This window comes from Paenibacillus aceti, assembly GCF_003614185.1.
Taxonomy (GTDB): Bacteria; Bacillota; Bacilli; order Paenibacillales; family Paenibacillaceae; genus Fontibacillus; species Fontibacillus aceti.
Genome location: NZ_KZ987724.1, coordinates 4,118,739 through 4,176,409 on the forward strand (window position 1 = coordinate 4,118,739; position 57,671 = coordinate 4,176,409).

The window sequence follows — 57,671 nt, forward strand, 5'->3', positions numbered from 1 at the left end:
CATCTGCCCCGAAGCCCAGCCCGATCGCCTTATCGACATCACTGTCCTTCGCTGACATGATAAGGATCGGCACGGAGCTATCCTCCCGAATTAGCTTAATCACTTCGATCCCATCCAGCTTCGGCATCATCAGATCAACGATGACCATATCAAAGCCGCCCCGCCGAAATAAGGTTAGTCCGTCCAGCCCATTATACGCTGCCGAGACAGCATACCCTTCTTTGACCAGATAACTCTGTAGTATTTCAACGATTTGGGTATCATCCTCAATCAGTAATATGTTGTACGGCATGATCTTCTCCCCTTCATGTATCAATACAAAGAATTATAGCCCAGGGTAGACAGAGTGCATAGGTATTAGTGGTTGTAGTTGATCTGGGACTCGGGCGATCACATGAAAACGAGAACCATCTCATTTATCGGTACTTACATAACGGTCTCTACCCGCACCAAGGCCAAATAAAAAGAGCAGGACGGAGGCGCCGACCAATATCCATAATGGGAGTGTCCAATCGCCAGTAATATCATGCAAATAACCGAACAGTGTCGGGCCGAGTGCGGCAAGCAAATATCCAATAGATTGAGCCATCCCGGACAGTTCTGATGCTTGATGGGCATTCTTCGTCCGTAAGCCAAAGAACATCATCGCTAGACCAAAAGCAAAGCCACCCCCGATTCCAAGTATGATTATCCATAACATAATCAAGCTGGAGCTGCCATAGAGTAGGCCGAGTGTTCCAGTCAGCATCAATCCGAACGTAAATACAACCAGCAAGCGTTGACTACGCATACGCCCGGCTATAACCGGAACAACGAACGTGAATGGAAGCAGAGCCAGCTGCATCATGGAGAGCAGCAAGCCAGATCGATCAGCAGATACACCCTGCTGCTTCATTATCTCAGGAAGCCAGGTAATGATGACATAGAACACCATCGATTGTAGTCCCACGAACATCGTTACTTGCCAGGCAAGGGGGGAACGCCATAAATTCACATGCTGGCCTGCCGCCTGACCTTGCGCAGCAGATACACCTGCAGAGCTACGTTTCAGATGAGGTAGCCAGAATAAAATAGAAACGAAGCTTAGAATTCCCCACACCCCTAGAGCCCCTCGCCAGCCTAATCCGGATGCCAGTGGAACACTGATTCCAGAAGCTACGGCTCCAAACAAATTCATAGAAATAGAATACAAGCCTGTCATCAGTCCCATGCGTTCAGGGAACTCCCGTTTAATAAGACCGGGCAGCAATACATTGCAAACGGCGATGGATAAGCCCAGAATGGCGGTACCGAGATAAAGGGCAGCAACCCCCGGAAATGAACGCAACAGAATGCCGATCGTCAAAAAAACGACAGAAACCAATATCATTAATTCCATTCCCAGCTTGCGCCCCAAACGAGGTACGAAAGGCGAGAAGATCGCAAAGGCAAGCAAAGGAAGTGTAGTAATCATTCCGGCTAAGGTGTTTGATATATGCATATGGTCACGAATAAGACCTATTAATGGACCCACCGAAGTTAAGGGCGCCCTTAAATTGGCAGCTATAAAAAGGATTCCAATGATGACTGCCCCTGCAGCAATCTTGGGCTTCGCTTGGACATGGCGTATATGGCTTTTTATTTTTGACGTACTCATGAATGTTTCCTCTCCAATCTATACTTAAAAAGTTATTTATAATATATTAAATACATTCATCGATATATTATAATATATAAATTTTAAATTTGTCCAGTTAAAAAGTATAGTATAATTTACTTTAACGTCTTAAATATAATCTATGATATACTAACTATAATGTTATTGTCATTGAAAAGAGAGGTTAGAAATGCCATGGAAGCTGATGATCCGAAGCAAGTGGTGTTACAGGTTGGAGCCGTCTTAAAGAAACTTCGCAAAGAGCGGAATATGAGCCTTAGTGATCTAGCGGAGCTGTCAGATGTTAGCAAGCTTACGCTTGGGAATATTGAACGGGGAGAGACAAATCCGACGCTAGGCATGCTATGGAAAATTTCAAAGAGCCTGTCTATTCCCCTCATGGCGTTATTCTCAAGCGGAGGCAGCGTGAGCTTGTCACGAGCTGGGGAAGGATTAAGAATCGCCGGGGATGATAAAACTTGGATTGTTGAACCGATATTCCAAAATGCAAGCGATGAGATTGAAATGTGCCGGGCTTATTTGCAGCCTAACAGCTCCTACTATCCAGAACAGCATCATTTTAATACTACCGAAATTGTCACTGTGATGTCAGGAGAAATTACAATCACGGTGAATGATGAGCCATATCAATTGAATCAATATGACTCCATAAGTTTTCGTGCCGACAAAACACATTCCTATACCAATCATTCCGATGATGTAGTGGTTCTCCATATCATTCTTAAATACGGAGTCTGAATTTTATCCACTAGTCTAGTGTCATGGATTAATTCGATTTGGGTATCATCCATAATCCGCGGTAGCGCAGAATTTTAAGTGCAACTAATACACTTATTTTGAGGGATGGGTGGGGCAACGTTCTTTTAATTGTATTTAGTACATTTAAAGTCCCCCCTCTTTTACCAAATCAATGAAATCGTGATTTCAAGTGTACTTTTTACAATTAAAATACAACTAGAGTCGATTTGTGTGAAGTTAGTTGTACTTTCTGCAATTAGCAGAGCCACTCACTCCAGAATATTAAAAAAGGAACAGCACAAGGCTGCTCCTTTTCACGAATGATATGACTTCCCTTGTTAGTTCTGTTCTTGAGACTCTTGAGACTGAAGCTGATAGACACGAATCTCCGCATAAGAGTTCCATTGATTCACACTGTTTCCATGCCCGGTGATACGGATGTACTGAGCTTCATGCTGCCTCACATACGTCTTCTCGATATCCAGGCTCTCCCCGCTGCTCTGGCCGGAATAGGCCTTATACCAGATCTGTCCGTCCACCGAGGTTTCGATATCATATTTGAAGCTGCGCTCATTCCCGCGGATAAACGCTATGCCAACACTATTGACCGTCTTCACTTCACCCAGATCCAGCCTGATCCACTGGTCGCCTTCTGCCCCCCAATAAGTATTCAGATCACCGTCAATTGCTTTATCTTCAGTATTCCCTTGTTCAGCCTGCGAGGCGCTTGCGGAGATAGCTACCACAGGGAGCTCGCTTAACCGCTCCTCTTCTCCGTTGAGAGGCACTAACTTGTAATTGAAGAAATAAATGCTCTTGATTTCCGGGTTTTGCAATGAAGATACAATTAACTTCGTTATACCCGGAACCTCATCCGCAGGGATGACCTGTACATCATTCAGCGTCTGATCATACGTGAATTCCAGCACAGGTACATCTGCACGGTCAAGCGGCAGCTGTATATCATAACTGAATTTCTGCGCATTGAACTCAGCTAACGGTACCCCGTCTACGCTGGCGCTTTGAATAACTGGAATGATGAGTTCACCGTCCGTAATGCTCCAGTTATCAAGCGGTACACTGTTAACGGTCAGATTCGTATCCTCCATCGAACCAACGATGGGGACCATCGTGACTGTCAATCTCATTTCCTTGACTTGATCCAGCTTCATAAACAGTTTGCGAATCCCGATATTCTGATTCTGCTTAGAAGGGTTAGGAGATTGTGGCAGCGGCTTTGCATCCATCACATCAAGCCACACATCGATCGGCTGGCCCGCCCCGTCACGCGCATCACTATCCAGTCCAATCCAGAGCTTCTCGCCGCCCTTGCTTAAGATCGCCGACTTGCCATCAGCACTAACTTGAATGTCAGCCTCTGTATGCATGAACCAATAGGCTGTTGAAGGATTCAAGAAGGATACTTCATCCTGAATCATGGCTCTCGTCCGGTTCGCGGCCAGCATCACGCCCCGCTTCGCTTGAGCGACATGCCTGTTATAAGCCTCTGTTAGATTAGCAATCGCAAATCCGCCAGACGGTTTGCTCTCCACCTTCTCGATCTTGGAGAAGGCCTTAATGTTCTGCTGTGCGCCCCCCTCAGGGTTGATCACCAATGTGTTATGCCCCTCTGGATTCAAACGGTAGTAAGTTAAGCGTTCCTTGTCATAATTCGAATATCCCGGCAGATTATAATCATCCTTGCCCAGATCAATCGCCCACTGCTGTCCCAAGGACTCGAACACGAAGCTACCCAGATCATAGTGACCGTGACTGACTACGTTATTACCTGCTTTGAAGCCTAAGAAGCTTGAATTGGGGTCTTCCCATTTGCTTCTGAATGTTGCTACCTCTGTTCCGCTAAAATATTGATCCAAATCAAGCGCTTGCTCCGGAATATAAAGAGCCGGCTCATACCACAGCATCTCAAACTCGGAGCCGGCATTCCTGAATTTGATTTTATTATCCAGATGAACAGAAGCTAATAATCGGTCCCCATATTTCTGCGCGATCCACAGCTCCTCAGCAGACATGACCTTGTTGCTCGACGCATCCCCATAGTTCAGTGAGCCTACCGCACCGCTTAAATACGTTGGAAAATAAGCGGTCTTATTCAGCCCTGGGGTCTGGTCATAACCATAGCTAGTCCCTAACGCAGTCTCCAAAGAAGACATGAACCGAACAATATACTCTAAAGTATATTTCCAATAGCTTGGCCCCTCCGCCCATGCTCCGTCAGGAGTAAATTCTAATAGAATATAGTCTTCCAGCGCGTTGAAGGCCGTGTCCAGTATCTTGCTGCCAAATTGCTGCATTGTTACTTTCTCTTTGGACGGCAGAAGGATCTCCTTATCCAGGTCGCCGATGGCCATCAGAGTGAGAATCGAAGCTCCATTACATACCGCATTCCAGTTATTCGTTCTTGGATACGTATGAATCCACCATATATTTTTGTTATAAGCCTCCAATGTTTTAACGAGACCCTTCTGAATCATCGCATCCTCAAGAATCTGTCTCTGCTCTGGAGTCCATGCGTCATACAGCCAGTCATAGGCAATAGCCAACCCTTCCATGAATTCTGCCGTATTCAGAAATTCATTCTCTTCATTCCAGTTCGGGAACTGAGACACCGTATAGACTTCGTCCCAGATCCGCTGCTTATATTGCTCCTTCTTCACCGCATCATCGCTAAGATGATAGAGCATCCCCAAATTAATCACGAGCGGCCCTACTTGCCTGGAGCCGATCATTCGACGGCCATCCGGAAGATCATCCGTAGGCAAGGCCATATTCACATGCTTCTCGCCCTGCTTCTGAATATCCTGATACCATTTGCTAATCGTAGTCTCTCCTGACAGAACCATCGACTTCACCCGGGCGAAGTCAGATGAAGTAGCCAGGACTCTTGGATGAGCCGCATTATGGCTTAACAGCTGAGCGATGGCTTCGTCTCCGGTGGGTCTATCGTAAACGATCTCTTTGATAGCTTCCTCAATGAAGAACTTCTCATTATTCTGGGGCTTGATGCCCTCATCCACCTTATCCAGCGCATCGTCAAACGGTTTAGCCTGATCGCCGATGACGATAAGCCCTCTGCCTTTATAATCCGTATACACTTGTTTATGAAGGAGAATGCCTGCCAGATCTAAGGGAACCAGCACATCGTCAGAAGTATACTGTATATGCGGATGGGAATTGGCTATTTCCTCACTGATCTCCACATCTACACCAAAAAATTGACCTACAAAACGAAGCGGCACAAGGACTTCTCCCTCCACTTTTCGCGGTACATTCTCCTCACTGATCGCATTAACGTCCCTCACATTATCCTTCAGCACATTGGGGCTGTTTACGACCATAGCCAGAGCCCCCACCAGACGATCTGTAACGGAAATGCCGAGGTCATTGTCAAAATCCATTAACGAGTCCGGTGCATTCAGTTCCTGTAGCTCTTCCATCGTCTTCAGCTCAGTACCGCTATATACCCTCATATTATCCAGCAAGGTTGTGAAGTTCTTATTCCCGCTGACATCGGTTGTCAGATCCGCTGGGAGGCTGCGCTTAGCCCGAATGCGGACGTAATTGATACCTGAGGCATTGCTGGTATTTTTCAGGGTGATCGAATCTATCTTTTTGATTCCGTCTACATAGACAGAAGCGGTCTGCACCGCAGATTGATAGTTGATCACAAAGGAAAGCCGGTGCCACTGGTCCGTATTCAACGGTATTTTATCGCCTTCCACTTTTAAGATACCATCAGGCCCTATGCTTCCGAGTGTAATGCCTTTATTACCGCTGTCTTTAATTTCGAAAAATCGGCTTCCATTGGAATCTAGCAGCTTAATATCAAAATCAAGGATGAGTTCACCCGTTAAGTCTTCCGTTACAAAACGCTTGGCGAGGCCCACATCAGGTTGATTCGCTACAGATTCGTCAATCCGCAGCGATACGCTGGTTCCATGAGGGGCCGTGTATTCGTTATTTAACGCACCGCTTGATTTCTTTACGTCCGTGATGCCTGTCATCTCGAACCCGCTCGGCGGAGCACCTGTCTGGGTGTAATCCTCAAAATCCTGACATAAGTACACCTGGATCGCTGAGGCTGCCTGGGCTGGGAATACACCCAAAATTCCACTCATCCCTAAGACAATACTTAACAAAAGACTAGTACATCGGAACAACTTTTTTTGCGAACTCATCCTCATTTACCCTCCCTATACTGGTTTACTAATGGTCATATCTTTGTCCATGATCTCAATATGATAACGTCTGCCATAGTTGAGCGTATAGCAGCCATCTCCCTCAGGCTCAATATTTACAGCGGGCGCATGATCGCCCTGGTAAGGCACTAATACAGTCAATAAGGTAACTACGCCGCTGTATGTCCCTTGAAACCGGACTCTTGTAGCTTCTCTGGCAATATCATTCACATCGGACAGCCTGCCCGGCAGAAGCTCTACTTGCTCCTGAGGATAGGTGTATATAGCAAGATTCGCAATCTCACTCGTAGCGATGACGCGCTCCGGTGCTGCCTCTACTTCGGTATAGTCCAGGTGGAAGTAGCGTTCAACCCTATTCTGCTCTAACCCTGTCACCCGATCTGCAATCACAAGGAGTTGATGATCCACCAAGGCGATATGGCGATGAGGCACTACAGGCTCATAATTCAGATGGTAAGCGCTTGCGATTTGATAGAAGCCCCGGTCCTCCACGTTGTAAATCTCCCCAGCCTTCTGGGGACCAAATTGAAATGAACTTATATATTCAAAATGATCTCTCCCATCGATCAGCAGAGTAGAGTGATAATTGGCACTTTTGAACTGCTTACGATCCTCATCCTCTCGATAACAGAAAATGCCCGGATCGCAGATCATGTCTTTCCCCAGGGCGGTGAAATCAAAGCTCATAAGATCGATATGAGCATGGGCGTTCTGGATCGGACTTCTGCATGTAAACAGGAAGCTCAGCGCTTTGGAATCCCACCCGCTGCGAATAATCGCCTGATGAAGCGTTCGATTCCAGAAGGTCGTCGATTTATTACACTCATAATGCTGGCCTTGAAGGGACTGCAAATCCTCATAGAACTGCTGTACGTCTAAGGCGCGCCAAGCGTGTTTGCCAGCCTCGTGCAGAACCTCCCTAGTGTCGATCAGATTGGTTGCGAGCCCCAGCCAGGTTAAATCATCCAAAGCCATGTAGCCATATACTGCCCCCATCACCGCCAAATTGTTGGCATGCGAATCTCCTACGGGCACAGATTTTCCCGTCGGTCGCAAGGAATAAATAGAGTAGTCGAGGTTCTTGCGGAACAGTCTCATATACTGCTCTGAGAACTGAAAGTGGAATCGCTTGGCCAGTACGACAGCAAGCCCAAACCAGAACATACAGCCGTTATGGTAAGACGGACAGCCTTCAATCTGCCCCCCGTCCTCTGTCAATTGGGCAAGGCCGCAGCGCTCGATCCCCTCAATGGCAAATGTCCTCCACTCTTCAGCTTCGCGCAGCTCCGGGAAATAGAGCGCAGTGGTCAATATACCAAGGCATTCCATCAGAAAATGGTTATGATCTGCCTTCGGCCAGAGCAGTGGCGATACCTTGCGCAGGATCTTAGTTTGCTTGTAGACAGCCTCTAAATACTGTTCCAATATCGCCTCTGTAAACAAATCTGTATGTCCCAAATGCTCCAATATTAGCGGCCAAGTCTTATAATTTCGAATGCCCAGCTCTAATGCCCGTAAGGGATGACATCCCTCAAAATAGCTCAGCGGATAATCTATCATGTCCTCACGAATCTCGACCACCTTGATCCAATCCAGCATCTCTTCGATGACCTTGCGTCCGTATTTCTCATCCTTCGTTAAGGAATAAGCTTCTAATAGAGCCTGCCAATGAGTCATGCGATTCAGCTGCCAGAGAAATTCATTATCATCATGTCTACGCTCCAGCCAACAAGGAGGGTTCCCTATGAATTCACGTTCTCCCCCCGTACCCGGTAGCTTCAGATATCCCCGATAAGCCTCCTCGGCCTGGATGATCGTCTCCTGCACAAGCTCTGACATATGATCCGAAATATACGCACTCTTGACGGCCATCGGCTCTAATCGGGAGCGCAGATTATTTAACAGCTGTCCGGTAGATATCGGTTCTTCCAATAACTCTTGTATTCTCATCTTTAATTCTCCTTGAAAATAAGGCTGTAGAATCTCATCTACAGCCTATCTGCGCTCGTCTATTTTTCTTTCATTTCTTCCACATACCGATCATATGCAGCTTGGTTGATTTCTACCATACGACGTGCGTCCAGCTTCTCAAGCTCTTTGACGAAGGCCGCGTGATCCACCGGCTTCGCGCCAAGAATCCATTGCTGGGTTGTCTCCGCAATATAGGTATCGATCTTAGGAGAAATCTTCTGAATTTCTCTCTGTTCCTCCGTTGTAAATTTCAGAACAGGGAATTTATCCATGAATACTTGCTTCTCTTTATATGCATCGATACCTTCCTTGGCCAGAGGCAATGTCCACTGTTCTTCATAGAAGTAATCCTGCTGGAAGCCGAAGCTCGATTGAGCTCCTGTCTCACGAATCACATCGACTGGCGCTTTATCGGACTTCATTACTTTATCGGTAAAGATCGGCTTTCCGTCCACCATGGTATACGTATCGCCTTCAATACCGAAGTTGGCCATCCGTCTGCCTTCCTCAGTGAACCAGAAGTCGAAGTATTTAATCGTCGCTATCGGATCAGAGTTGCTGTGCGAAATTCCCCAGCCGAAGTTTCTAGCACGATCCCGCTTGGAGGGCTCCTTCACCTTGCCGTTCACGTCCGCTGGCGGAAGCATCGGGTTAAATTGGAACCCTTCTATTTTCCCTTCCAACTGCTCATTGTAATTCCCTGTTGAAGCGAAGAAGTCATGGGTCAAGCCGCCGACATTGTCAGCAAGCAGAATATCTCTCGCCTTGCCTCCGCGGGTGAAGATCTCTTTATCGATCAGCCCTTCCTTATACCATTGTGCCAGGTTCTCCATAGCTACGCCATATTCATTCTCCAACGGCCCGTAGATCACTTTGCCGTCGAATGCCCGATAACCAGGATAAGCGTTCCAAAGCGCCATAAGCCCTTCAATACCTAGTGAAGTATTTCTGTGGAAGAACCCGATCTCATCCTTCTTGTTGTTGCCATTCGGGTCATCATTCACAAATGCGGTCAGCACACTATGCAATTCGTCCACACTCTTCGGCTCTTCCAAGCCTAACTTCTCTAACCAATCCTTACGGATGAACCAGCCCTTCTCTGCTTCTCCATCCTGGATAAATGGAATAAACCAGATCTTGCCGTCTATATCCGAAGCTGCGCTACGTACATCTGGATTGTCTTCGAAGAACTTCTTCAGATTCGGGGCATGCCCGTCAATCAAGTCATTCAGCGGAAGGAAGGCCCCTTCAGGACCATACTTCAAAAAGTCGCTAGATAGCGCTTGCATAATGTCTGGAAGTTGACCCGATGCCATAACCACACTGAACGTCTCTGTGAAATCGGATACCGTATTCGGCAATGTACCTTCCAGCGTTACATTCGTCAGCTCTGCCGCCTTCACGAAGATCGGCCAATCATTGTTAAATACACCAGATTCCTTCGTTCCCAGATGGACCTTTAATTTCAACGGATTCTCCGAAGCCAGGTATGGATTCTGATTACTTTCCTGTGCCGTCTCGGCGGGTGCTGGTGCATTTTCTGCTGGTTCTTTAGAGGATGAGGACGAGGATGAGCATCCCGCCAGAGCCCCTGCCAATAAAGTCGTTGCTGCTAAAACACATAACATCTTCTTCAATTTCATGATAGTCACCCCGATTTAGAATATATGATTTATCCTTTTACTGCGCCTACCAACATACCTTTTATGAAGAACTTCTGGATATATGGATACACAAGAACGATCGGTATAACTGAAACGATAATCGTAGCGAAAGTCACCGTCTCCGCCGAGATCGTCGAAGTAAAATCCAATGCCGCCGTAAATTCCGATTGCAGATCATTTTCTACGATCATCTTCTTCAGTAACACCTGAAGCGGAATCTTATCTGTATCCGTCAGCAGGATCATCGACCAGAAATATCCGTTCCATCTCTCAATCGCGTAGAATAAGCCAACGGTGGCAAGTCCAGGCTTGATTAGCGGCAAGTAAACTCTGAGCAGCACATGCAGATCATTACCGCCATCTACCTTCACCGATTCCTCCAGCTCGTCCGGCAATCCTTCAAAGCTCGTACGAAGCAGAATCACCTTAAAGGCGTTACAAGCAAAAGCAATAACAATCCCTGTCCGCGTATTAATGAGACCCAAATCCCTTAAAGTCAGATAGAAAGGAATCATTCCCGCATCGAACCAAAGGGTTAACGTGACTAATATCGTAAAAAACTTTCTTCCTCTCAAGCGTTTCTTGGACAAGGCATAGGCACCACAGATCGTAAAGAGCATCGATACCGCCGTTCCTACCACCGTGTAGAATATCGTGTTGCCATAAGCTATCCAGATGTCTGGATTGCCCAAAACCTCTCTGTACGCATCGAAGGTAAAGCCCTTAGGGAATAGAAGCACCTTACCGGTAATTACGTTATAAGGCTTACTGACAGATGCGGATAATACATACAAAAAAGGATACAGCGCCGCTGCGGCTATCAGGGCCAGCAGGAAGTTATTGATAATCTTGAATATCTTCTCTCCTCTGGACTCAATCATCCATATCACCTACCATAAACCTGCGTCAGTTACTTTTTTACTAAGCTTATTCGCGGAAACGACCAGAACTAGAGCTACGATGGAGTTGAACAATCCTACAGCTGTCGCGAAGTCATATCTACCATCGATGAGCCCGGAACGATAGACATAGGTGCTAATGACATCCGCTGTCTCATAGGTTGCCGGCTGATAGAGGAGAATGATCGTCTCATATCCGACGCTCAGCAGGCTGCCGATCTTCATAATGAACATCACTACAATTGTGGGCAGAATCCCCGGCAGTGTAACATGCATAATCTGTTTGAATTTGTTGGCTCCGTCCATCTTCGCCGCTTCATAGAGCTGTGTATCTATACCGGCGATGGCTGCGATAAAGATGATGGAAGCAAATCCTGTCTCCTTCCACAGATTCATCGTAGTATAGATGCCCCGGAAATAGCTCGGATCGGTCAAAAAGTAGATCTTCTCCATACCCAGCTTCTCTAAAATAAGGTTAATCAAACCGTTGTCTGGTGCGAGGAAGGTCGTTACGATCCCGGCGATGACCACTGCGGATATAAAATGCGGCAGATACGTAAGCGTCTGCACCACTTTTTTGAAACGTTCCCGCGTGACCTCACTGATCATAATTGCTAGAATAATCTGAGCTGGAAAGCAAATCAGAAGCCCATACAAGCTAATGATGACGGTATTCTTAAATACTCTTAGAAAATATTCGCTTCCAATAAATTCTCTAATATGCTCGGTTCCGACCCATTCACTGCCTCCTATTCCTCTAAATAAGCTGAAGTCCTTGAAAGCAATCTGGATGCCCCACATCGGAAGATACTTAAAGACTAGGAACCATATTAGAAATGGAATGATCAGATAGTACAGTATGCGGTCCCTGACGATATCTCTCTTGAGTTCCTGAAAGTACGCTCTCACATCTCCTTTGGGCCTCATTCTTTTATTCAATGGGGTTGATGATTTGAGCGGCGCAGCAGAATTTCTCATATTCAAGTCTCACCTCCTGTGATCGTGCTCTGCCATACCTGAATCCTATAAGAGATCAGGCGAGAGGTATATCTTGAATATTTGATATCATGTCCGTTTTATCGTCTCAGGACTAAAATTGGGGAATCCCGCCAAAATGGAGACTGAACAAAAAATGATTATGATCCGATATAAAACACAAATAAAGCGCTTTCTATATAGGGTTTGCGGCGAGTCAAGAAATGAATACAACTGCCATTTGTTAATTTTTTCATTAGGAATTTACATAGGGAATGAGATAGACTCGATTCATAAGGATGATTCGAAGAGGAGTTTGAATGATGGTCAAGAAGAGGTTTTTATATCAGATGCTAACCTTATTTATCGTAATTGTTCTGCTCTATTCATTAATTACTTCATCTATCATTTTCTATAAAAGCTACCAGATGACCGATGCCCAGAGTAATCATAGCAACAAGCTCTATATCGAGCAAAACAGCAATTATGCCGACTTCAAGCTGCGTACAGCGATGGAATTTGTGTACAAAATCTCTACGCTGCAGGGCTTGATTGATTATCGTTACAGCACAGATACGAATTATCAATATATTGCTACGCTCTACAATGAGCTGAACGAGCAAATGCGGGGATTCGGCCAGCTAGGCTTCACCTTTGGTATTACCAAACTCACCGATGACCTCGTGATCACGGCTGCAGGAACGTATAATATCAGAAATTATTTGAATGAGCTTGGCATCGATGCCGAAGCACTGGAGCGACTTCAGCAGATGGAAGGTCCCTTTCTTGCTTCGAATACCTATGTCGTTCCGGAATCCCTGTCCAGGAAATCTGGAAATATCGTGATGATTCATCAGATGGTGAACTTAGATTTGGAACCGCTTTATTTCTTTGTTGTGATCGATAGAGTCTCTCTCCTTCCCGGCATTGCCGATAATCCGAAGGGCAATTTCTATCTACATACGAATGAGACGATCAGTTCCTATATTCATGACAAGACGTTGGATACTGACATCTCGGCTCGGATCAATACCTTTTACAACCAGGAGAGTCCGGAAAATATGAATCACCGGAGAGTGGGATCGACGATCAATTACATCCATCCTTCCAAGGTGATCCCGAATCTCAATTATGTATACTCCAGTAAAGTGACTTCGTTTGGCACGATTTTTGCTCAAATATGGAAGGCCGCGCTATTTCCAAGTTTACTCTTACTACTGTTAGGGCTCGTACTCGCTTATATGGCTACGAGATCCAGCTATAAGCCGATTCGTCAGCTACTTCATTTTCTAGATGAGCATAAGGGAAATTCCGCGCCTCCCTCCAGGGAACAGGCCAAGCAAATTCACGAGCTTGATTATATTAAATCCAGCATTGAGCAGATGTACTCCATCAATCATGCCTTGCAGGATAAGCTGGATGATTCCATAGTGCATTTACGAGAGGATTTCTTCCGCAAGGTGATCTACGGGATTGCCAGTGACGAGTTTATTCAAGAGAATCTCGCTGTATTGCAATTGGAGAGGTTTGGAGAGGATTTGAATGTCATCCTGTTAGAATGCGAAGGGATTGGAGCGCTGGATCAGACGGTGTCTGCACCGAACTTAACTTTGATCTTCAATACACTGATCCGTAATATGCAGGGCGAATCTGGGGATTTCTTCACTTTGCCATTAGACAAGACGAAATACTGCATTATATTCACTCACGTATCCCAAGAGTGCTTGAAGTCAATTGCTGAAACGGTTGTACTTACGATAGAGGATGAATTATCCCTTGATATTACAGCATGCATATCCAGTACATATCCGCTGGGCGAATTAACCTCTGCCTTGCAGGAACTTCTGCGGATGAGCAATTATCAATATGCGACACACAAGGTATTAACACCGCAGTACGTTCAGGATCTTGAAGAAGTCGTTTGTTACTATCCGATTGAGACCGAGGCCTGTCTGATTAATTATGTCAATTCCAATGAATTGGGCAAAGCATATGATCTGCTCAAAAATCTGCTAGATCAGAATTTGAACCAGCCCACACTAAGTTCGGTGACTCTGTCGAATCTGAAGCATTCCTTCTTGACTACCTTCAAGCGGTGCTTGAATACTAGCGGGACGACGCTGAACCAATTTGTTAAGGAATACCCGGACATATTGAATGAATTTATGGAGGCGTCTGTCTCCCAATTTACGGAGAGAACATTCACACTGTTTGAGTTAGTCTTCAATTATTGCAACAAGGATAAGTTCTGCTTGGAGAGTTCTACCGCTTCGCAAATCTTCATTTATATCCATAAGAACTTTGATAAGGATTTATCTCTCACCGATATTGCCACTGAGTTCAACCTGTCGGAGAGCTATGTGAGCAAGCTATTAAAAAATTCGCTGGACATTAATTTCAAGCAATATGTGAATACATTGAAGGTGAAGAGAGCGAAGGAGCTTCTGAATCAAGGGAAATATAAAGTGCATGAGGTGGCAACCATTGTCGGTTGCAATAATACCAATACGTTCATACGAATCTTCAAACAGTATATCGGCGTATCCCCGGGGGAATATGTCAAGAATCTGAACCATCTCTAAATGGACTGCTGAGCGGACTTAAGATCACGATTTCTTGATGTCATGTTGAAATTCGCAACAACCACAAATAGTAAGGATATCACTCTCAGACTGCGGGCCAGTACAATACAAGTATCGTTAGACCTTACAACCATAGATTGAGAGGAGATACCTCATATGAACGTTCACCCGGATTGGTTAGATCATGCTTATCAGGCATCGTTGAAGAAGGTCATTACATTAAGCCATAAAATCGGTGTAAGCTTCCCCCATGTATGCCTGAATGGCAGCTACAACTGTGAAGACGTCTCCTTCTGGACCTCGGGGTTCTGGGGAGGCCTGCTGTGGCTAACCTATCGCGAGACCAAGGATGAGGCTTTGAAGAAATTGGCTATAAACATCGAGCAAGAGCTCAACGTTCCGTTGTTCGACTTCTACGATATTCATCATGATGTCGGATTTATGTACTTGCCGACGGCCGTTGTGAACTATCAGTGGACTGGAAATGAAGAATCCCGGCGAACTGGCCTGATTGCGGCCAGCCACTTGGCGGGCAGATTTAATCTGAAGGGACAATTCATCCGAGCCTGGACAGATCGCGTCGATCCGAATAGTACGGGCTGGGCGATTATCGATTGCCTCATGAACTTGCCATTGCTATTCTGGGCCTCGAAGGAGGAGCATGACCCTCGGTTCAGACATATCGCGGTGGCCCATGCAGACACGGTACTGAAGCATTTTGTACGGGATGACTGGACTGTTCCTCATATCGTAAGCTTCAATCCCGAGATAGGGGAGAAGATTGAGAACCTGGGCGGGCAGGGCCTCGGTCCGGATTCGGTGTGGTCAAGGGGACAGGCATGGGCCATCTATGGCTTTGCGATCGCAGCCCGTGAGACAGGTAAAGCCGAATATCTTACGGCTGCTAAGAATATCGCCAACTACTTCCTATCGCATCTGCCTGCAGACCGGGTTCCTTATTGGGATTTCAAAACGGCGGAGGCAGATAAGCATGTGCGTGACTCCTCAGCTGCCGCCTGCACAGCAAGTGGTCTGCTGGAGCTAAGTATGCTGCTCGAGGATCGGACAGAGAAGGCCTATTACTATGAGAGTGCGCTGGCAATACTCAAGGGTCTCTATGACAACTACGCCGATTTCAGTGACCAGCAGGATGCGATCCTTACCAAAGGAACTGTATCGTATCCGGTAAATAAACATGTGAATGTACCTATTATCTACGGGGATTACTATTTCGTAGAAGCGCTAGCCAAAGTGTATGGGCATCCCGGGCTGTTCTAATAGAGGTGATGAGTATAGGGCTCTGTTGGAGAGCTCTACCTTGAAGAAATAAACTCTCCAAAATCAATTTGACGCAGCTCATAATCCGCACCGATGCTTTTCAGATCCGCTTCTATTTTCATGGCGCGCGATTCAATTCCTTTAAAAACCTGTAAAGGCAAGGAACTCAAATAGACTTTCGCTTGTGAATAATCACAGGAGAAGGTCTTTTTAATGAATAACAGCGTCTTGATCTTATCGCTACCTTCGCCAGTAATAAATACTTTATAATAGTTGTACTCTTCCGTCTCGTCGGCCTCCCCATCCCCAGAGCCGCGCGGAAGCAAGACACTGTGAAGAAACTCCTCCAGGTTGTCATAGGCAATGTCAAAATCCCAAGAGCCTGTCCCGTGCTCGGCAGTATATATGGTGGTATCCCCTCTGGATAGATCAAGGCAGTAAGGGTCTCCTTCATCTGAAGCAATGACCAGATAGCTGTCCGGCCATTCCGAGATAACCTCATCCGTCACAGGATTATAGCTGTACCCCAATTGACCCTGCACGAGGTCTCTAGCACCGTAAATATCAAGATTAATATATTCATCCGTGCTCCACCCCAGCGATTCAGGGACATAGTGCTGCAAGAAATAGAGGTATTCATCTGGCAAGCGCCATTGCTCAGTCACAGTACGTACATCATGCTCTTCAGCTTCAGTGATCAGGTGCATTGGGTATTTAGCGTATAATTCCGGATTTTGTCCGCGTATCGCGTCCAGCACCTCTTGCATCTTCTCTATAATAGCGTCGATCTTCGGATGGTTATTCTCCAAAACGTTTCACCTCTCTGGATCCACAGATTCATTGGCATTTTCTCGTAGATATCATAACATGGTTCAAGGTCATTGCTAACAAAAAAACGGCCTTCATCCCTAGAATTCGGGAAAAAGGCCGCCTACGCTTCACTATATTATCTCATTGTCTATTGAACAGCTTGCGGTTCACCATTCAAACCCAGCGCCCGCGAGGTTGAAGTATGAATCTGCTGAATCAGCTCCGGCTGGCTTAAGAGACGTATGCCATAGGAAGGGATCATCTCCTTGATCTTCGGCTCCCACGCCTTGATATGCTGCGGGAAGCATCTATTGATCACCTCGAGCATGACAGGAACCGCGGTGGAAGCGCCCGGTGAAGCGCCGAGCAAGGCCGCGATGGACCCATCGGCAGCGCTGATGACCTCCGTACCAAATTGCAACGTTCCTTTGCCAGAAGCCGTATCCTTAATAATCTGCACACGTTGGCCTGCCACGACCAGATCCCAGTCCTCACTCTTGGCGTTCGGCACAAACTCCCGCAGCGCCTCGATGCGCTTCTCCTTCGATAGCATCAGCTGCTTGATCAGATAGGTCGTCAATGAAGCGTTCTTCACGCCTGCCGCAAGCATTGTTACGAGGTTATGCGGTTTGACGGAAGTAATCAGATCGAACATGGAGCCGAATTTGAGGAATTTCGGTGTAAAACCGGCAAACGGGCCAAATAACAGCGATTCCTTGCCCTCGATTAATCTGGAATCCAGATGAGGAACTGACATCGGCGGAGCCCCCACTGGAGCCTGACCGTATACCTTGGCATAATGCTGCGCGACTACATCCGGATTCTTGCAGACCATGAACAATCCGCTTACCGGGAAGCCGCCGATCCCCTTGCCTTCGGGAATGCCCGACTTCTGTAGCAGGTGAAGGCTTCCGCCACCGCCGCCGATGAAGACAAATTTAGCCGTATGACGCGTAACAGCACCGCTCTCGGCATTACGAACTTTCAATTCCCATCTGCCATCACTCGTCCGCTTCACATCATCCACCTGGTGGTTGAAGTGCAGATCAACGCCTTTGCTCTGCAAATGCTTGAACAAAATGCGCGTTAAGGCTCCAAAGTTAACATCCGTTCCCGAGTTAATCCTCGTTGCGGCGATCGGCCCACTTACCGTCCGATCCTTCATCATCAGTGGAATCCATTCCTTCAGCTTCGCTGGATCATCGGAATACTCCATCCCTTGGAATAGCGGGTTGCTGGATAACGCTTCGAACCTCTTCTTCAAAAAGGTAACATCCTTGGCCCCTTGAACAAAGCTCATATGAGGCACCTGTACGATAAAATCCCGCGGATTACGAATCAGCTTACTGTCTACAAGATAAGTCCAGAATTGCTTGGAAACCTGATACTCTTCATTGACTTTAATCGCTTTGCTAATATCGATGGAGCCATCCGGTTTCTCGACGGTGTAGTTAAGCTCACATAATGAAGAATGCCCGGTTCCCGCATTATTCCACTCATTGGAGCTTTCCTCACCTGCGCTGCCGCGCCTTTCGAACACCGTCATCTCCCAGTCCGGTGCTAATTCCTTCAACAGTGCCCCTAGGGTTGCACTCATAATTCCGGCACCGATTAAGATAACGTCTGTTTCGGTTTGTCTGTTAGTCATTTTGCCGTCCGTCCTTACATTCTAATATTTGACGAAAAGATGTAAGCGCTCTTATGCAGACTTCCACAACATGCCGGGGTGAACTTGGCCGCACACCTCTTCTGGATACATAATGATTTAATTATAGGGATCCCTATAATTAAAATTAAAGATTTATTTTTATTATATGATATTTAATTTCCATTTAATAGACATGAAGCTACAAATTTAAATGATAGGCTGTATCAAAATATTCTTTCAGTATGCAAAAAATGACGGCGCAGGGGTTAAATCCTTACCGTCATCTTACTTTTTACACACTATTTATTACTTCTTAAGCATCTGGAAGACTTGTTCGACATCCTTATCGCCACGGCCAGACAGATTCACGATAAGAATCTGATCCTTGCGCATCGTAGGAGCAAGCTTCTTGGCGTAAGCCACCGCATGAGCACTCTCCAAGGCAGGGATAATCCCCTCCGTACGGGACAATTCCTGGAACGCTTCAAGCACTTCCTCATTGGTTATGGTCACATACTCAGCTCGGCCTGAGACTTTCAGGTGGCTATGCTCCGGTCCAATACCCGGATAGTCCAGCCCTGCCGCAATCGAATAGGTCTTCCGTGGCTCGCCCTGCTCATCGAGCAGCACCAGACACTTGAAGCCGTGAATGACGCTTGGCACACCTTGCGTTAGGGTCGGCGCTTGGTCAGGCTCGACGCCGATCAGGCGGACAGTAGGCTCATCAATATAATGTGCGAACGCGCCGATCGCATTGCTGCCGCCTCCAACGCAGGCTATCACCCCATCAGGCAGACGACCTTCCTTCTCCAGGATCTGGCGTCTCGATTCGTCGCTAATGATGGATTGGAAGTGCTTGACCATCGTTGGGAATGGATGAGGTCCTACAGCGGAGCCAAGCAGATAGAATGTGTTCTGATAGTTCTTCACCAGATCATTCAGCGCTTCATCGACCGCATCCTTCAAACGGCCCTGCCCCTTACTTACCGGAACGACGGTCGCTCCAAGCAGTTCCATCCGGAACACGTTCAGCGCCTGACGGCGGGTATCCTCGGCGCCCATATAGATGACACATTCCATATCGAACATCGCGCAGGCTGTCGCTGTCGCTACACCGTGCTGCCCTGCTCCGGTCTCGGCGATAATCCGTTTTGCGCCCATCCTTTTGGCTAACAGAATCTGACCGATCGCGTTGTTGATTTTATGCGCTCCTGTATGATTCAGATCCTCCCGCTTCAGATAAATCTTGGCGCCGCCCCAAATGTCGGATAATCGCTCCGCATACGTTAACGGACTCTCACGACCCACATACTCGCGGAGATAGTAACGCAATTCTTCATTGAACTCCGGATCGTCTTTGAATTTGTAGAACTGTTCACTTAAATAGTTCATGACCTCTTGCAGTTCCGGCGGTACGAAGCTGCCTCCGAACTCCCCGAAATACCCTTGTTGCTGCATCTGCTGGCTCATCATGTAACACCTCCATAATTGATACAATTGAAAATTTTTCTTACTATCGTACCATAATTTTCTGCTTATGAGAGGTTTATTTTCGCGAGCTCTATATACCTTCGATGTGAACTGGAAGCGGCGCATCAAGCAGGCAGGTCTCTTCTTCAACTACGGCGTCATAGGCGAGAATTTGTACACCCTGGAGCGACGCTTGCCGTAAGGCATCTGCAAAGGTGGGGTCCATCTCCCGATAAGGTGTAAAAGCGTGACAGCCTTTCATTTGCACGATAAACAATATTGCAGCCGTGTACCCTTCCTGGACGGCCTTGATAAGCTCCAGTACATGCTTAGACCCTCTGGAGGTTGGTGCATCAGGAAACATCGCTACCCCATCCTGCTCAAGGGTAACCCCTTTGACCTCAATAAATCCTTTTTCCTCCCCCTTCTCAAAATAGAGATCAAATCGCGAATCCCCATAGGTGACTTCCCTTTGTACATGGTTTACCACGCCAAACTCCGCCAACTTTCCTGCCTGAAGCGCCTCAAACGCCATCCTATTGGGAGCCTGGGAATCGATGTTGACCCAGCTTCCGTACTTATCTACGGCAATTAGTGAGAATCGGGTCTTCCGGCTAGGGTTATCACTGGACTCTAGAAGCACCTCGACGCCGGGTTGAAGCAATTCGGTCAAGCGTCCGGTATTTTTGATATGCACCTGTTCTTTGATATCCTGGATGAACACCTCGGCGATGAAGCGATTCACTTTCCGCTCAAACCGGCCATGTACTATATTCGTATACTTCATGACTCCTGCATCTCATCTTCGATCCGCTGCATGAACTCTTCTGCGGCGCTATAGCCAAGCTGCTTCAGGTACCAATTATTGGCCGCTGCCTCGATCAAACCAGCTACGTCGCGCCCGGGTTGAAGCTGAATCTCGATATGCGGGATTTTCACACCTAGATATTCCGTGAATTGCGGCTCGACCTCCAGCTCATTATTCAGGCAATCTCCTTGCCACGGGGATAGCTCGATATCGAGCACAATCCGCGTCTCATCCTGAAAGGCCCTGCGCCCATATTGGCGTACGACATTAATCAGGCCGACACTGCGCAGAGCGAGAAATTCGCGTGTCGTCTCATTATGAGTTCCAAGCAACGTTGACGGGCTTAGCTTCTTAAGCACAACGATATCATCGGCTACGAAACGATGTCCCCTTCGGATCAGCGTATGAGCCGTCTCGCTCTTGCCGATCCCGGATCTACCCCTGAGTAGGATGCCGATGCCGGAGACGTTCACACATACCCCATGGATGGATACCTCCGGCGCCATGGCCTTGACCAGATAGCTGTCCAGTCTGGCAATAAACTCCGGTGTCGTCTCTGGCGTCCGCAGCAGCGGAATGCCCTCCTGATCACAGAATAAGGTCAGAAAAGGGATCTCCTGCTGCCCGGATGTCACAATAAAGCATGGTGGATGATATTTAACGACATTCCCGATATGCAGCTTGCGCTCCTCAACCGTACGTGTCAGCAAATAGTTAATTTCCTTGCGGCCCAGTATTTGCACCCGCTTCATCGGAAAGAAATCAAAATACCCCACAAACTCCAGCCCCGGTCTATGCGTCCGCGGACGGGTAATCTCACGATCCATCCGGCTTGCTCCCGCAAGCACCTCTAATTTGAACACTTCCTTAAGGGTTTGAACAGTGATCGTCTTCATGCGTCTCTCCTCCTGCAACAGGCGCACCCCAAATACGCCCGAAATTCAATACTGCGGTTCCAGATATATTCAATAGTCAGTAGGCTTGTTCCTTTAAACTAGTTGAGTTGATTTTAACAGAAATCCGGCCTTAGTTCCCTTTCGTGTTCCAACAGTTATGAGACAGTTCGCTTTTTTGTGGGCAAAGCCACGATCTCAAACTCCGTATTTATTCGCGTCGGCTTCGATCCTTGTACCATCTATGGCGCAAGAGACAAATACGGTCGGTCAGGACTCTCCCCTGATCTAGCGGTCAAAAATGTCCGTTAGAGCATAAAAACAACAACTACGCTCCTCTAACGGACACTTTTGACCCTTAGAAGCACAAAATGCTATTTTTCGCGACAATTTCCCTTGTAATGGACATAAATGTCCGTTACAAGGGCGGGGTGCCACAGAATCAACGCTAACGGACATTTATGTCCGTGTCCGAGTGATCCGACCAGAACAGGGGGATGTTCACATTTTGGGGCACGCAAAAGAGGCGTCTCAAAGTCGGAAGATCTACTTTTGAGACAGCCCCTTATGTTGCGTTCATTCAAATGTTAAGCGTTCTGCATAATCATTCCATTTACTTCGTCCAGTACGGCCTCAAAGGTCGTTCCCAGAGCGATTGAGATCTCTTTGAACAAAATGTTCTGCGTCGAAGTTAGCATCGTCTGGTCTTGATTGCTCAGCTTTTTGTTGTTACTTTCGGCCTTTCGCTTTTGACGAATTAACGTATTTATAATTTGAGCGATTTCCTCCCGGTTGCCAGAACTAATGATTTTGGAATAGGTTTGCTTGCGATCATTGTTCTTCTCGATCCATTGGAGGCCCGGAGATTTAAAAGATTGGATAATTTCCATTGCTTCCTCTCTGCCAATCAGGTTTATCATGAGCAAGTTGTGGTTGTCTACCGGAGTGCTAATCTTTAAATTATCATCGCTCAATGGATGCAAATCGTAATAAAGTTTCACTGTGCCGGCAATTTCCTTTTCACTTATACTATCAATTCTGCAAATGCCATGTGCTGAATATATAACCAAATGACCCACTTCAAACATGCTGTTACCTCCCTTGCCTTCGTCAACCTAGTTGACATATAACTCTATTATACACCATTGTCAACCTAGTTGACAATGGTAAGGCGCTTTTTGTATATTGAATGAGGATATGCCGAAAGGAATGATTACAATGAGTATGGAATTGCAAAATCTAAATTTGATAGACCTGATCAGTGAACGTCATGTCCATCTCCGCAGCTTAATCAATCAATTGTGGAATACAAGCTCCGATATTCACATTTCCAATTCGGAGTGGTTCATTATGGCAAGAATCTATAAGAAGCAGGTCACCATATCTTATGTTGCCAAGCATGTAGACATCTCCCGCCAAGCCACCCATAAATTGATTAAAAATATGGAATCCAAAGGCCTAGTAGAAATCAGCAAAGCGCAGCATAATAACAAAGACAAATGCATCCAGCTAACCGAGCTCGGCGAGGAATGCTACGAACGAAACAAAGCGATTAAAGCAACGCTGGAGGCCAAGATTATCGCCGCTATCGGAGTCGAGCAAGCAGAGCATCTTATGCAAGTTTTGAAGCTGAATTGGGGATTGGAGATGGATGCGTAAACAACGCGAAAGGCATGAAAAAAACTCCCCCGTCCTGCTTCCAGGACAAGGGAGCACAAGTGCCAACGGATTATGGCTTCATACTTATCCGTTTACGGCCTAACCATAGACCGAGAATGATCAGCCCAAGCCCCGCTAAATAGAACGGATAAGGACTGGCTTCTCCTGTTTTGGGAAGCGTGGGTACAGAAGCCTTCGATGACTTCGTCTGTGAGGTCTTACTCGGTGGTTCCGGCGTTTCTATGGCCGGTTGCTCTGGATTCGATGTCTGCGGGTCCGGCTCACCCCTCGGAATATCCTCATCCGGCACTTCTATCTCGCCAGGTGATGTTCCAGGATTGGACGGGGTTACCGGTTGCTCCGGACTATGATCCGTGGGATCAACCGAATGATCGGGATTCGATGGATAGCTCGGATAGCTCGGATTGCCCGGATTTTCTGGATAGGTTGGTGTAGAAGGCTCTACTGGCTTAACAGGCTCTTCCTTGCTGTTCGTCACGAGTACCTTTTTCATATTGTCCTCGCTCGTAATACTGGAGTCAATCGTTACGCTCCACGTGGCCTGCTCGATCTTATATCCTTCTGGAGCGGCTAGCTCCTCCAGAATATATTCATCATACAGCAGCTTCGTAAACAGGATTTTGCCGTCTGCGTCCGTTGTCTTTACAACTGGCGTCCGTTTACCTGCTTTATCATAAAGCGCAAACTTCGCTCCTGCCAGTGGCTTCGTCTTATCAGCCTGATCAACCTTCGTTACTTCGAGGCTTCCCGTTACGCCGCCTCCCGAACCTGAACCAGAGGAAGTACGAACAATAACCTCTTCCGTCGTTTCCCTCAGCTCAGTCTTCAGTTGATCTCCTTCAAGGGCCACTTTATTCTGTACTGTTTCCTTATCTTCAGCAGTAATGAAAGATTGATACTCCAAAATATAAGCCGTAGAGATATCGTCCGTGAACTTTAATTCAAACATCTCTTGATCCCCATCCAGCCTGGTGATGGTTAATGTATAGTCCTTGCCTTTGGTCAGTTCATCGGCCTTTTCTATCTCGCCGTCGGGATGAACCTTGGCTGCATAGAGATGGAATGAATCCTCAATCAAGATTTGATTAGGGCTTGGATAATCGATGATCGTGGCGCCTGAAATATGCGACTGACCTTCATTGATACGAATCGACCAGTCGATTTTATGTCCATTCTGCACGCCGATCTTCTTCACGTATTCGCCGCCGTGCGGAACCGTCACACTACCGATCCAGGTGGCCGCCTTATCACTGCCGTTCCATAATTCAGCTGTATTATCAATATCCTTGACAATCAGTGAGCCCTGTAGCGATGTTCTGAACTCGATCCAATATGGAGATGAGATAGGACTAGTAAAATGAATAGACAATTGATTTCCGTTCGCTTCGGATGGTTCCGTCAACTCATATTGAGAAGCTGGTACTTCAGCGCCCTTCGCAACCCCATTTCGTTCCCCGGTCAGAGTCATCTCGAACACCTTAACCGAATTCGACACAAGCTTCTGCTCATGCTTCAGTACATCGGTAACGATCGCTTCAGCAAATGAGTTGAGATTGTAATTCATTTTGATGTTCCAGGTAATCTCTTTGCTGACAGGATCATAGCTCCCATCTTTGCCGCCGTTATTCTTCATGTAGTCGTCGGCGCCGAAGCTCGCATCCCGATCCTTCAGCTCTTGCTGCTTACCCTCCTCGATCCACGTCATGGAGGCTCGGTTCATGAAATCCAGATTTCGTTCCTTCAGCCAGTCGATGTTGAACTTCGTCTTATACCAGATCCTATACGTAGTATCAACAGTCGTGGAAAACTTGATCACAAAGCCACTGCGTACATCATCATACTCGACCGTATAGTTAGACGTAGGAACGGTCTCTCCATCCGCCTCAATGATCACAGAATCCGGAATAAACTCAAGACCGCCCTGTGGGAACGTATCTGTAATGATTACATTCTCTAAACTGTGTTTGCTGCCATCTGGCTTTTTATCGCCATTGACTACGATGACCCATTCCGCCGTTTTTTGGGCAAAATCGACGGTCCAGACTCCTTTCACCAGACCACCGCTCTTCAAGATCGGGGTTGTTACTTCAACAAATGAATCCCCCGATTCAACCCTGTTCTTCACCTGTTGCCCATCAGCAATCATCCGGTCGATCGGCTTCGTCTGGTATACGATGGTATATGGCGAATCAATATCCTGCTCAAATTGCAGCTTGAACCCATTCGTACCTGTCGCTGCAGCCGTGTATTCCTCCGATGAGACTAAATCCTTGGCCTCGGTCGAATTCCCCTTATATACCTTCAGTGAATCAGCAACCCATGTATGGATATCACTGAGCTGATCCGTAATTACCGCCTGGTCTCTGGGAATTTTCTGCTCGCTGAAGTTGTATTTCACCTTCCAGGTTATCATCCCGGTATCTGTATCCAAATCATACGATTTACTCAGAAATTCACCACGATCCACAGTTACCGTAGCGACCGACTGGACATCTCCTATTCCTTCCCCAGACAGTACAGCCGTGTTCTCGAAGCTCAGCTTCTCACCGGTAACCTTCGTCGAGAAGCGGATTTCATAAGCTCTGTTGATCGTTTCATCCTGAAATGCCAGCTCTAACCTGGCAGCATCGTCTGTATTAACCGTATACTTGCCGGTATCGAGCTTGTCGCCAAGGACTGTCGATCCGTCGCCATTAACCTGCAAATAATAGACCTCTACAGAGTCCGCAATAAACTCCAGGCCTTCAGGCAATGTATCCGTGATAACGGCATGCTTGATTTTATCCAGTGACTTGTTGACCTGAATCGTCCAATCGATCTGATCCTTGCTAACCGCTATCCCTTGCTTATCAAGCAGCTTGCCACCCTGAGGCTTCAGATTCACGATAATGGTCTGTACCCCGCTTTTTAACGGAATGGCAATAATGACTTCTGTGCTTCCTGTAAGGACTTCCTTTGAAAATTCAGTGCGAATTTCCAGTCTGCCGCTTACATTGGAGTTGTTCTCCACATAATCATTGAAGGTCATAACCACTTTTCCGTTCCGATCGACGGTAAATCTGCCAACTTCGCCTTGACCGGCAACGAGTGGAGCGTCAATATCCGTAAAGATCTCAAACTGCGGCGGCAGCTCAAAAGTAAAGGTGTCCCCATTCTTATAACCGTGTCCGTTTGGAAGCTCCCATTCAAAGCTAAGGTTAACAGCTGCACCAATCTCCAGGCTACTGTCCGGATTATAGACCGCATCAATCACCGTGCCGTTGACATCAGTTAACACTACTTTGGTTAAAATATTGTCTGTAATGGGAACTGACACGGTTGGGTCAGAAACATCCTCCGTCTCTGCATATACAGACTCCGTTACACTTACTGACTTCGTTACATTTTCTTGCTTACCAGTCGATGCATTGGCCGGCCAGTTGGCTACGCCAAACAACGATTGAATCAGGAGCAACAGGACCACAATGATTCCAATTATTCTTGTCTTCATGAATCTCTCCCTTTAGTCTCTACATCACCCTCATAATGTTCGGTTCCGATCTTGCTAGTCGAGCGTGCGCAAATCGGGCCTCATATGTCACTGAATTGTATGCCGTCAAAAGAACTTCCCTGTCCATCACCTCCGCCATATTTTTTTGGCGCACGATTCATTATGTTTGTAGTTTCGTTCAGAACCAAATGGGCTTCTTGCATTATACCTGGGGAATCTTTACAATTTCTGAACAACACGAACAAGCCTTGGACCTTTCGTCCAAAGCTTGGGAGAATTCTATTCGGATTAGTAATATTTGGCTGCCGAATATTGAGAGGCATCCTTCATCATTTGAAATTCAGACTTACTAGCTCTCCAGCCCGCATCGACGGTCGTATCCACGGTTACCCATTTGCCATTCAAGTAAACCTCATTCCAGGCGTGATATACATCGACGTATTGCGACGTTCCCATCACAAGCTTAGTCGGTATGCCGATACTCCGCAGCATAGAAGCGAATAGAGAAGCATAGTCGTAGCAAATCCCTTTCTTCCCTGTCATCGTGCGATTAATATCAGGCAGATAGTCTGTCAGCTTGCTGGATGCAAGCGACTTGTCATATCGGATCGTTCCGATGATATATTCATAAATGGTCTGTACCCTCTCTTCATCCGATTGGGCAGACCGGGTTAACTTCTTCGCAAGCTGGATAGGCTTGTCCCCTTCGCTCCAATTGACGTTCTGTATAGAGTTCAGGAACACCTTGCTGTCATTCTCCAGTTGAAGCGGAACTACCGCTTTGTGACTAATCTGATATTTCGTACCGCTGACTTGTTCTAGCACGGTAACTGTATAATCCCCATTGCCCATTTGCAGTGGAAATACTTCCTGCGGCTTGCTAGCCGAAAGCACATAAGTATATTGGCTCTGATCCTTCGCGACAATAAGCTTCGTCTTGACACCAGCCTTCACATCATACCGGATGGCGATCATTCCACGGTCCAACTGCTCCAAGCCCAGCCAATCCGCAGATTGCGCGGCTTCTACACCCGGTACCGAAACCCAGCCCAATAACACAAAAAGTCCGACGATCATGATCAGTGTTCTGCGCATACTATAAAACTCCCTTCGGTAGCCAGGCTGCCATTGACTTTACATCAAGAAGGCCCTGTAGCTTTGCGTCCTAGTCTTTCGACGAGTTTGCCGTTATCGTATTAGAGTTTCACGGAATATAATGGATGCTTGTCCATAAAAACAAAAAAAGCATATCCATTCGGTAGCTGGCTGTCATTGACTTTCCGTCAAGAAGACCCTGTAGCTTTGCGTCCTTGCCTTTCGACAAGTTTGCCGTTATCGTGAGTCGCTTTTTGTTGAGTCTATCATATCAAACTAGTAAATTTCCATCAAGAGGAAAATAACCCAGGCTATATGATAGAATAGCCCGACGCAGAATCTCAAATATTCTCAGCAACGTTTCGCGCCTGCTCGTCTAGCTTCTGAGCGAAAGTAACAATGCTGTTGAAGTCTTCCATAGTGACACGTATTTGCTTTTGGCTCTCTAAGATCGAAGACTCAGCGCGATTGATTCCTTTTGAAATCTCAGATATTTCCTTCGTAATTCCTCCAATGGTTCCCTGAACCTTGATGATGGATTCAGACACTTCACCGGATAGCTTGCGCACCTCCTTGGCTACTACGTCAAACCCTCTGCCATACGGACCCGCATGAGCGGCCTCAATCGCTGCATTTAAAGAAAGAAGATTGGTCTGAGATGCAATATTACGGATGGTTTCCACAATCCCCTGAATCAATTTGGCCTGCTCCTGTAGCCCCTTAAGTGTAAGAATGTTATCCTCTGAAATCTCTGCAATCCGATCCACGCCGAACAGAAGTTCCCGACTCCGATTAATTCCCACTTCTGCTTGCTGACTCAGAACTTGGGAGGTAGACTCCAATTCCTTAACCACGGTAGCTAGGCTGAACTGACGTTCGGAAATGTCCGTTGCTATTTTTAATATGCCAATGATCTCAGAGTCCAGATCATCATATACCGGCATATAGGTTGCCTCTAACCACACTATTTCACCACGAGCATTTCTCCGCTCAACCTTATCCTGGAAGCTCTGCCCGGACAGTAGCTCACTCCAGAACTGCTCATAGTCTGGTGAACTTGCAAAGGAGTCAAAACATAAGTCCCGATGCTGCATTTTTAATATATCCTCAATGGAGTATCCCATCGCACTGGCGAATACCTCGTTAACATAGGTTACTTTTCGATCGATGCCGAAACGGATCATGGCAAGATTCCGTTCCATCGCCTTGACGATCAATTCGTTCGTTATCTGCTGTTTATTCATAGTTAGCATTCTTAGTTACCTCCACTTTTTACGTCTGCCTCCACTTGTTAAATAGAGCAACTTGCTTATACCTCAAAATTATCAGTTTACCAGCTATAACTTTACAATATCTATACATACTGCTGAGCTATTTCTAGCGATTGAGTAATAGCAAATTTTAAGGGCACCCGTGGGGGTGCCCTATAAGATCAGTTCTATAGTTACATTTATCTTATCAGTCCCGGCCCGCCTCGTAAAGCTTCTGCGCCACCATCGCTGGCCTTGTCCGCGAATCTGTCATGTGGTCTCCATCACCGACGATCAGCCGGAACTGACCTAGCCGTGTGGACATATGCGGATTCCAGCCGAATCCTTCTCCCTGTGGCAGTACGTTATCCTGATAAAAATAAACATAGCTTTTCGGTGTTGGCAATACGTAGAACGCTTTAAGATCCAGTTTCTCAAACAGTGGCTTAGCCGGTTCAGGAACAACGCCTGCATAAATCTGCCGGGCTACATCCAGGTTAGCCGTATTGACAAACAGATCCCGGAATAACGGAAATGGAAGCATGATTGTATCGTCCTTCGAACTAGCTCTGAGTTGCTCGAATCCTTGCCTTGTCTGAGGCGGTACCTCGTCGGAAACAGATTCACCGTCCTTCAATACGAAGGCATCCCAAAAGATCAGGCGCTTAATGCGATCGGGTACCTGTTCTGCTACCTTTTGAATTACTGTTCCGCCAAAGCTATGCCCGACCAGAATGATATCGTGGAGATTCAACCTCGTTATAAAATCGACTACAGACTGCGTAATCATCGCATGCGTCACATTTCTGTTAGGATCTTCTCCATGACCCGCATATTCCGGGGTATAGACGGTATGCCCATTCCTGCGCAACGCCGCCGCTATGCCATCCCAGAAATGAGCGTCGGCCCAAGAGCCATGCACAAGTACGAAGGTAAGCCTCTGTTGCGCATGGGGCGGATTGCTATTCTCGGCTCCCAAGGCATCTTGCCGCCAGAACCATCTTCCTTCCTTAAGGGAGTAATATCCGCAAGGCATATGAGGCAAAAATCGATAATCAACATAGGGAAACTGATGGATTCCCAGGCAATAAGGATACATACTGAAACATCCTCTCAAATCAGCATATATCAGCTTATGCCCAATGGGTTGGAGGGGTTCGTATACAACTCAAGGTATGATTGGAAATCATATCGGATAGGATAAGGACATAGATTAGTTATAGTTTACCTTGTAGTTTCATTGTACTTCAACTTGCAGTTTGCTAAGATGGGAGGTGAGAGACATTATAAACGAGAGGGTGAGTTTAGTGACAACCGTAGAAGCCCGGGATCAAACAAGAGAGTTGATTAAAGCCATCACGGAAAAGGAAGACAATGAAACTCTTACATTAAACGCCCGTTCTTTAAAGAGCTTGGTTGAGCTGATGCGTGATTATGCCATCATTACACATGCCAGTGATCCTGAGTCAGAGGTTACTGCTGCCGTTGAAAGTCTGATTGACTATGTGGATTTAAATGCGCGTTCGGCTGCTGAATCAACAATGTATGATAGCTATAAAACAACCTATCTGGCTGAAGTTTTCAATGTTTCAGTGACTGCTATTAATAATTGGATTGATGAAGGCCGATTTATTAACTATCAGCGCGAGCCGCATAAACATGCGCGAATTCCACATTTCACTCCATTTCAACATCGCGATAGGCGTATTGAGCCACTTGGACTGATCGTCGAACGTTACAGACGCCAAGAGAACAAATCATTTGCCGATGATGATGAAAGGGATATGCTAGTCGGCCAAATTGAATTGCTTAAACAAAAGTATGGTGGGAAGGATTTCAACGATGCATTTGATTGTGAAAACCTCACAAATGAACAGGAAAGCGACCGTTCCCGTTGGCGATTTTACATGGCGAGGCTTGAGGAGCTTTCATGAGTCGATATAGTGAATACGTCGAAAACCACGTACCTAAGCCTCCCATTGTCCCCACCGATTGGGAATACGTACGTAACGAATTTGATGATATTATTGATAGCGATATTATTTCTGGTAACAAAGAGGGGCGTGATTGTTATCCACAAGTTCGAAAGACGATTCGGGTCAAACATAAAGGTGGAACCCTGCACGCCTCTGAATACATACAAGATCGTAGAAACATTGCACCTCATGTGATTCAATTTGAATATGATTGGCAATACGACCCGGGCAACCCCGAGGCAATTTGGAAGTTTCATTACGATACATTACATCCCGAGCAATATTGGCCGGCCACAAGGCACTTCCATCAACATGATCAACCAAACCCGCTTAAAACAAATCACGGAAGAACTTCCAACTTTGCCGCCCGCAATGTTTGTGCTGTACTGGAAACAATCCGCTGTTACATGCAGAAGCAGCCGAAGTTAAGACGACAAAGTTAATAATTCCGGCGGCGATTGGAATCCCAACCAGACTAAATGTCTTTACGAAAGGACTTTCTGCCGGACTTAGTTCCGTCCAGGGGTTAATACATAATAGGGCAATAATTGCACCCACATATAAGAACAGTATCCTTAGAGGGATTTTATTGATCGCCGATGGGATATTCTTCTCTGGATTGGACGTTTCCGCTGCCGATACGCCCACGAGTTCCACGCCGACAAACGCAAACACAACCATTTGGAATGAAAGCAAGAAACCTGTCATCCCGTTTGGAAATATTCCTCCATGTGACCAGATATTTTGAACCGAAACCTTTCCTGCATCTGTTTTGAAACCGATGACTACTAGAATAACCCCAATAGCAATTAATGCGAGTATCGTAACTACCTTAATTATGGCGAACCAAAATTCCAACTCCCCAAAACTTTTCACAGTTAACAGATTGAGCCCTAGTAAAATGATCAAGCAGATGATTTCAGGCACCCACTGCGGGATATCAAACCAGTATTGAACATAGATTCCGACCGCAATAATGTCAGCCATCGCTGTCATTATCCAGCAGAACCAGTAGGTCCATCCGGTGACATACGCCGCGCGAGGCCCAAGATAATCTTCAGCTATATCTGTAAACGTTTGGTACCTCCGATCATAAAAGGCCCCCTTAAGCATTCCAAGGGGGCTTTTCCTCTTGCGATTATGGTGTTTTTCCTTCTGTCGCTGCAGCTTCAGCTGGCGTCATCAAGCCCTGAACGGCGCTGAAGAACGGGCGGATGGACCTGATCATGCCGTATCCCAGCTTTACAACTGGCATGAATCGCTGGATCATGCCGAACAGCCGCATGCCGCCGCCCAATACACCGCCGAGCGCTCCTGTACCAGCTCCGCCAAGCCCGCCTAATCCCCCAAACAACGAGCCCAACATCGGCAGAAAGGCCGATATCTGGGCGTCCGGTTTGCGGGAACGGGCGGAAGGCTTGCGTGCGCCGCTCCGGCGGCTGCGGGAACGGCTGCCCGAGCCCGAAGCGCGGGAGCCAGCTCTGCGCTGCTTAGGCCGGGAGCCTTGCTTCCCGGATGGGGTGCGCGGCTGAGCTCCGGCGTTAGCCAGCGTCAAGCCATTGCTGTTGACGTCGGTAATATAACCGACGTAGGTCTTACCGCTGTGCAGAGTGATACATACCGGTTGACCCTGCAACCTTCTGGCCCGTGTGAACACCTCTTTGGATGGTGCCATGGAAGTTCACCTCGCTCACTAATTATGGTTCATTGTACGCCAGGAGCGGATTGGCTGCCTGTGCGGATGCAGCATGCGCTTAAGCCCACTTCGTTTCACTTACCTTTTCATTGAGTATTCTAGAAAAATTGATGTATCATAGGGAATAGTACACACATAACCGGAGGTATACACCGATGAGCAACCATGATGCACAGTATTATATAACCAAGCTTGGGCTCGAACCCCATCCAGAAGGCGGATATTACAAAAGAACGTTTGAATCTGAGGAAAAGACCTCCGATCAACAATTGTCTGTTTCCTTTGAAGGAACAAGATTGCTTTATACAAGCATCTACTTCCTACTAGGCTCAGATAACATCTCTCATTTCCACCGTTTGAAGTCTGATGAGCTATGGTATTATCACGCAGGAAGCCCATTAACGGTACACGTTATTGATGAGAATGGAAACTATAAAGAATTTAAATTAGGTACAAACCTGGATCAAGGTGAAGTCCCGCAAGTGCTTGTCCCAAAAAACAGTATCTTCGGTTCATCTGTTACGGATCTAGATACCTTCTCTTTAGTAGGCTGTATGGTTTCACCCGGTTTTGAGTTCCGAGATTTTGAGCTATTTACTCAGGACGAGCTCCTGGCTAAATACCCGCAACATAAAGAGGTCATTATGAAGCTGGCCTATGAAGTAATTCCTGCATAGCAATTAGGGGCTATCTCGAAAGTCAACATCATTGACTGAAGGATAGCCCCTAACTTTTCTTAGAAGATGGCCTTATTTTGCTGTTCTCAATTGACTACATTTTTAGGGTCTCCAGCAATAAAAGCTTTCAGATTGCTCACTGCTACTTCCATTAGTCTTTGACGGCTTTCTTTTGGTGCCCACGAAATATGTGGAGTAATAATGCAGTTTTTTGCTTTCAACAAAGGATTATCACTTCTAATAGGCTCAGAAGACACTACGTCAAGGCCCGCCGCAAATACTTTACCGCTGTTCAATGCTTCGGCCAAATCCTCTTCCACAATTAATGGACCTCTTGAATTATTTAGCAGGATAACCCCATCTTTCATTTTAGCGATGGTATCACGGTTAATCAGGCCCTGTGTCTCAGGAAATAGCGGGCAATGCAAGCTTATTACATCTGATTTAGCAAACAATTCTTCTAGAGAAACATACTCTGCTATTTCTTGTCCAGCTTCATTCGGATATGCATCATAAGCGACAATATTCATACCAAGCGCCTTGGCAATTCTTCCGGTAGTTTGTCCAATACTTCCAAATCCAATAATACCCATTGTTTTGCCGGAGAGTTCTATGAGTGGATAATCCCAAAAACACCAATCTGGACAAGCCTCCCAGCGACCAGCAAACACGGCATTGCTGTGGTGACCGATATGATGGCAAATTTCAAGCAATAATGCGATAGCAAATTGACCAACAGCATCCGTTCCATAGGTTGGAATATTGCATACCGGGATATTCTTGGCTCTTGCCGCCTCCACATCTACAACATTATAGCCAGTAGCAAGCACTCCAATATATTGAATAGATGGACAGGAATTGATTGTTTCTGCTGAGATAGGGGTCTTATTGGTAATTACAACGTCGGTACTACCTATACGAGTAATAATCTCATCTTGATCTATCAATGATGTTCTATCATAAACAGTGAGTTCTCCTAATTGCTCAAACCCGTCCCAACTCAAGTCGCCTGGGTTTTCTGTATAACCATCTAATATAACAATTTTCAACATAACAGCCTCCTTAGTCAATCAGATATAATATAAAGCATTAATCCTCTAACAATGCCCATGCTCGATTGAGTACTCTTTTGGCATTTGCTACAACAATATCAGGATCTTCATCTTTCCACGGTTTCACCTCAAAGGAAAAGACATAAGGATCTTCGGATTTAAAGAAACCTTCATTCTTCAAAACACGCAAATATTCAAGTACTTCGTTAGTATCATTCGAACCACCCGGAAATCCAAAACGCTGATGCTCATCTCCGTAGCCCTCATCAGAAGTATTTGTACACACTGTATTGCCTACATGAAAATGTGTAATGTATGGACGAAGTGTTCGTACCACAAATTCTGGAGTTTCATATGTCATCGGAATATGAGAAAGATCGATCATCAATCCAAAATTGTTGAAACGCTCACGCACATCTGCTGCAAACCGTGCGGCCAATGGGGCTGGTCCGATAAGTGAAGCTTTGGCAATATCATAGTCAAAGACTTCCAGTTCAACCATCATATTTTTCGTTTTCGCATATTCACAAAGGTTACAAGTCGTTGTTAACAACTGTTGATATGCAAGTTCCTTGGTTGCTTCTTCCCATTTTCCAGATAGAAATGCAATACCTTGAGAACCAAGTTCCTCTGCTTCGTCGATAGCTCCCATCAATGTTAATTCGGCTTGTTGACGCTGCCCTTCGTCTATATGATTTGCATTCAGTCCAGTAGTTAACAAGTGCGGTTGAGCACCATAACATACTGTTAAGTGAGAAGTTTCCAGCAATCCAGCTGCCTCTGAACGTATTTTCTTATCTTTTATCCAATTGACCTCGATCGCATCAAAATAATCATCACATGCAATCTTGCGTATTATTTCAACTACATTAGGGTCTTCACCCCTAATTGTCGACGGATAAGCCATAAAGCTTACTAACCCAACTTTAAAATACTTATGAATGGATTCCTTCATCCAAAAACACTCCAATCATATAATTTTTAAGGCTGTCCCATTGGGAAACAGCCTCTATTAAAAGATTAGTATACAAATTCTCTACAATTATCGAGAGCGGTGCCCATCGAGCAATCTACATTTTGATCACAAATAATATCAATTACAGCAGGTTTGCCGGATTCTTGAGCTCGCTTTAAAGCCGCTGGAATTTCTTCGGGATCAAAAACTCTTTCACCATAACAAGCAAAACCCTCTGCTACTTTTACATAATCCATCATGCCTTGATTTTCTTCCATAGCCACATCACATTCATAGCCATAAGCATATTTTTGATTCTGGCGAATAAGACCAAGGTATGCATTATTCACTACAACAACGATCACAGGTATCTTATTCTTGGCACAAACCGCCAATTCCTGAGCGTGGAATGTAAAGCCAAAGTCACCCATCACTGCTACTGCTTGTTTTCCAGTTGCCACTGCTGCACCAAACGCGGCAGGAATATCATAACCTAATGTTCCAGCACCACCAGAGGCCAGATACAATCGCGGTTGATTGATTTGCTGGAGTTGGCCAGACCATATTTGTGTAATTCCACAACCGGTAGTAAATATTGCGTTATCACCAAAATACTTATTCAGTTCTTCAAATACTCGATGTGGAATAATCGGTTGTTGACTATAATTCGTTTTTCTCGCCATTTCACTTCGTAATTGTGGAAGAGCTTCTACATCAACATGATTGCTCTTGTAGTTACATTTTTGTGCTTCAACAAGCAGGGCGTCAATGGCAAGTGCTGCGTCAGCAACAATACCAAGTTCTGGTTCGAAAATCTTCCCTATTTCTCCCGGCTCAATATTAATGTGAATGAATTTTCTGTCTCTGCGATATACATCAATTGCACCTGTATGCCTATCTGTGAATCTGCAGCCAATACCTAGTACCAGATCAGAATCCAGGAAAACTTTATTGCCAATTGGCTGACCAACTTGGATTCCACAATGTCCAGCATTTAATTTATGGTCTTCAGGAATACCTCCCTTCGCCATATATGTAGTAATTACTGGCATATTCAAAGTTTCCGCCAATTGCACACATTTCTCCGTAGCATCGGCAAGAATTACCCCTCCGCCCATAAGCAACAAAGGATTCTTCGCATTCCTGATCATAGTGATGGCCTGTTCAATCTTATCCTGATCTGGAGAAGGAACTTCATAGGACAATGATTTGTAAGTAGTCGGATCAAACTCAATATCACTGTTTTGTACGTCAAGCGGCAAGTCAATAACTACAGCACCAGGTTTTCCCTCACGTGCAATACGAAACGCTTCGGCAAATGTCTCAACAACTGCTTCAGGATCGGTGATGCAATAAGTCTTTTTGGTAACGGGTTCACATATTTGGGCAATATCCACACACTGAAAAGCATCCTTGCCCAGTTGGGCAGTCACCGCTTGTCCTGTTATCGCCACTACTGGAATGCTGTCAATATTACATGTATAAACGCCAGTAACGAAATTTGTCGCTCCAGGACCTGATGTGCACAAAGCCACTGCCATTTCACCACTGGCACGGAAATAACCGCCTGCCGCATGAACGCTGGCTTCTTCATGACGATTACAATAATGTTCGATATTGCTTTCACCAAGATACTTATAAATGCCGTTGATGCCAGCACCCGGTATTCCAAAAGCAGCCTTGATACCGTTGATGCCAGCACCCGGTATTCCAAAAGCAGCCTTGATACCTTCTGCTTCTAATATTTTCACAATTACCTCCGACACTTTCATCGTGCCCATTATTTTTTCCTCCTTATTAATTTTGATTATTGAAATTAAGTTTTGTTTATCAACAATATACCATAGCATATTTCAGAAATCAATTATTAGTTTTAATAACAACATCTAATCTTGATTATTGAAATCATAAATGGTATCATTTGTTGTATAAACAATAGTTCAAAAAGAAAGGAATATCATATGTGCCCAGTTCAAGAAAGCCCAAAAAAACCTCAAATAAATATGTCTTCAGAGAAGCTCCTTAGTATATTGGAACTGTTAGCTGAAATAGGCGAACCTATAAGATTGCTGGACATTTCCAAGGAATTAGGGATTAACAATAGCACTACACTCCGCTTTTTGAATACAATGATGAAGTGTGGTTATGTAGCACAAGATCCTGAGACTCTTAAATACTATTTAACTTATAAAATATGCAATATTGCTAATAAGGTTAGTTCGAAAACAAACATTCGCTCCATCGCAGCAGATTACTTGAAAGAGATAACTAAAATCTTTGGTGAATCGGTATGTTTATCCTTGGAGCAAGATATGAAGGTAGTTTATATCGACGTGGTAGAAGGTCCGGATCAAATGATACGATCTATGCAAAGAATTGGAAATGTTGCACCCTTATATTGCACTGCGGTTGGTAAGGTCTTCCTTACCCAGTATTCAGAAAAACAATTGGATCACTATGTTGAGATATGTGGCTTGTCCCGAATTACGCCTAAGACCCTCACTAGCAAGCAACAACTTCTAGATGAGCTTGAGCTCGTAAAAAAGAATGGATACGCTATTGATGAGGAGGAATGCGAAATCGGAGCACGTTGCGTAGCATCCCCTATATATGACTACAGCGGTAAAATAATAGCCGGGGTCAGCGTAACTGGACCTGTTACACGATTCACTCAATCATTTATTGCAGATCGAGTTGAATACTTATTGAAAGCAACACATGATATATCTATCAAACTAGGTTATGATTATTAATATCGAATTTCATAAACGTTTAAAGTTCTTTCATATAGCAGTTCAAAATCAGCGGTGATACAGAGGAAAAATCTCTGTTACCGCTGATTTTTTATTGTCACAAATTATAAAATCTATGATATTGACAACTAGAAGATTGGGATGATAATCTATAAATGAAATTAAGTTTTGTTTATTGAAACTTTTCCGGAGAGGGGTTGGATTACTCGACAACATTCTTGCTCCATTTTTTGCTTATTCTCTTTCCTACAATAATTTATTAAAAAGCGTAATGATGAAAGGGGTATTTTATGGCAAAAGCAATGAATAATAGCAATTGGAGAAAATGGTTAATCCTGGTGCTCCTCGGTATAGCTGGAAGTTTGATCTATAAACTGCCTTACCTTCGTGAAACCTACTACGCTGCGATGCAAGAAGCTACGGGGGCAACGAATGCACAACTTGGGTTACTGATGAGCGCATACGGCTTAATCAACTTCATTCTATACCTTCCCGGCGGTTGGGCCGCCGACAGATTCTCTGCACGTAACTTATTGACATTTTCATTGGTTTCAACTGGTTTAACCGGTTTTTACTATGCAACATTCCCGTCCTATTTTATGATAGTTCTTCTTCACGCATTGTGGGCAGTCACGACGGTCTTCACTTTCTGGGCGGTGTGTGTGCGGATTATCCGTGAGCTCGGCGATAGTTCTGAACAGGGGAAACTTTATGGTTTCTGGTATTTAGGCAAAGGACTTACATCCATGATTGTAGGCTTTATCTCCGTTCCAATTTTCATGAAGTTTGGAGAAGGAGTTGGCGGCCTTCGAGCCACGATCATTTTCTATTCGATAGTAACAATACTTACAGGGATTGCATGTTGGTTCTTCATCGATTCGGATAAAAAAGACGGTGAGAAGAGCAACTTTAAAGTCGCTGATATGAAAGAAGTATTGAGGATGCCTGCTATGTGGATGGCCGGTATTGTCACATTCTGTATGTGGAGTATTTACATCGGTTTTGGCATGGTTACACCTTATCTCTCTGATGTTTTTAATATGAGTGAATCTAATGTGGCGCTTGCCAGTATCATGCGTGCATACGTCTTGTTTGGTGTGGGTGGTCTTCTAGGGGGTTATATTGCTGATAAATGTAAATCTAGAACACGATTCATGATCTATGCGTTTATTGGTATGATTATATTCACTATTGTTTATATAGTTTTGCCAGGAGAAGCTGGCAGAGTTGGCCTCGCTCTTACCAATATGGTAGCTTTAGGTTCTTTCATTTATTGTGCAAACGCTGTATTTTTCTCCATTATCGATGAAGTCAATATTCCCAACCGTCTCACCGGTACTGCTGCCGGTCTGATGTCACTGCTAACCTATTTCCCTGAAATTTACTTATATACCACGGTAGGCAACATGGTTGATAGAACGCCGGGTATTGGTGGGTATCGTCATGTATTCCTATTTATGCTAGGTTGTGCAGTCGTTGGTCTTATTGCGTCATTTATTCTACAAAACATGAACAAAAAGGCAAAGCTGAAGAAATCAGCTGGTGTCGATGAAGCTGCTGCCTCTGTTAATTAAGAATGAGCTCCAGCATCCGCCCATTAAAGACCGTATTCTAGATATTACTGCAATGTACACTTAGGCTACATAGACAGGGGTGATCTCGTGCAGACAAAGGGCCAGAAACCGCAAATCGACTGGTCTATCACAATTCCGAGTCTTCTCATCCTTTTAGCGATTTCCTTCTTTTTCCTTTTTGCAAATGTGTCAAGCAACTCACTATTAAGTACAATATTTGAACTAACAACTAATGTGTTTGGTGGTATATATCAAATTTATATTTTCTTAGTTCTGTTGTTGCTTGGTTATGTAAGCGTTTCGAAAATTGGGAATATTCGCTTAGGTGAGGGTCCTCCGCCACATTCTACATTAAGTTGGGGCAGCATGTTGTTCTGCTCTTGCATAGGATCAAGTATCCTCTACTGGGGGCTTATTGAATGGGGTTACTATATGATGTCTCCTCCCTTTGGATTAGAGCCTATGTCTTCGCAAGCAGCAGAAATATCTGTAGGCTATACAATGTTCCATTGGGGTCTAAGTGGGTGGGCAACTTATGCGATGGCTGCTGTTATAATCGCATTCTATTATTTCGTGAAGAAAATACCTAACCTGCGTATTAGTGTTGCCTGTGGATTCACCAAAGAAAACGGCAAAGAAAAATTCGGAAAAATAGTAGATACTTTTGTGATTATAGGCCTTAGTGCTGGTGTTGCAGTTAGTGCTGCAATTGGTACTCCAATGATATCCCAAGGGTTATACCATTTATTTGGTATTGTACCCAGCCTAGTAGGAAATATCATTATTGCTCTCTTTTTGGCTTTTTTATTCGGGGCTAGTGCTATTTCCGGGATAAACAAAGGAGTAAAATTCCTAAGTAACTTCAATTCGATTATTGCTCTAGGTTTTATTCTATATGTCGCCCTTGCTGGCTCTACTTCTTTCATTGCGAATAATGCCGCTAATAGTCTTGGAGTCATGCTTCAGAATTTTTCCTATATGAGTTTCTACACAGATCCAATTAACAAAAGCGGTTTTCCTCAGAATTGGACGGTTTTCTATTGGGCCTGGTGGATTTCTTATGTACCAATTATGGGTTTATTCATAGCAAAGATCTCTCGCGGACGGACCATAAGGCAAGTTGCTGTAAGCACCACTATTATGGGCAGTGTAGGCTCCTGGTTATTCCAAACTGTATTAGGTGGTTATGGGATTGATAAGCAGTTGAGTGGCTCTGTAGATACTATAGGAAAATTGCAAGCTGGAGGAGATTATGAAGCCATTATAGCACTGCTAAATTCACTTCCTTTTGGAAACATTGTAATCTTCGCCTTCATTATAATTACTTTCATCTTCTTAACTACTACTTGTGATTCTTCTGCATATATCTTGGCGTCTATCGCTACTAAAGATATTACCGACGATATGGATCCAAGTAAATTTTGCAGATTGCTATGGAGTATTGCAATTATTGCATGGCCAATAGTCCTCCTTATAGTAGGTGGTATCGATGCAGCAAAGTTATGTTCAGTCCTAGGCTCCATTCCGATTTTATTTATCTTTTATAAAATGATACGTAATTTCCTCAAAGACGTTCGAAAATATATAGACTCTGATTGAGAGACAACTATGAAAGGGTGATTTAATTGGATTTTGTTCATGAAAGCGGTCGCAAAATTCCTGTACATGCCGAGGTTGATGTATTGGTGGTAGGAGGTGGTCCATCAGGTCTTGCAGCCGCTATAGCTGCAGCACGTGAAGGAGCTGATACCATGCTTATGGAGCGTTACGGATGTTTTGGCGGCGTAATAACCCATGTTGGTGTAGAAGGCTTCGCATGGTATCGTCATGATGCCACAATTGATGGACGTGGACTCATAACAGAATTTGAAGATACATGTGCTGAAATAGCTGGAGATAATCCTGAGTGTCAGTCCAATAGTCAGGCATTAGATGGCGAAATGTTTAAATATGTCGCTGATGTAATGCTCGAACAAGCAGGTGTTCGCCCATTGCTACATTGTATGGCAGTATCTGCAATTGTAGAAGATGGTGAAATAAAGGGTGTTGTCGCTGAGAGTAAATCGGGTCGTTTCGCTGTTCTCGCTAAACGGGTAATCGACTGTACTGGTGATGCTGATATTGCAGCACTCGCAGGAGCTCCATATACAAAAGCACCCAAAGAAGAGTTAATGAGTGTGACCACAATGTTTCACTGTAAGGGAGTAGACACTAAGCGATTCAAAGAATATATTCATAATGATTTGAAACCTACCTACAAAGATTGGGGCGGCTATTGGGAGATTCAAACAGGTGGTAAAGAAGACGATTTATTTAGCCCCTATTTTGAAAAGCCATTTGTAGAAGCTGTACAAGAAAATCTTGTTCCCAATGACGAAAATGTAAGCCTGGGGGGGACGTGGAGTAGTATTACTGATGAAGGAGAAGTGACCCAGTTAAATGTTGTATTCATCGGTAATATAGATTGTACGGATGTAGTAGATTTGACTCAGGCGGAAATTACAGGGAGACGAAATGCTTTGCATTGTGTAGAAATATTGCGCAACAAGGTACCGGGGTTTGAAAAAGCAAAGCTTCGTAATTTTGGCATGACGCTTGGAACGCGGGAATCGAGAAAAATCGAGGGGCACTATTATCTCACTGCTACCGATGTAATGGAGCAAGCCCGCTTCGAAGATAGTGTTGCTATTTTCCCGGAGTTCATTGATGGAATTGGCTATCTTATCAAGCCCACGACTGGTCGCTACTATCATATTCCTTATGGCTGTATTCTTCCGAAGAAGATTGAGAACCTTCTGGTAGCTGGGCGATCAATAAGTGGTGATAGAGTTGCTCATGTCTCTTTCCGTAATATGGCATGTTGTGTTTCAACTGGACAAGCGGCAGGCGTTGCCGCAGCAGTATCAATAAAGGAACAAACTCCAACCAGCAAAGTCAGCGTGAAAAAGGTCCAAGAAGCACTGGAAAAACAAAACGTTAGATATCTTTAACTCTTTAGCTTTATCAACCTTTTATCGCTACAGCTACAACAATAATTTGGTGAGCAAGGTACTTTATATAGTACTTGCTCACCATCATTCCTCCATCGCGCCGACAGCTCGCAGATCGTCTCTGCCTTCCGATGAGGATATGCCGTCGCGGTCGGAGATACCCGGCCCACTGCACTGCCCGCACCACCTAAGCTTTGACACCACACGGTAGAGTGCTGGTTAGGCGCATGAGACAGAAAATCACGGATGACCCTGACGCCTCAGCGAGGCAAAGGTTTATACCCAAAAGCCCCGGAGATTTTAAACTTAGGCTCCAGATTGAGATCCCTCGCGGCAAAAAACTTGGTCGCCTCGATAAAGGGCACCGTTCGTACCATCACCTTCACCGGAGTTCCGGTTCGCAGCAATGGTCTGATCAATCCTCGCAGGTAAGCTGAACTGCCCAGCAATTGCCCGGTCGACTCGATGGTCCCTACCTGCTTGGCGGCCACCTCAATGGTTGAGGTTAAGCGGTTCGTGACCGAAGGTGCCCAGCGCTGCCAAGCCGGAAATACCTTCTCCAGATCGCACCATTTCCAGGTAATACTGTAGATCGACACCGTCCAACGTTTTCGTATAGACATACTCGATGCCTTCCACGCCCCGGATTGTATCCACGACGTCGTTACCTTCAGGGACAATACCGATTTCACCTACAACGTCGGCCTTCAACAATGTACTTGCCGACCCAGTGTCCAGCAATACCTTGCGAAGTTCAAGTTTCTTTCCCCGATAGTAAATCCTAACCGACACGAACGGCAATCCATTCTCCACGGCTATATTCACCGTGGTCCCCTAACGCCGACATAACGCTCCCTAGCATACATTTTAGCACTTGACGCTGCGATAACTTCAAGAGGGCAACTTTCTGAAAATAAGTATCAGAAAAGGCGAAAAACAAGGAGTCTAGGTTTAAAAGCCCCTTGTTTCATTCGCTGCGCATCGGAAGCATGCACCTACGTACATATTACAAATCCGTGCCCTGCTTTATGTATCCGCTTAAGAAAAGAGCACTACACCGGTCCGAGATTTTTTAAAATCTCACGATAGCGCATAGTCGCCAGAGAACTAGGCTGGCCCTTTTTGCAGAAAAAAAGCTTGGCTAGCTTAGGAACGACACGTTCAACGACAATCTGTCCATCTACCAGTTTGGATTCCAACGCTTCTAAGGCTTCCAAGAAACGTCTATCCTTCTTGGCACGGTCATAAAAAGATAACACATAGACCTATACAAAAAGATTGTAGCTTCGAAATGGATATTCCACCTGCATGAACAATGTTCCCATGCCATAGTGACATGGACCGATCGGTTTTCGAATGTCCCAGTGCTCGAGCAGGAGATCTACAGCACTATCAAGGGCAGATTCATGATTGAAATCGTTGCTAAAGCGAAATGCATTCAAAATTGTGAGAGTGGGGAACGGATTGGAGTACTCAGTCTCAGGACCACGGCCAAAGCTAAATTTATTGCATCGCCAGCCTCCATCAGAATATTGGGTATCCAAAAGGTATTGGAAGGTTTTTATCATTCGGGTATCCGACGCGTACCCCAAGTGACAGAGCACCTCAGCCACATGTGCAGTATGGCAGGGATAAATCCCACCTTGCGGATATACCTTGAAACGTCCGTCATCCTGCCAAGTACTAAGGATCAGCTCTGCCGTTTCCTGAAGTATCGATTCTGTTGGCTTCATACCTAATTCCAATAGATACAATGCGCAGTCCAAAGTAGTAAAAGGTGAGCCCTTCATGAGGCGTTTATCGGGTGTAGTCCAGTAGTCTGAGCCCTGATCGTATCGGTGGGACAATATTGCTTTAACATCTGAAGCATATTGCTCTTCTATAGCCATCTTCTCTCCCCCTCGCAAAGTTCATAAGCCCATTCATATACCGACATGCCCAATCGCTGTCACAAAGAGGAAGAGGAATACAGCCATGGATGCGTTAATGACTTCGAACAACGCGAGCGGCTTGGACATTTTAGTCGGTGATTTGGGAAAAATACCAGCTAAGTCGATCATGTACACGATAAAGTATAAAACGGCAATGATTTGCGTAATGAAAATGGCATTAGGATGTGATATCAACAAGAGATAGCACACGATAAACGACGTAATTCCAAGTAAGATAAGTAACAGATTAAATCCCCAAAACACAATCCCTTTTAATTTTGAGAAATCTCTGTTCTCTATCGGTCCTCCTGGAACCAATATCGCCAATAAGGTTACATTTAAAAACGATAGCAAACTTGCCATGATCATAATATCCTGCATTGTTATCTCTTCCTCTCATCGGTTGGTGTCTCCAGATTAACCGGAAGGAAAGAGCCTGTATTGTAAAAAATCGGCATCGATGATCAGGCGTTCATAACTCCTGACCATGCCATACATAACGAAGGGTTAATTCATCTGGCAGCTTCTCTAACTCTTTGACGGTTCTACCGGCAAATTTTTTCGATGTTTTGATGAGGTGAGACTGATCATAGTAACGATACTGCATATTCTCCCTCAATCCTTCATCCTCAACATATTTTCTGAACTTCACAATATCTCCATAGGACTTTGGGGTTAGTCCGATATGTTTTTTGAAGAAACGCTCCAACGTACTTACTGAAATCCCAAAAAACTTTGCCATACTCACAATGTTCAAGTTTTCATACTCTCGTTCTACATAAGTAAGCATTTTCTCTATACGGTCGGTATTCCTCTTATTCAACGCTATTCTATGTAACAAATAATGATTGATTGCTAAGATATGTTGCTCCACATCTTTAAATCCCATCATCTTTTGGTATAGTTCGTCCAGATCAGGATCCACATCGTAGGCCTGTACGATTCGCTCTGTCAGTTCAAGACTAGATACCTGAAACAATTGAATAAACCCTAACGGAGTTAATGTAATCCCGATTTGATACAGCTGTTGTCCATATCGAACATATTTCGCTCTTTTCATTTGACCAATTACAGCCGTATTGGGAATTACCATTTCTGGATCTTCTCCCACCAGCCGATAAGCAGACCCATAGTTGAAAATGATATTAAAATACCCCAACGGCATAATAACATCCTCTCTATGGTCATCAGCGAGAAAATCGAAGTCAACGACCCAAATATAGTCCACTAACTTGCGTAAAGTAGCTATAGGCTTAAAGGTTCGAATCATCGTTTGCCTCTCCTTTCGGTGAACGGCAAGTTTTAAGAAAAATAGGACACCCTAACGGATAGCCCCCGAAGTTAGGATGCGTTTGCCTGAATTAAGTAGTAGGACCCTGTCCAGTGGACCTTATAAGGAGAAGGTTAATTGCTTTGTATTTCAAAAATATGCTTTTATTGAATCATTGAGCCGTCTCTTCATTTCATTGCGCACATGCTCAGGCTCAATGCATTGGCATTTATCTCCGAAGCTCATTAGGATTCCGTAACCATAATCATCTTCAATAAAATCAAAATATGCATGGAATTTGCCATTACCGAGGGGAATAATGTTCTCTTCTCCGCAATAATCCAACATCCGGTCGAGGATGGAGTGGTCGAACTGCAATATTATTTTTTGCATTTTTCTGGACATGGTATCTGTAAACTCTGAAAAAGCTGGGGGAATCTCACGCATGACAAAACGGTCTTCTGTTCTCTCCAGTTCAGATATGCGGGATAGCTTAAATACCCGAAATTGCTGCCGGCTCAAACAATACCCTTGCACGTACCAATGATTTTCTTTCAATAAAAGACGATGAGGTTCCAGGGTCCGCATAACCTTGTCTCCTTTAGCGCTTAGATACATAAAAGACAGTATGCTGCAATGTTCCAAGGCTGTTCGAATCACTTCAACTTTGGTTTGCAGATCATTGCTGCCCAGCCAAGCGGATAAGTCACCGTAACACTAGTATTGCCCTAGCAGGCCTTTCTTCATGGCTATTCTCTCACAGCGATGAAAAACAACGAGTCCTAAAATCAGATATACTAGCGAATTCAATAGTAAAACCCCATAATCTAATAAAGGTAACTGTGTCAATGTCAGATCCTCTATCATTACGGTTCTTACCATATTTACGCCTTGAACGAATGGGGCGAATGCCAGAAACGGAGCTGCCGTTAAAGGAACAAATACAAGCCCCATCAAAACAAACTGAAAAATCTGCAAAAACGCCTGAATTTGCTTTACGATAATAGCTAAACCAGCAATCATAAAGCTGATACCTACCATACTTACCATAGTAACTAGAATAATCGGAATCGTTGTCAGGGGGTTAAGGCTCAGCCACTGTCCGGAGGTTAGCATTGCACCAAAAAGCAAGATGACCATAATTACAGACTGTAAGCCAAATTGGGAGATGATCCTCGTGAGCATTATTTTCCACACGCCCCTGGGAGACATATAGATTTGTTCCAACGTACCACGCGTCGCTTCTGTTATTACCGAATAACCAATAAAGTTCATCGTCATCATGGTTAGTCTCCAGAACATTACACTTACAATGGAATATTGAACATTCATTTCAAAATTGGCGGGATCACCTACGAACATAATTCCAAAAAATGCAGCCAGAAATACAATATAAAAAGTGACCACTAACGCAATAGTGTTCGGCAGGTAGCGTTTCATCTCAATATATTCCTTACGAAAATTAGCATTGAATAAGTGGAGCCATTTCACTAGTCATCCCTCCCTTTACAATCTGAATAAACACTTGTTCAAAATCGATCGTTATACGATCAATACTCTCCACCATAGTTCCTTCCTCTTTCAGAATATCGAACAATTCGTAGATATCCTGACCCTGCTCTAAATTCACTTCCACGATGGTTTCATGAGAGCTTGCTTTATAGGTACTTAGAGGAAATCTAGTTAACAACTTATTCTCCTGCTTTACGCTTAACTTCTCACCCAACTTAATGGAATAAGCCCTGGTCTCGAATAACTTCAATAAATTCTCTACCCTGTCGTCAATCACGACTTCCCCTTTATTAATGATAATGGCTCGGTCACACAGCTCCTGTACAACAGGCATATCATGGGAACTAATAATAATTGTGCGCTTCTCTTCCTTAACGATCGTTTTTAGAATGTTACGCAATTCATAACTAACCTCAACATCAAGACCGAGAGTTGGCTCATCCAGCAAGATGACATCCGTATTAGCTAGGAGTGCTACCGCAATGGCCAGCTTTTGTTGCATTCCCCGTGATAACCCATTGACAAGCTCATTCTCCTTTTCTTTAAGGTTGAATTGCTCTAATAATTTCTCCGCTTGAACGGCGACTTGCTTCCGAGAGCAGCCTCGGTTACCAGCAAAATACTCCAAGTTTTCCCGAACGGTAAGACGCCAATATAAATTCCGATTCCCCTCTAATACAGCACTAATATGTTCAAGCGCCTTAAGTCTCTTCTTACTAATATCTAAGCCATTAATATGTATAGAGCCCGCATCCGCATCTAACAAGCCACAGAGCATCTTGATCGTTGATGTTTTCCCAGCGCCATTGGGCCCTAATAAACCGAGAACCTCTCCTCGATTCACATCAAAAGATACATCACGAACGGCATGTACCTTCTCTTTCGTTTTTCTTTTCCCATACACCTTGCTAATGCCCCGTACTTCAATAATCTTCTCCACTTCGCAACCATCCTCTCCCGTAGGATACTAACAGTGATTCCATTGATTTATTTAATTCTATTGCAGTATCCCGATATAATGAACTGGCTCTGGATGGATACTCCCTCCGTCTAAGGAATGAGATTTGTGTATTGAGGAGTAGGACTAGCAGATGCGCCATTGGAATTATTTTACCACCTTTCTATACATTATCTGCCACATTATCCGATAATTATTGGTGTCCCCTTAGAGACATCAATTTACTTAAAGGAGCGAGATGATGATTAGCAAAATGTTTAAGCGGTTAAACCGAAATGGAGAGGTACGGAATCATTCTTGGAGGAAAAGGACGCTACAAGTAGCACCGCTGCTCGTATGTGGAATCATTGGATCCATTATATTTGCAGATCAAGTATCTGCTCATGGTTATATTCATTCTAGTCGTGCTGCTCTGTGCAAGGATCTGACGAACACAAAATGCGGTCCCGTGCAATACGAGCCACAAAGCGTGGAAGGATTAGGAAGCTTCCCGGCTAAAGGACCTGCTGATGGCCAAATTGCTGGTGCTGGTGTGTTCCCGCAGCTTGACGAGCAGACAGCTAGTCGCTGGAGTAAAGTAACGATGAATGGCGGTAAGAACACCATTAAGTGGACATTAACCGCACCACACGCTACAAGAGAATGGAAATATTACATTACCAAGAAAGATTGGAACCCGGACAAGCCGTTAGCTCGTGCTGATTTTGAGCTTATCGAGACATTTAACGATGGAGGAGCCAAGCCGCCAACAACGGTTGTACATCAAATTGACGTGCCGACAGATCGCAGCGGCTATCATGTAATTCTGGGTGTATGGGAAATTGCGGATACGGTGAATGCTTTTTATCAGGTAATGGATGTGAATTTGATTAACGATGATAACGGGAATCCAAACCCAGGGGACACAACGGCACCAACGGCGCCTACTGCTGTGACATCTCCTGTGCAAACAACGAACACTATCGAATTGCGCTGGAATGCGGCTTCCGATAACGTAGGTGTTAGTCATTATGACCTATATCGTAATGGCGTGAAGGTACAGACGGTGATAGGCACATCGGTTGTCGATACGGGCCTGGAAGCAAATACATCCTACACGTATACAGTAAAGGCTGTGGATGCGGCAGGCAATGTTTCCAAGGAAAGTGCTGCAATTACAGTGACAACGAAGCCAATCCCGGCTAACGATACAACTGCCCCAACGGCACCGACATCCTTGCACACTATGGGACAGACGACCTCGACGATCCATCTGATGTGGGGCGAATCCACGGATAACGTAGGGGTGAAGCATTATGAAATCTATCGTAATGGCGTTAAAGTACAGACGGTAACAGGTACAATGACAACAGACAGCGGCTTGCAGCCAAACACAGAGTACACGTACTTTGTGAAGGCCGTTGATGCAGCAGGCAATGTATCGGATGCGAGCAACTCTATTACAGTGAAAACACAAGAACAGCCAACCGGCGATTTACCAGAGTGGGAAGCAACCAAGGTGTATACAAGCGGAAACCGCGTTCTGTTCCAAGACGCAGAATATGAAGCAAAGTGGTGGACGCAAGGCGATCAGCCAGATACCTCTGATGCATGGAAGCTTTTGAGTAGCGACATAACGCCAGTATGGAATGCGAGCAAAGCTTACAATGGCGGAGATCGCGTCATATATGAAGGTGTTACGTACCAAGCCAAGTGGTGGACACAAGGCAATGTGCCTAGTAAACTAGATGTTTGGCAGGTTGTACAATAAAGAATGATTACCACTTTTGTGGCATAAAGAAAACGGCTTTGCCGTCCTATTGGGACAGTGAAGCCGTTTTTGTTTGTTTGGGACCGCCCCTATAAACGCCGCCATTCCATGCGTTATAATTATCGTTGATTCATGCCATTACCTCAGGATATTGTTCCTTCAGGACAATTATTGACTGTTTTCAGAGGTATCCCCCCTCAAAAATAAAAGAGATCCATGCGTTCTAATAACGCTAGGGTCCTGATGCTACGGCGGTCAAATCTGATGCTCTCTATGAAATATTTCGCCGCTTATCCGAGAAAGCCTTTCTTGAATATGGTGAGCAAGTACTCGAGGGTTGTCGGATCACTGTACGAGGAAGCTTCCGAATCGATCTCGATGACATGCTTGTTCTTGACGGCCGGGATATTGTTCCATGTCGCTGTCCTCATAAACGAATTATCGTTCTTGGAGCTTCTGCTTAGAACAAGAAAGTCACCGGCATAATTACCAAGTATCTCCGATGATAGCGTATAATAGCCGGGACCCAGTGCATCGGCTTTGACCTTCTCCGGCATGTTCAGCCCCATTGCCTGATACAACACTTCGGTTCCGCGCGCCCAATTGTTACCGAGCACATAAAAACTCTTCGAATCCGTTTCAAAAACGGACACGGTCACATTATCTCCGAACTTTGACTTGATCTCCTTTCCTACCTCAGCAGCGCTCTGTTTGAATTCGTCGATCCAAGCCTGAGTTTCCTGCTCTTTGTTCAGTAGCTTTCCGATTTCCAGCTGCTGACTCAGATAGTCCAGCTTACCCCACGTATACGTGACGGTTGGCGCTATCTCTTTGAGCTTGCCTATATTTTTACTGTCGGTGCCCGTGATAATGAGGTCGGGATCCAGCTCGATTATCTTTTCCAGATCGTCTGGCGATACGACCTTCACGCCCGACAGCTTGTCTGTAAACAACGGGTTCTTGCTCGTCCATTCATCAACACCCACCAGTGTACCGTTAAGCGAAAGCACGTTCGGCCCATTCGTCAATGCGACGATTCGCTTGGGGTTGGCCGGAACTTCTATGGGGCCGGACTCGGACTGGTACGTCTTGGTACCGACATTCGATTCGGACGCCGTGTCGGATTTCGTAACGTCATTGACCGCTTGACCAGCATTTGACGAGACGGAGTCAGTCTGATTGTCGTTTGCAGCTTGGTTCCCACACGCGCTGATTACAATCAACATTATCAGCAGAAATGGGAGGAAGAGCTTTTTATTCATGTTCAATCCCCTTATATCGATAATGATTATCAATATCATACAAGGATTACTTTATCTGTTCTTTTTCCAGTTGTCAATAGGAACTGCCCTTGCAAGCCATTCAATCTCTATCCATATAAAATAGATAAAAGCACTCAGACGAACCCGTTCGACTGAGCGCTTCTTCATATGTTAAATAGTTTGTGTTCCGTTAATTATTGTGCATTTACATCAGCAGTTTTAATTACTTTGTCTTGAGAAGCATGAATTTTTACCATCGCAAATCGTGCAATGGGTTGAATTACTAAGCTTTCAGCGATCAGTACAACTAAGAGATTTCTTGGCCAATTCGTTAAGAAGTTGCTAAAGATTTCAGAATGAAAACCGTTTCCTACAATACCACCAATAAGCATCATACGGGCTGACATTCCAATTACAGTGAATAAGATGCGGAATAAAATTTTGGCATTAAAGCTATCCGTTGATTCTGTAAACTTGGCAACCAATTTTTCTGCAATACGGTCAACGAGAACGGGTTCAAGAATCATAGCAGTAATCCACATGATTGGTAACGTCTTAAGGATTGTTAGTGCATCGACTTTATTGAATTCACCAAAAGCTAGAATGACATTTAATACATGTGTTGAGAACCTCAACGATTTAAGCTTCAACCTGCAAATTTATTGCTACCGCTTCGACATTCGGTTCAGTCCTCTGCTTTACCACTAGCGATGATACGCGTCACCGTTTTTGATTGTTTCCGCTGGATTTGCTGTAAGATTAATAACATCCAGAATCATCTTATGGTCTTCCCTAAAGAAATATAACCTTTCTATTTCTTCATTAGAGGTATAGAGACATATCATTCTTTCTTTAGGAATAAAGGGCAGTATTTGTTCGGGCATTATTCCTAAATCTATTATGATTGGTGTATTGGTGGGCATTTTCAACAAATCGATACAAAAAACTCCATCATTTCTTCGACAATTTGAAAAAGCCATTCACAATGTTCATCATTAGGTTTATTAAACCATTTGTCCCAATCCAAACCAGGATGGGGATATTGAAGGGCGGGATATTCAACAGGGCTAGTGAATGGCCTATATTTTAAGACATTATCCTCTAACGTTTGAAATCCTAACTCCTCAACAAATTTCTTCGTCATTGTGGTCTTACCAGCACAACAACCACCATTTAACCAATAAACATGCTTTAAATGTTCTTTCAGATAATTATTATTAACTTTCATATTTACCCTCCTCAAATTTTAATTTTGAGGAAGTTGGCGGATTCTTATCGGCTTTCTATAACTGTGAAAGTACATATTAAATTCTCCTTTCCGAAACATAGTAATATTATTCCATCCTAGCTTTATCCCCGCTATTTAACCTGTTAGGTACATGAAAGGTTACCTTTGTCCCTGTACCTAACGTACTTGTGATATGAAGTCCTGTTCCAAAGTGTCGTTTTAATCGCTGATCCGTATTAATCAATCCGACGCCTGAACGACTATCTGCTTTCCTTTCTAATATTCGTTGCAATTGAACCTCGTCTATTCCGTCCCCATCGTCTTCAACGATTATCTCTGCATGCGTCTCACAGACGGAAATCCGAATAAGAATCGTTCCTCCACGATTGCGCTTCATTATGCCATGTCTTATCGCATTTTCAACGAGGGGCTGGATTGTAAGAAATGGGACTATTATGTCCCCGCCGCCATCTATCTCCCAAATAACCTGTAACCTTTCTTCAAACCGAACCTTTTCAATATATAGATAAGAACGTACTAGACTTAACTCCTCTTCGATCGGAACAAGCCTGTCCATATTTTGGAATTCAAATTTATTCCTTAGAAAATTACTGAATTCATCGAGCACATTACGCATCTTATCCAAATTAATCTCACTTAAAGCTGTTACAGCATTCAACGCATTAAATATAAAATGAGGCTGGATTTGCGCTTGCAGCCATGCAGCTTCTAATCGCAGTTGATCTCGAACGGATCGTTTAATCGTAGTTAACGCTTCGATCCGCGATTTTATTTCTATTGCTTCCACTGGCTTCGTCACATAATCGTTTGCCCCCGCTATAAAACCGCTCTGAATATCTTTCGGTTGGCTTCTTGCGGTAAGGAGCAATACCGGAAGCTCCGTGAGTGTAAACCGCTCACGAATCATTCGTGTCAGCTCATACCCGGACATCTGTGGCATCATGATATCGGAGATGACCAGATCCCATTCCTTTGTATCTAGTACAGCCAAAGCTTCTTTACCGCTCGTTACCATCGTTATCTCATATTCGTCCGGGGGTAGTATGGCTTCAAGTACTTGAAGGTTGATAGGATCATCATCAACTATCAGTAGGATCGGACGGTCACGATTCATTTCTAATAAAGTTGTTGGTTTCGCAGCCATCGGGATGTCAGCCTTTTCCGCTTTTATCGAAATATTTTCTTGAATCGGCATGGATTGTATTGGTAAAGAATCAAATGAGTTCGTCACATCATTCTCTTCCACCGCTTTCAAATCTGCTAGCTTTAATGAAAATGTAAATGTTGAGCCTTCTCCTAAAGCAGAGGACACATCTAACGTACCCCCATGAAGCTCAACCAGTTGCTTACTTATGCTTAAACCTAACCCAAAGCCGCCTTCAATCATGGTCACACTCGTACTGCCTTGCTCATACGGACGGAATAAGCGCTTAAGCATGTGCTCATCCATTCCGATCCCCGTATCAGCAATCTCAATATACGCTCTTCCGTCTTTGGCAAAAGCTTGAATCGAAATTGTCCCTTCATTCGTATATTTCACAGCATTATGAAGTAGATTGAACACGATTTGGATCACCCGATTTTCATCCGCAATTACTGGGGGGAAATCTTCCGAAATCTGATTTGCAATTGCGACAGACTTTATTTCTGCGTTCAATTGCAGCATATCCATAACTCCGGTTACGATCGGCTGAATTAATATGACCTTTTTCTGTAGACGCGGATTGCCTTCCTGTAAACTCATTACATCAATCAAGTCGTTTAATATCCATGTCAGCCGACGTCCTACCGATAAGACCGTTTCAAGCTCCTTGATGCTCCGTTCCTGCAATAAATGCTGCTCCCTTTTTAAAACGGATTGTGACATGTTAAGCATGCTATGCAGCGGATTTTTAAATTCATGCGAAGTGTTTGCCAGAAATTGATCCTTATGATCATTCATTCTTTGCAAGGTTGCAGCAAGCTCTTTGGTGTTCGCATGCATGATAAAGTATCCCTTAAACCATTCAGAGGATAAACAGCCCATCGCAATAATCATATCGAACGGATAGTAGACAAGACTCAAGCCGCTATTCAGCAAGAATAACGACCAAAGAGAATGGTTCATCAACGCAAGAAAAGAGATAAGCAGTAGAAGATTACTCTTTAAATCTTTAATTACTTTTTTAAACATTGTAATCAACGTGATAACCCCAGCAATACCTACTAATAGATAATAAATTGGAAAGAGCATAATCACTTGAGTTGGATCTAAAAACAAAGTGATGCCGGCAGTCCCTAGATTCATTACTTTATAGACGGGGTACATCCTACGCCAATATGGAAGCTCGCGATGATTCGTACACTGGAGCAAAGCATAGGCTGCAATAACAAAAGCAATATTAGTCAGCCTAAAATCCCAATTAATCCCAATGTAAAATAATTGATGGAACAACTTCTCATTCGTACTAAAGACACTCGTGATCGTTACACTTAATGCAAGCAAACTGAAATAAAGCAGCTTCTTTTCCTTATTTCCTAGTAAATACAAAAGAAGTGCATAGACGGCATGCATAATAAATATAATTGCTGCCAAAAACTGCATAAAAATGGAGGCTTTCATCTCTTTGGCAATGGCTTCTTCTGAACCAAATTTAATGGATTGGACTATGCCCCCGCTTCGACTATCTACATAATTTGCCGCCTGAATGACGAGTTCGATTACACCCTTTTCGTCTGCTGTAAAGGTTGTAGAATAGGGTAGGTCCTTCGAAGTATATTCATCCTTTGTTGTCGCCACCTGTCCGGATTTAGTAAGCAATCGACCGTTTACATATAATTCTGATGCAGTGCGTACGCTGGGTACACGAATACTATAATTAAGGTTCTTTGCCGGGTCTACATAAAGACGCAAACGATAAGACCCATACCCGTATGGAGATGGCTTGTCAGCATGCAAAGCTTCACTCCATCCTCCTGGTACCTTAATATGCCTTGGCGCATTATCGCCTAACAATTGTTGCCGACTACCATCTATCAACCATTGCGAGGGATAAAACTCCCATTCCCCATCAAGTAAGAGAATGCTGCCATCTTCTGCATTCCAATTGCGCAAATCGAATTGCCCATTATGAATTGACGCCTGTTTGGGATCATGAAACGTTTCCATCCATAAAATGCGCAAACCAGTTAAAACAACCAATATGAACACTAGCAATAAAATAATATGGCTCTTTTTCATTTGATATTTGGATGAGTGAGTTTCCAAGAAGGTATTTCTCCCCTAGTCATTTTCTTATAAGACATTTATATAAGTACTTTACTACTAATGAAGTTCCTTATCGAGTATATGTTGCGACTTCCCTGGTACAAACCCATCCGAGCATAGAGCATAGATATCGGCAATTTTTTAGGCCATCCCTTGTGGGGATGGCCTCTTCAGTACATCTAATGAACATCAAACATCTGAACTCAATAAGCTACTGTTTTCCTCAAAGTATGGATACTTTCCTGAAGGAAGCTTTGGTTTTTTTCAATTCCTCTCTTTTTACACCAAACAACAGCACTGAACGCATCGTAAAAATCATAAAATGGCAGCACTGTGTCCAGAGCTAACATGGGTCGAATCGTCTGATATCCTTCTATGTAGGGTAACTTAGTTCTCGGATTGACTTCCCAAATGTATCGATTGACTTTTGTAAAATCTATTTCAGAGGATCCACCACGGGCACTTTCAAAATCAATAATGCCTGTAACCTTGTTACCATTCACCAAAATATTACCCGGCCTAAAATCCATATGGACAATGCATGGCCCATCGGGATTGGGTAGAGCAGAGAAAACGCCGTCAAAATGATGGATACATCTTTCATACAGTTCTGGATCGAGGATCTCTTTGCACGGCTCTCTCCACTTTTCAAAATTACTTTTGATATGTAGTCTCCAGTCACTTTGGTCAAATAACTTAAACCCATCGGTTGCATGATAACCGAATCCTGGAGTCTTTACCTCATGGAGCATTGCATGATACACACCCATTTGAAAAGAAAGTTCCTCATCAATATCTTCTGTACAAGGCATACCTTCAATCGCCGAAAGGAGCAAAGCTCCAGTTGTATTTTTATCTCCATACCAAATGTCCAATACCTTAGGAACAGGAATTACTCCCTTCAATGTTTCAAGCACCTGAAATTCACGAACGAGTTTATCTTTGTTAAATGGAATTTTTACATAAACGTTTTCTCCGCTAGTAAGAGTAAGTTTGTATACCTCTGAACTAAATGACTCTGGAACATCTTCTATATTCGAGACGTTCAACTTTAGCTTTTCTATAACGTTAAGAATGGAACTCATGTTGTACCTCCTGTTTCAGATAGCAAGTGATAACTCGATTCTCCAAAACCGAATCAAACCCAAAATTTTGCGTATTCCATATTCTATATTCTTGACCTAGTACCAAGCCCTTTTTTTAAGAGGTTATTTCCATTTTTAGAAGGAATGCAAGGAAGAGATTATTCAAGTCATAGCACGGCGGAGCCGTAGGCAACGCCTTCCGCTGGGTGAACGAACTAGGCGAGCCTTTCCATTGTCAGTTAAACTAGCCCCTTAGTCAAGGACACTTTTAAAGAGCTAGCCGCAATCGAACGTGAGCTGAAATGCTGGATATTCAGAAGCAAAGGTACTGGAATTTGACGAGACGCTACGACAGTGTCTGGTCGCCGCTGCCCCCACCGACAAGGTGGACGGGGCTATTTCTTTGTAACCAACACAAGTATCCCTCCCCCTTCACGTTCGTAATCCAGAACAGCTCGAAACCTAACACATATATACAAATTCTTTCCCCGCAATGATACGGTTCTCTGCGCTGTCTGGAACGGCAAGTTCTATACAAAAGGTATCTACTCTAGTATTTTGTTGTAAAGGGAACGTATGATGTTCCTTTCCGATGAGCCATCATCT

At 44.6% G+C, this 57,671-nt stretch carries 45 protein-coding genes, 2 pseudogenes and 2 riboswitches (1 of these 49 only partly in view); of the genes and pseudogenes, 11 read left to right on the plus strand and 36 right to left on the minus strand.

Going from position 1 to position 57,671, the window contains the following annotated elements; genetic code table 11:
* Positions 1-292: the beginning of a response regulator transcription factor gene (locus BFJ94_RS18440; RefSeq protein ID WP_120463972.1), read on the minus strand. The gene continues 434 nt to the left of window position 1, outside the view; only the first 292 of its 726 coding nucleotides appear in the window; its start codon is at positions 290-292; its stop codon lies off the left edge, out of view.
* Between the two features lie 120 nt (positions 293-412).
* Positions 413-1,636, minus strand: coding sequence for a CynX/NimT family MFS transporter (locus BFJ94_RS18445; protein WP_120463973.1), 1,224 nt, complete (start codon positions 1,634-1,636; stop codon positions 413-415).
* Positions 1,637-1,831: 195 nt separating this feature from the next.
* Between BFJ94_RS18445 and BFJ94_RS18450 the strand changes: the two genes are divergently transcribed.
* A complete protein-coding gene (locus BFJ94_RS18450; protein WP_120463974.1) occupies positions 1,832-2,395 on the plus strand; it encodes a helix-turn-helix domain-containing protein in 564 nt (187 codons plus the stop codon).
* A gap of 338 nt (positions 2,396-2,733) precedes the next feature.
* Here the strand turns inward: BFJ94_RS18450 and BFJ94_RS18455 are convergent, their stop codons facing one another.
* From BFJ94_RS18455 to BFJ94_RS18475, 5 genes are read right to left on the minus strand one after another with little or no spacing between them, the layout of a single operon-like run.
* Positions 2,734-6,594, minus strand: coding sequence for a discoidin domain-containing protein (locus tag BFJ94_RS18455; protein WP_162944334.1), 3,861 nt, complete (start codon positions 6,592-6,594; stop codon positions 2,734-2,736).
* Between the two features lie 15 nt (positions 6,595-6,609).
* Positions 6,610-8,565 carry a heparinase II/III family protein gene (locus BFJ94_RS18460; protein ID WP_120463976.1) on the minus strand — a complete coding sequence of 652 codons (1,956 nt, stop codon included), beginning with the start codon at positions 8,563-8,565 and terminating at the stop codon, positions 6,610-6,612.
* 59 nt (positions 8,566-8,624) lie between these two features.
* Positions 8,625-10,229 carry an extracellular solute-binding protein gene (locus BFJ94_RS18465; RefSeq protein WP_120463977.1) on the minus strand — a complete coding sequence of 535 codons (1,605 nt, stop codon included), beginning with the start codon at positions 10,227-10,229 and terminating at the stop codon, positions 8,625-8,627.
* Between the two features lie 29 nt (positions 10,230-10,258).
* Positions 10,259-11,131, minus strand: coding sequence for a carbohydrate ABC transporter permease (locus BFJ94_RS18470; protein ID WP_120463978.1), 873 nt, complete (start codon positions 11,129-11,131; stop codon positions 10,259-10,261).
* 9 nt (positions 11,132-11,140) lie between these two features.
* The gene (locus tag BFJ94_RS18475; RefSeq protein WP_229717092.1) at positions 11,141-12,127 is read right to left on the minus strand and encodes an ABC transporter permease; all 987 of its coding nucleotides are present in this window, start codon (positions 12,125-12,127) and stop codon (positions 11,141-11,143) included.
* Positions 12,128-12,444: 317 nt separating this feature from the next.
* Between BFJ94_RS18475 and BFJ94_RS18480 the strand changes: the two genes are divergently transcribed.
* Both BFJ94_RS18480 and BFJ94_RS18485 read left to right on the plus strand, forming a co-directional pair.
* Positions 12,445-14,706: a helix-turn-helix transcriptional regulator gene (locus BFJ94_RS18480; protein ID WP_120463979.1), complete on the plus strand. Its 2,262-nt coding sequence runs from the start codon at positions 12,445-12,447 to the stop codon at positions 14,704-14,706.
* Positions 14,707-14,862: 156 nt separating this feature from the next.
* A complete protein-coding gene (locus BFJ94_RS18485; protein WP_120463980.1) occupies positions 14,863-15,984 on the plus strand; it encodes a glycoside hydrolase family 88 protein in 1,122 nt (373 codons plus the stop codon).
* Positions 15,985-16,019: 35 nt separating this feature from the next.
* Here the strand turns inward: BFJ94_RS18485 and BFJ94_RS18490 are convergent, their stop codons facing one another.
* The 6 genes from BFJ94_RS18490 to BFJ94_RS18515 form a co-directional block, all read right to left on the minus strand.
* Positions 16,020-16,793 carry an SMI1/KNR4 family protein gene (locus tag BFJ94_RS18490; protein WP_120463981.1) on the minus strand — a complete coding sequence of 258 codons (774 nt, stop codon included), beginning with the start codon at positions 16,791-16,793 and terminating at the stop codon, positions 16,020-16,022.
* Between the two features lie 149 nt (positions 16,794-16,942).
* Positions 16,943-18,442: a malate:quinone oxidoreductase gene (locus tag BFJ94_RS18495; protein WP_120463982.1), complete on the minus strand. Its 1,500-nt coding sequence runs from the start codon at positions 18,440-18,442 to the stop codon at positions 16,943-16,945.
* A 306-nt stretch (positions 18,443-18,748) separates the two neighbouring features.
* Positions 18,749-19,912, minus strand: coding sequence for a tryptophan synthase subunit beta (gene trpB, locus BFJ94_RS18500; RefSeq protein ID WP_120463983.1), 1,164 nt, complete (start codon positions 19,910-19,912; stop codon positions 18,749-18,751).
* Positions 19,913-20,003: 91 nt separating this feature from the next.
* Positions 20,004-20,699, minus strand: a complete 696-nt coding sequence (gene sfsA / locus BFJ94_RS18505) for a DNA/RNA nuclease SfsA (protein ID WP_120463984.1) — start codon at positions 20,697-20,699, stop codon at positions 20,004-20,006.
* Positions 20,696-21,616, minus strand: a complete 921-nt coding sequence (gene hprK, locus BFJ94_RS18510; protein WP_120463985.1) for an HPr(Ser) kinase/phosphatase — start codon at positions 21,614-21,616, stop codon at positions 20,696-20,698. The genes sfsA and hprK overlap by 4 nt, the downstream gene beginning before the upstream one ends.
* A gap of 584 nt (positions 21,617-22,200) precedes the next feature.
* Complete coding sequence (locus BFJ94_RS18515) at positions 22,201-22,701, minus strand: CarD family transcriptional regulator (RefSeq protein ID WP_120463986.1); 501 nt, start codon at positions 22,699-22,701, stop codon at positions 22,201-22,203.
* A 130-nt stretch (positions 22,702-22,831) separates the two neighbouring features.
* Here BFJ94_RS18515 and BFJ94_RS18520 point away from each other — a divergent pair, with 130 nt between their 5' ends.
* Positions 22,832-23,272 (plus strand): MarR family winged helix-turn-helix transcriptional regulator, encoded by a 441-nt coding sequence (locus BFJ94_RS18520; protein ID WP_120465304.1) that lies wholly within the window; start codon positions 22,832-22,834, stop codon positions 23,270-23,272.
* Between the two features lie 70 nt (positions 23,273-23,342).
* On the opposite strand, the gene BFJ94_RS18525 is transcribed toward BFJ94_RS18520, so the two are convergent.
* From BFJ94_RS18525 to BFJ94_RS18540, 4 genes are all read right to left on the minus strand, one after another.
* Complete coding sequence (locus tag BFJ94_RS18525) at positions 23,343-26,783, minus strand: collagen binding domain-containing protein (RefSeq protein ID WP_120463987.1); 3,441 nt, start codon at positions 26,781-26,783, stop codon at positions 23,343-23,345.
* A 288-nt stretch (positions 26,784-27,071) separates the two neighbouring features.
* The gene (locus BFJ94_RS18530) at positions 27,072-27,878 is read right to left on the minus strand and encodes a transglutaminase-like domain-containing protein (protein WP_120463988.1); all 807 of its coding nucleotides are present in this window, start codon (positions 27,876-27,878) and stop codon (positions 27,072-27,074) included.
* 14 nt (positions 27,879-27,892) lie between these two features.
* Positions 27,893-27,980, minus strand: a riboswitch (cyclic di-GMP riboswitch).
* A 57-nt stretch (positions 27,981-28,037) separates the two neighbouring features.
* Positions 28,038-28,124, minus strand: a riboswitch (cyclic di-GMP riboswitch).
* A gap of 95 nt (positions 28,125-28,219) precedes the next feature.
* Complete coding sequence (locus BFJ94_RS18535; RefSeq protein ID WP_120463989.1) at positions 28,220-29,131, minus strand: methyl-accepting chemotaxis protein; 912 nt, start codon at positions 29,129-29,131, stop codon at positions 28,220-28,222.
* A 205-nt stretch (positions 29,132-29,336) separates the two neighbouring features.
* Positions 29,337-30,227, minus strand: coding sequence for an alpha/beta fold hydrolase (locus BFJ94_RS18540; RefSeq protein WP_120463990.1), 891 nt, complete (start codon positions 30,225-30,227; stop codon positions 29,337-29,339).
* 208 nt (positions 30,228-30,435) lie between these two features.
* Here BFJ94_RS18540 and BFJ94_RS18545 point away from each other — a divergent pair, with 208 nt between their 5' ends.
* Positions 30,436-31,062, plus strand: a complete 627-nt coding sequence (locus tag BFJ94_RS18545; protein ID WP_120463991.1) for a hypothetical protein — start codon at positions 30,436-30,438, stop codon at positions 31,060-31,062.
* A 432-nt stretch (positions 31,063-31,494) separates the two neighbouring features.
* Here the strand turns inward: BFJ94_RS18545 and BFJ94_RS18550 are convergent.
* A pseudogene (locus BFJ94_RS18550) lies at positions 31,495-32,187 on the minus strand (amino acid permease); the annotation flags it as partial.
* Positions 32,188-32,242: 55 nt separating this feature from the next.
* Positions 32,243-32,779, minus strand: a complete 537-nt coding sequence (locus BFJ94_RS18555; RefSeq protein WP_120463992.1) for a hypothetical protein — start codon at positions 32,777-32,779, stop codon at positions 32,243-32,245.
* Between the two features lie 176 nt (positions 32,780-32,955).
* Between BFJ94_RS18555 and BFJ94_RS18560 the strand changes: the two genes are divergently transcribed.
* Positions 32,956-33,477, plus strand: a complete 522-nt coding sequence (locus tag BFJ94_RS18560) for a cupin domain-containing protein (protein ID WP_120463993.1) — start codon at positions 32,956-32,958, stop codon at positions 33,475-33,477.
* Positions 33,478-33,563: 86 nt separating this feature from the next.
* Here the strand turns inward: BFJ94_RS18560 and BFJ94_RS18565 are convergent, their stop codons facing one another.
* The 3 genes from BFJ94_RS18565 to BFJ94_RS18575 all read right to left on the minus strand — a co-directional run bounded on the left by BFJ94_RS18565 (position 33,564) and on the right by BFJ94_RS18575 (position 37,265).
* The gene (locus BFJ94_RS18565; protein ID WP_438803700.1) at positions 33,564-34,529 is read right to left on the minus strand and encodes a D-2-hydroxyacid dehydrogenase; all 966 of its coding nucleotides are present in this window, start codon (positions 34,527-34,529) and stop codon (positions 33,564-33,566) included.
* Between the two features lie 37 nt (positions 34,530-34,566).
* On the minus strand, positions 34,567-35,484 hold the full coding sequence (locus BFJ94_RS18570; RefSeq protein ID WP_120463994.1) for a sugar phosphate isomerase/epimerase family protein: 918 nt from the start codon (positions 35,482-35,484) through the stop codon (positions 34,567-34,569).
* Positions 35,485-35,549: 65 nt separating this feature from the next.
* The gene (locus tag BFJ94_RS18575; protein ID WP_205571037.1) at positions 35,550-37,265 is read right to left on the minus strand and encodes a thiamine pyrophosphate-dependent enzyme; all 1,716 of its coding nucleotides are present in this window, start codon (positions 37,263-37,265) and stop codon (positions 35,550-35,552) included.
* Between the two features lie 222 nt (positions 37,266-37,487).
* Here BFJ94_RS18575 and BFJ94_RS18580 point away from each other — a divergent pair, with 222 nt between their 5' ends.
* The 4 genes from BFJ94_RS18580 (at position 37,488) to BFJ94_RS18595 (ending at position 42,801) form a co-directional block, all read left to right on the plus strand.
* On the plus strand, positions 37,488-38,237 hold the full coding sequence (locus tag BFJ94_RS18580) for an IclR family transcriptional regulator (RefSeq protein ID WP_229717087.1): 750 nt from the start codon (positions 37,488-37,490) through the stop codon (positions 38,235-38,237).
* A 290-nt stretch (positions 38,238-38,527) separates the two neighbouring features.
* Positions 38,528-39,811: an MFS transporter gene (locus BFJ94_RS18585; protein WP_205571039.1), complete on the plus strand. Its 1,284-nt coding sequence runs from the start codon at positions 38,528-38,530 to the stop codon at positions 39,809-39,811.
* Positions 39,812-39,898: 87 nt separating this feature from the next.
* A complete protein-coding gene (locus BFJ94_RS18590) occupies positions 39,899-41,410 on the plus strand; it encodes a BCCT family transporter (RefSeq protein WP_162944335.1) in 1,512 nt (503 codons plus the stop codon).
* A 26-nt stretch (positions 41,411-41,436) separates the two neighbouring features.
* On the plus strand, positions 41,437-42,801 hold the full coding sequence (locus tag BFJ94_RS18595; RefSeq protein WP_120463997.1) for an FAD-dependent oxidoreductase: 1,365 nt from the start codon (positions 41,437-41,439) through the stop codon (positions 42,799-42,801).
* A gap of 74 nt (positions 42,802-42,875) precedes the next feature.
* Here BFJ94_RS18595 and BFJ94_RS18600 read toward each other — a convergent pair.
* The 9 genes and pseudogenes from BFJ94_RS18600 to BFJ94_RS18635 form a co-directional block, all read right to left on the minus strand.
* Positions 42,876-43,406 (minus strand): annotated as a pseudogene (locus BFJ94_RS18600) (FAD-binding oxidoreductase); the annotation flags it as partial.
* Entirely contained in the window at positions 43,294-43,626 is a 333-nt protein-coding gene (locus tag BFJ94_RS25895) for a hypothetical protein (RefSeq protein ID WP_229717088.1), read from the minus strand. The pseudogene BFJ94_RS18600 and the gene BFJ94_RS25895, both read right to left, overlap by 113 nt.
* 227 nt (positions 43,627-43,853) lie before the next feature.
* Complete coding sequence (locus BFJ94_RS25650; RefSeq protein WP_205571040.1) at positions 43,854-44,018, minus strand: hypothetical protein; 165 nt, start codon at positions 44,016-44,018, stop codon at positions 43,854-43,856.
* A gap of 48 nt (positions 44,019-44,066) precedes the next feature.
* The gene (locus BFJ94_RS18610; protein ID WP_205571041.1) at positions 44,067-44,690 is read right to left on the minus strand and encodes a prenyltransferase/squalene oxidase repeat-containing protein; all 624 of its coding nucleotides are present in this window, start codon (positions 44,688-44,690) and stop codon (positions 44,067-44,069) included.
* Positions 44,691-44,723: 33 nt separating this feature from the next.
* Complete coding sequence (locus BFJ94_RS18615) at positions 44,724-45,113, minus strand: DUF8051 family protein (RefSeq protein WP_120463998.1); 390 nt, start codon at positions 45,111-45,113, stop codon at positions 44,724-44,726.
* 91 nt (positions 45,114-45,204) lie between these two features.
* Positions 45,205-46,002 carry a helix-turn-helix domain-containing protein gene (locus tag BFJ94_RS18620; RefSeq protein WP_120463999.1) on the minus strand — a complete coding sequence of 266 codons (798 nt, stop codon included), beginning with the start codon at positions 46,000-46,002 and terminating at the stop codon, positions 45,205-45,207.
* A 150-nt stretch (positions 46,003-46,152) separates the two neighbouring features.
* Complete coding sequence (locus BFJ94_RS18625) at positions 46,153-46,662, minus strand: helix-turn-helix transcriptional regulator (RefSeq protein ID WP_268238238.1); 510 nt, start codon at positions 46,660-46,662, stop codon at positions 46,153-46,155.
* Positions 46,663-46,719: 57 nt separating this feature from the next.
* Positions 46,720-47,493, minus strand: a complete 774-nt coding sequence (locus tag BFJ94_RS18630) for an ABC transporter permease (RefSeq protein ID WP_120464000.1) — start codon at positions 47,491-47,493, stop codon at positions 46,720-46,722.
* The gene (locus tag BFJ94_RS18635) at positions 47,465-48,454 is read right to left on the minus strand and encodes an ABC transporter ATP-binding protein (protein ID WP_120464001.1); all 990 of its coding nucleotides are present in this window, start codon (positions 48,452-48,454) and stop codon (positions 47,465-47,467) included. The genes BFJ94_RS18630 and BFJ94_RS18635 overlap by 29 nt, the downstream gene beginning before the upstream one ends.
* Positions 48,455-48,725: 271 nt before the next feature.
* Between BFJ94_RS18635 and BFJ94_RS18640 the strand changes: the two genes are divergently transcribed.
* Positions 48,726-50,222, plus strand: coding sequence for a lytic polysaccharide monooxygenase (locus tag BFJ94_RS18640; RefSeq protein ID WP_120465308.1), 1,497 nt, complete (start codon positions 48,726-48,728; stop codon positions 50,220-50,222).
* 290 nt (positions 50,223-50,512) lie between these two features.
* Here the strand turns inward: BFJ94_RS18640 and BFJ94_RS18645 are convergent, their stop codons facing one another.
* From BFJ94_RS18645 to BFJ94_RS18670, 5 genes are all read right to left on the minus strand, one after another.
* The gene (locus tag BFJ94_RS18645; protein ID WP_438803701.1) at positions 50,513-51,448 is read right to left on the minus strand and encodes an iron-hydroxamate ABC transporter substrate-binding protein; all 936 of its coding nucleotides are present in this window, start codon (positions 51,446-51,448) and stop codon (positions 50,513-50,515) included.
* A gap of 230 nt (positions 51,449-51,678) precedes the next feature.
* The gene (locus tag BFJ94_RS18650) at positions 51,679-52,134 is read right to left on the minus strand and encodes a DUF2798 domain-containing protein (protein ID WP_205571042.1); all 456 of its coding nucleotides are present in this window, start codon (positions 52,132-52,134) and stop codon (positions 51,679-51,681) included.
* A 275-nt stretch (positions 52,135-52,409) separates the two neighbouring features.
* A complete protein-coding gene (locus tag BFJ94_RS18660) occupies positions 52,410-52,712 on the minus strand; it encodes a hypothetical protein (protein ID WP_120464005.1) in 303 nt (100 codons plus the stop codon).
* A 106-nt stretch (positions 52,713-52,818) separates the two neighbouring features.
* Positions 52,819-55,953, minus strand: coding sequence for a hybrid sensor histidine kinase/response regulator (locus tag BFJ94_RS18665; RefSeq protein WP_188831470.1), 3,135 nt, complete (start codon positions 55,951-55,953; stop codon positions 52,819-52,821).
* A 230-nt stretch (positions 55,954-56,183) separates the two neighbouring features.
* Complete coding sequence (locus BFJ94_RS18670) at positions 56,184-57,065, minus strand: phosphotransferase family protein (protein ID WP_120464007.1); 882 nt, start codon at positions 57,063-57,065, stop codon at positions 56,184-56,186.
* Between the last annotated feature and the right edge of the window lie 606 nt (positions 57,066-57,671).

Excerpts from the sequence above, each read along its gene's own strand:
- BFJ94_RS18480 (WP_120463979.1), top strand. The coding sequence starts at position 12,445 with ATGATGGTCAAGAAGAGGTTTTTATATCAGATGCTAACCTTATTTATC.
- sfsA (WP_120463984.1), bottom strand. The coding sequence starts at position 20,699 with ATGAAGTATACGAATATAGTACATGGCCGGTTTGAGCGGAAAGTGAAT.
- BFJ94_RS18530 (WP_120463988.1), bottom strand. The coding sequence starts at position 27,878 with ATGCGCAGAACACTGATCATGATCGTCGGACTTTTTGTGTTATTGGGC.
- BFJ94_RS18585 (WP_205571039.1), top strand. The coding sequence starts at position 38,528 with ATGGCAAAAGCAATGAATAATAGCAATTGGAGAAAATGGTTAATCCTG.
- BFJ94_RS18660 (WP_120464005.1), bottom strand. The coding sequence starts at position 52,712 with ATGAAAGTTAATAATAATTATCTGAAAGAACATTTAAAGCATGTTTAT.
- hprK (WP_120463985.1), bottom strand. The coding sequence starts at position 21,616 with ATGAAGACGATCACTGTTCAAACCCTTAAGGAAGTGTTCAAATTAGAG.
- BFJ94_RS18570 (WP_120463994.1), bottom strand. The coding sequence starts at position 35,484 with ATGAAGGAATCCATTCATAAGTATTTTAAAGTTGGGTTAGTAAGCTTT.
- BFJ94_RS18445 (WP_120463973.1), bottom strand. The coding sequence starts at position 1,636 with ATGAGTACGTCAAAAATAAAAAGCCATATACGCCATGTCCAAGCGAAG.
- BFJ94_RS18485 (WP_120463980.1), top strand. The coding sequence starts at position 14,863 with ATGAACGTTCACCCGGATTGGTTAGATCATGCTTATCAGGCATCGTTG.
- BFJ94_RS18455 (WP_162944334.1), bottom strand. The coding sequence starts at position 6,594 with ATGAGTTCGCAAAAAAAGTTGTTCCGATGTACTAGTCTTTTGTTAAGT.
- BFJ94_RS18575 (WP_205571037.1), bottom strand. The coding sequence starts at position 37,265 with ATGGGCACGATGAAAGTGTCGGAGGTAATTGTGAAAATATTAGAAGCA.
- BFJ94_RS18520 (WP_120465304.1), top strand. The coding sequence starts at position 22,832 with ATGAGTATGGAATTGCAAAATCTAAATTTGATAGACCTGATCAGTGAA.
- BFJ94_RS18460 (WP_120463976.1), bottom strand. The coding sequence starts at position 8,565 with ATGAGAATACAAGAGTTATTGGAAGAACCGATATCTACCGGACAGCTG.
- BFJ94_RS18610 (WP_205571041.1), bottom strand. The coding sequence starts at position 44,690 with ATGGCTATAGAAGAGCAATATGCTTCAGATGTTAAAGCAATATTGTCC.
- BFJ94_RS18565 (WP_438803700.1), bottom strand. The coding sequence starts at position 34,529 with ATGTTGAAAATTGTTATATTAGATGGTTATACAGAAAACCCAGGCGAC.
- BFJ94_RS18475 (WP_229717092.1), bottom strand. The coding sequence starts at position 12,127 with ATGAGAAATTCTGCTGCGCCGCTCAAATCATCAACCCCATTGAATAAA.
- BFJ94_RS18615 (WP_120463998.1), bottom strand. The coding sequence starts at position 45,113 with ATGCAGGATATTATGATCATGGCAAGTTTGCTATCGTTTTTAAATGTA.
- trpB (WP_120463983.1), bottom strand. The coding sequence starts at position 19,912 with ATGAGCCAGCAGATGCAGCAACAAGGGTATTTCGGGGAGTTCGGAGGC.
- BFJ94_RS18450 (WP_120463974.1), top strand. The coding sequence starts at position 1,832 with ATGGAAGCTGATGATCCGAAGCAAGTGGTGTTACAGGTTGGAGCCGTC.
- BFJ94_RS18620 (WP_120463999.1), bottom strand. The coding sequence starts at position 46,002 with ATGATTCGAACCTTTAAGCCTATAGCTACTTTACGCAAGTTAGTGGAC.
- BFJ94_RS18555 (WP_120463992.1), bottom strand. The coding sequence starts at position 32,779 with ATGGCACCATCCAAAGAGGTGTTCACACGGGCCAGAAGGTTGCAGGGT.
- BFJ94_RS18525 (WP_120463987.1), bottom strand. The coding sequence starts at position 26,783 with ATGAAGACAAGAATAATTGGAATCATTGTGGTCCTGTTGCTCCTGATT.
- BFJ94_RS18670 (WP_120464007.1), bottom strand. The coding sequence starts at position 57,065 with ATGAGTTCCATTCTTAACGTTATAGAAAAGCTAAAGTTGAACGTCTCG.
- BFJ94_RS18495 (WP_120463982.1), bottom strand. The coding sequence starts at position 18,442 with ATGACTAACAGACAAACCGAAACAGACGTTATCTTAATCGGTGCCGGA.
- BFJ94_RS18540 (WP_120463990.1), bottom strand. The coding sequence starts at position 30,227 with ATGTATCCTTATTGCCTGGGAATCCATCAGTTTCCCTATGTTGATTAT.
- BFJ94_RS18535 (WP_120463989.1), bottom strand. The coding sequence starts at position 29,131 with ATGCTAACTATGAATAAACAGCAGATAACGAACGAATTGATCGTCAAG.
- BFJ94_RS18515 (WP_120463986.1), bottom strand. The coding sequence starts at position 22,701 with ATGTTTGAAGTGGGTCATTTGGTTATATATTCAGCACATGGCATTTGC.
- BFJ94_RS18640 (WP_120465308.1), top strand. The coding sequence starts at position 48,726 with ATGTTTAAGCGGTTAAACCGAAATGGAGAGGTACGGAATCATTCTTGG.
- BFJ94_RS18465 (WP_120463977.1), bottom strand. The coding sequence starts at position 10,229 with ATGAAATTGAAGAAGATGTTATGTGTTTTAGCAGCAACGACTTTATTG.
- BFJ94_RS18665 (WP_188831470.1), bottom strand. The coding sequence starts at position 55,953 with ATGAAAAAGAGCCATATTATTTTATTGCTAGTGTTCATATTGGTTGTT.
- BFJ94_RS18580 (WP_229717087.1), top strand. The coding sequence starts at position 37,488 with ATGTCTTCAGAGAAGCTCCTTAGTATATTGGAACTGTTAGCTGAAATA.
- BFJ94_RS18645 (WP_438803701.1), bottom strand. The coding sequence starts at position 51,448 with ATGTTGATTGTAATCAGCGCGTGTGGGAACCAAGCTGCAAACGACAAT.
- BFJ94_RS18470 (WP_120463978.1), bottom strand. The coding sequence starts at position 11,131 with ATGATTGAGTCCAGAGGAGAGAAGATATTCAAGATTATCAATAACTTC.
- BFJ94_RS18560 (WP_120463993.1), top strand. The coding sequence starts at position 32,956 with ATGAGCAACCATGATGCACAGTATTATATAACCAAGCTTGGGCTCGAA.